At 38.7% G+C, this 57,671-nt stretch carries 59 protein-coding genes and 7 tRNA genes (1 of these 66 running past the window's edge); 56 read left to right on the plus strand and 10 right to left on the minus strand.

The window, feature by feature from the left end; translation table 11 throughout:
- From menB to RYO55_RS03220, 4 genes are all read left to right on the plus strand, one after another.
- Positions 1 to 839, plus strand: an 839-nt coding sequence (menB, locus tag RYO55_RS03205) for a 1,4-dihydroxy-2-naphthoyl-CoA synthase (protein WP_314984154.1), incomplete at its 5' end; no start/stop codon positions are given.
- 238 nt (positions 840 to 1,077) lie between these two features.
- The gene (gene menE, locus RYO55_RS03210) at positions 1,078 to 2,559 is read left to right on the plus strand and encodes an o-succinylbenzoate--CoA ligase (RefSeq protein ID WP_314984155.1); all 1,482 of its coding nucleotides are present in this window, start codon (positions 1,078 to 1,080) and stop codon (positions 2,557 to 2,559) included.
- Positions 2,560 to 2,566: 7 nt separating this feature from the next.
- On the plus strand, positions 2,567 to 3,718 hold the full coding sequence (gene menC, locus RYO55_RS03215) for an o-succinylbenzoate synthase (RefSeq protein ID WP_314984157.1): 1,152 nt from the start codon (positions 2,567 to 2,569) through the stop codon (positions 3,716 to 3,718).
- Positions 3,715 to 4,092 (plus strand): PaaI family thioesterase, encoded by a 378-nt coding sequence (locus tag RYO55_RS03220; protein ID WP_308521931.1) that lies wholly within the window; start codon positions 3,715 to 3,717, stop codon positions 4,090 to 4,092. Before menC ends, RYO55_RS03220 begins: the two co-directional genes overlap by 4 nt.
- A gap of 236 nt (positions 4,093 to 4,328) precedes the next feature.
- Here RYO55_RS03220 and RYO55_RS03225 read toward each other — a convergent pair whose 3' ends face one another.
- Entirely contained in the window at positions 4,329 to 4,964 is a 636-nt protein-coding gene (locus RYO55_RS03225) for a DUF2939 domain-containing protein (RefSeq protein ID WP_314984160.1), read from the minus strand.
- A gap of 320 nt (positions 4,965 to 5,284) precedes the next feature.
- On the opposite strand from RYO55_RS03225, the gene RYO55_RS03230 reads away from it, so the two are divergent.
- The 4 genes from RYO55_RS03230 to RYO55_RS03245 all read left to right on the plus strand — a co-directional run bounded on the left by RYO55_RS03230 (position 5,285) and on the right by RYO55_RS03245 (position 6,378).
- Positions 5,285 to 5,360 (plus strand) — tRNA-Asp (locus RYO55_RS03230).
- Between the two features lie 21 nt (positions 5,361 to 5,381).
- Positions 5,382 to 5,457: transfer RNA gene (locus RYO55_RS03235), tRNA-Phe, on the plus strand.
- Positions 5,458 to 5,469: 12 nt separating this feature from the next.
- Positions 5,470 to 5,555, plus strand: a tRNA-Leu gene (locus tag RYO55_RS03240).
- Positions 5,556 to 5,736: 181 nt separating this feature from the next.
- Positions 5,737 to 6,378, plus strand: a complete 642-nt coding sequence (locus RYO55_RS03245) for a hypothetical protein (RefSeq protein ID WP_314984162.1) — start codon at positions 5,737 to 5,739, stop codon at positions 6,376 to 6,378.
- A 109-nt stretch (positions 6,379 to 6,487) separates the two neighbouring features.
- On the opposite strand, the gene RYO55_RS03250 is transcribed toward RYO55_RS03245, so the two are convergent.
- Entirely contained in the window at positions 6,488 to 7,861 is a 1,374-nt protein-coding gene (locus RYO55_RS03250; RefSeq protein WP_295817261.1) for a phosphoglycerate transporter PgtP, read from the minus strand.
- A 212-nt stretch (positions 7,862 to 8,073) separates the two neighbouring features.
- Between RYO55_RS03250 and RYO55_RS03255 the strand changes: the two genes are divergently transcribed.
- Positions 8,074 to 8,286: a hypothetical protein gene (locus RYO55_RS03255; protein WP_302498894.1), complete on the plus strand. Its 213-nt coding sequence runs from the start codon at positions 8,074 to 8,076 to the stop codon at positions 8,284 to 8,286.
- A 66-nt stretch (positions 8,287 to 8,352) separates the two neighbouring features.
- Positions 8,353 to 9,438, plus strand: a complete 1,086-nt coding sequence (locus RYO55_RS03260; RefSeq protein WP_314984168.1) for a hypothetical protein — start codon at positions 8,353 to 8,355, stop codon at positions 9,436 to 9,438.
- Positions 9,439 to 9,526: 88 nt separating this feature from the next.
- Here the strand turns inward: RYO55_RS03260 and RYO55_RS03265 are convergent, their stop codons facing one another.
- Positions 9,527 to 10,318 (minus strand): carbon-nitrogen family hydrolase, encoded by a 792-nt coding sequence (locus tag RYO55_RS03265; RefSeq protein WP_314984169.1) that lies wholly within the window; start codon positions 10,316 to 10,318, stop codon positions 9,527 to 9,529.
- A 232-nt stretch (positions 10,319 to 10,550) separates the two neighbouring features.
- Between RYO55_RS03265 and RYO55_RS03270 the strand changes: the two genes are divergently transcribed.
- The 12 genes from RYO55_RS03270 (at position 10,551) to RYO55_RS03325 (ending at position 22,630) form a co-directional block, all read left to right on the plus strand.
- On the plus strand, positions 10,551 to 11,354 hold the full coding sequence (locus RYO55_RS03270) for a polysaccharide deacetylase family protein (protein WP_314984171.1): 804 nt from the start codon (positions 10,551 to 10,553) through the stop codon (positions 11,352 to 11,354).
- 11 nt (positions 11,355 to 11,365) lie between these two features.
- Complete coding sequence (locus RYO55_RS03275; protein WP_314984173.1) at positions 11,366 to 12,304, plus strand: phosphodiester glycosidase family protein; 939 nt, start codon at positions 11,366 to 11,368, stop codon at positions 12,302 to 12,304.
- 8 nt (positions 12,305 to 12,312) lie between these two features.
- Positions 12,313 to 13,260, plus strand: a complete 948-nt coding sequence (locus RYO55_RS03280; RefSeq protein WP_302498900.1) for a hypothetical protein — start codon at positions 12,313 to 12,315, stop codon at positions 13,258 to 13,260.
- Between the two features lie 72 nt (positions 13,261 to 13,332).
- Positions 13,333 to 14,508, plus strand: a complete 1,176-nt coding sequence (locus RYO55_RS03285) for a glycosyltransferase family 9 protein (protein ID WP_314984176.1) — start codon at positions 13,333 to 13,335, stop codon at positions 14,506 to 14,508.
- The gene (locus RYO55_RS03290; protein ID WP_008715610.1) at positions 14,495 to 14,821 is read left to right on the plus strand and encodes a hypothetical protein; all 327 of its coding nucleotides are present in this window, start codon (positions 14,495 to 14,497) and stop codon (positions 14,819 to 14,821) included. Before RYO55_RS03285 ends, RYO55_RS03290 begins: the two co-directional genes overlap by 14 nt.
- 543 nt (positions 14,822 to 15,364) lie before the next feature.
- Positions 15,365 to 16,717 carry a pyruvate carboxylase subunit B gene (locus RYO55_RS03295; RefSeq protein ID WP_008715613.1) on the plus strand — a complete coding sequence of 451 codons (1,353 nt, stop codon included), beginning with the start codon at positions 15,365 to 15,367 and terminating at the stop codon, positions 16,715 to 16,717.
- A 443-nt stretch (positions 16,718 to 17,160) separates the two neighbouring features.
- A complete protein-coding gene (locus RYO55_RS03300) occupies positions 17,161 to 18,501 on the plus strand; it encodes a HAMP domain-containing sensor histidine kinase (protein ID WP_314984178.1) in 1,341 nt (446 codons plus the stop codon).
- Positions 18,498 to 19,187, plus strand: coding sequence for a response regulator transcription factor (locus tag RYO55_RS03305; protein ID WP_004693664.1), 690 nt, complete (start codon positions 18,498 to 18,500; stop codon positions 19,185 to 19,187). The genes RYO55_RS03300 and RYO55_RS03305 overlap by 4 nt, the downstream gene beginning before the upstream one ends.
- Positions 19,188 to 19,853: 666 nt before the next feature.
- Entirely contained in the window at positions 19,854 to 20,951 is a 1,098-nt protein-coding gene (locus tag RYO55_RS03310) for a trypsin-like peptidase domain-containing protein (protein WP_308521566.1), read from the plus strand.
- A gap of 358 nt (positions 20,952 to 21,309) precedes the next feature.
- Positions 21,310 to 21,639, plus strand: a complete 330-nt coding sequence (locus tag RYO55_RS03315; protein ID WP_004698323.1) for a PadR family transcriptional regulator — start codon at positions 21,310 to 21,312, stop codon at positions 21,637 to 21,639.
- Positions 21,626 to 22,201 carry a DUF1700 domain-containing protein gene (locus RYO55_RS03320; RefSeq protein WP_008602778.1) on the plus strand — a complete coding sequence of 192 codons (576 nt, stop codon included), beginning with the start codon at positions 21,626 to 21,628 and terminating at the stop codon, positions 22,199 to 22,201. Before RYO55_RS03315 ends, RYO55_RS03320 begins: the two co-directional genes overlap by 14 nt.
- Before the next feature lie 9 nt (positions 22,202 to 22,210).
- The gene (locus tag RYO55_RS03325; RefSeq protein ID WP_314984179.1) at positions 22,211 to 22,630 is read left to right on the plus strand and encodes a transcriptional regulator; all 420 of its coding nucleotides are present in this window, start codon (positions 22,211 to 22,213) and stop codon (positions 22,628 to 22,630) included.
- Positions 22,631 to 22,822: 192 nt separating this feature from the next.
- Here RYO55_RS03325 and pyrE read toward each other — a convergent pair whose 3' ends face one another.
- A complete protein-coding gene (gene pyrE, locus RYO55_RS03330) occupies positions 22,823 to 23,410 on the minus strand; it encodes an orotate phosphoribosyltransferase (protein ID WP_302498542.1) in 588 nt (195 codons plus the stop codon).
- The gene (gene pyrF / locus RYO55_RS03335) at positions 23,407 to 24,126 is read right to left on the minus strand and encodes an orotidine-5'-phosphate decarboxylase (protein WP_314984180.1); all 720 of its coding nucleotides are present in this window, start codon (positions 24,124 to 24,126) and stop codon (positions 23,407 to 23,409) included. The genes pyrE and pyrF overlap by 4 nt, the downstream gene beginning before the upstream one ends.
- Before the next feature lie 188 nt (positions 24,127 to 24,314).
- Between pyrF and RYO55_RS03340 the strand changes: the two genes are divergently transcribed.
- Genes RYO55_RS03340 through RYO55_RS03355 form a run of 4 tightly spaced genes read left to right on the plus strand, consistent with a single transcriptional unit; the run spans position 24,315 to position 27,382 of the window.
- Entirely contained in the window at positions 24,315 to 24,944 is a 630-nt protein-coding gene (locus RYO55_RS03340; protein WP_308521569.1) for a 3'-5' exonuclease, read from the plus strand.
- 14 nt (positions 24,945 to 24,958) lie between these two features.
- Entirely contained in the window at positions 24,959 to 25,621 is a 663-nt protein-coding gene (gene deoC / locus RYO55_RS03345; RefSeq protein WP_314984184.1) for a deoxyribose-phosphate aldolase, read from the plus strand.
- A 53-nt stretch (positions 25,622 to 25,674) separates the two neighbouring features.
- Positions 25,675 to 26,976, plus strand: a complete 1,302-nt coding sequence (locus RYO55_RS03350; RefSeq protein WP_314984186.1) for a pyrimidine-nucleoside phosphorylase — start codon at positions 25,675 to 25,677, stop codon at positions 26,974 to 26,976.
- A gap of 10 nt (positions 26,977 to 26,986) precedes the next feature.
- Complete coding sequence (locus RYO55_RS03355) at positions 26,987 to 27,382, plus strand: cytidine deaminase (protein ID WP_270279167.1); 396 nt, start codon at positions 26,987 to 26,989, stop codon at positions 27,380 to 27,382.
- 39 nt (positions 27,383 to 27,421) lie between these two features.
- On the opposite strand, the gene RYO55_RS03360 is transcribed toward RYO55_RS03355, so the two are convergent.
- Both RYO55_RS03360 and menA read right to left on the minus strand, forming a co-directional pair.
- Entirely contained in the window at positions 27,422 to 28,240 is an 819-nt protein-coding gene (locus tag RYO55_RS03360) for a MetQ/NlpA family ABC transporter substrate-binding protein (RefSeq protein ID WP_314984188.1), read from the minus strand.
- A 142-nt stretch (positions 28,241 to 28,382) separates the two neighbouring features.
- Complete coding sequence (gene menA / locus RYO55_RS03365; RefSeq protein ID WP_302498547.1) at positions 28,383 to 29,285, minus strand: 1,4-dihydroxy-2-naphthoate octaprenyltransferase; 903 nt, start codon at positions 29,283 to 29,285, stop codon at positions 28,383 to 28,385.
- A 242-nt stretch (positions 29,286 to 29,527) separates the two neighbouring features.
- Here menA and RYO55_RS03370 point away from each other — a divergent pair, with 242 nt between their 5' ends.
- From RYO55_RS03370 to RYO55_RS03385, 4 genes are all read left to right on the plus strand, one after another.
- Positions 29,528 to 30,472 carry a hypothetical protein gene (locus RYO55_RS03370; RefSeq protein WP_314984189.1) on the plus strand — a complete coding sequence of 315 codons (945 nt, stop codon included), beginning with the start codon at positions 29,528 to 29,530 and terminating at the stop codon, positions 30,470 to 30,472.
- Between the two features lies 1 nt (position 30,473).
- Positions 30,474 to 31,253: a hypothetical protein gene (locus tag RYO55_RS03375; RefSeq protein WP_302498549.1), complete on the plus strand. Its 780-nt coding sequence runs from the start codon at positions 30,474 to 30,476 to the stop codon at positions 31,251 to 31,253.
- 132 nt (positions 31,254 to 31,385) lie between these two features.
- A complete protein-coding gene (locus RYO55_RS03380; RefSeq protein ID WP_012863972.1) occupies positions 31,386 to 31,757 on the plus strand; it encodes a RidA family protein in 372 nt (123 codons plus the stop codon).
- A gap of 1 nt (position 31,758) precedes the next feature.
- Complete coding sequence (locus RYO55_RS03385; RefSeq protein WP_314984191.1) at positions 31,759 to 33,006, plus strand: L-serine ammonia-lyase, iron-sulfur-dependent, subunit alpha; 1,248 nt, start codon at positions 31,759 to 31,761, stop codon at positions 33,004 to 33,006.
- A gap of 113 nt (positions 33,007 to 33,119) precedes the next feature.
- On the opposite strand, the gene RYO55_RS03390 is transcribed toward RYO55_RS03385, so the two are convergent.
- From RYO55_RS03390 to tadA, 3 genes are all read right to left on the minus strand, one after another.
- Complete coding sequence (locus RYO55_RS03390; RefSeq protein ID WP_314984193.1) at positions 33,120 to 34,307, minus strand: MFS transporter; 1,188 nt, start codon at positions 34,305 to 34,307, stop codon at positions 33,120 to 33,122.
- Between the two features lie 58 nt (positions 34,308 to 34,365).
- A tRNA-Ser gene (locus RYO55_RS03395) sits at positions 34,366 to 34,456 on the minus strand.
- Positions 34,410 to 34,955 (minus strand): tRNA adenosine(34) deaminase TadA, encoded by a 546-nt coding sequence (gene tadA, locus RYO55_RS03400; RefSeq protein ID WP_198001856.1) that lies wholly within the window; start codon positions 34,953 to 34,955, stop codon positions 34,410 to 34,412. Before tadA ends, RYO55_RS03395 begins: the two co-directional genes overlap by 47 nt.
- 83 nt (positions 34,956 to 35,038) lie before the next feature.
- Between tadA and RYO55_RS03405 the strand changes: the two genes are divergently transcribed.
- The 26 genes from RYO55_RS03405 to RYO55_RS03530 all read left to right on the plus strand — a co-directional run.
- A complete protein-coding gene (locus RYO55_RS03405; RefSeq protein WP_105087105.1) occupies positions 35,039 to 35,665 on the plus strand; it encodes a trimeric intracellular cation channel family protein in 627 nt (208 codons plus the stop codon).
- A gap of 148 nt (positions 35,666 to 35,813) precedes the next feature.
- Positions 35,814 to 37,628 (plus strand): DUF4127 family protein, encoded by a 1,815-nt coding sequence (locus tag RYO55_RS03410; RefSeq protein ID WP_314984195.1) that lies wholly within the window; start codon positions 35,814 to 35,816, stop codon positions 37,626 to 37,628.
- Positions 37,629 to 37,638: 10 nt separating this feature from the next.
- Positions 37,639 to 38,760 carry an acyltransferase gene (locus RYO55_RS03415; RefSeq protein ID WP_314984196.1) on the plus strand — a complete coding sequence of 374 codons (1,122 nt, stop codon included), beginning with the start codon at positions 37,639 to 37,641 and terminating at the stop codon, positions 38,758 to 38,760.
- Positions 38,761 to 39,044: 284 nt separating this feature from the next.
- Complete coding sequence (locus tag RYO55_RS03420) at positions 39,045 to 39,902, plus strand: aminotransferase class IV (protein WP_270279157.1); 858 nt, start codon at positions 39,045 to 39,047, stop codon at positions 39,900 to 39,902.
- A gap of 55 nt (positions 39,903 to 39,957) precedes the next feature.
- Positions 39,958 to 41,004, plus strand: coding sequence for a methionine ABC transporter ATP-binding protein (locus RYO55_RS03425; RefSeq protein WP_314984198.1), 1,047 nt, complete (start codon positions 39,958 to 39,960; stop codon positions 41,002 to 41,004).
- Entirely contained in the window at positions 40,985 to 41,638 is a 654-nt protein-coding gene (locus tag RYO55_RS03430) for a methionine ABC transporter permease (protein ID WP_004693611.1), read from the plus strand. The genes RYO55_RS03425 and RYO55_RS03430 overlap by 20 nt, the downstream gene beginning before the upstream one ends.
- 9 nt (positions 41,639 to 41,647) lie before the next feature.
- Positions 41,648 to 41,944 carry a YerC/YecD family TrpR-related protein gene (locus RYO55_RS03435; RefSeq protein ID WP_004693609.1) on the plus strand — a complete coding sequence of 99 codons (297 nt, stop codon included), beginning with the start codon at positions 41,648 to 41,650 and terminating at the stop codon, positions 41,942 to 41,944.
- 65 nt (positions 41,945 to 42,009) lie between these two features.
- Positions 42,010 to 42,804, plus strand: a complete 795-nt coding sequence (locus RYO55_RS03440; RefSeq protein ID WP_314984199.1) for a TSUP family transporter — start codon at positions 42,010 to 42,012, stop codon at positions 42,802 to 42,804.
- Between the two features lie 11 nt (positions 42,805 to 42,815).
- A complete protein-coding gene (locus tag RYO55_RS03445; RefSeq protein ID WP_314984200.1) occupies positions 42,816 to 43,583 on the plus strand; it encodes an SDR family oxidoreductase in 768 nt (255 codons plus the stop codon).
- Positions 43,584 to 43,709: 126 nt separating this feature from the next.
- Positions 43,710 to 44,561 carry a hypothetical protein gene (locus RYO55_RS03450; RefSeq protein ID WP_314984201.1) on the plus strand — a complete coding sequence of 284 codons (852 nt, stop codon included), beginning with the start codon at positions 43,710 to 43,712 and terminating at the stop codon, positions 44,559 to 44,561.
- Between the two features lie 22 nt (positions 44,562 to 44,583).
- Positions 44,584 to 44,928, plus strand: coding sequence for a YkvA family protein (locus RYO55_RS03455; protein ID WP_012863982.1), 345 nt, complete (start codon positions 44,584 to 44,586; stop codon positions 44,926 to 44,928).
- Positions 44,929 to 45,044: 116 nt separating this feature from the next.
- Positions 45,045 to 45,464, plus strand: coding sequence for a thioesterase family protein (locus tag RYO55_RS03460; RefSeq protein WP_308521580.1), 420 nt, complete (start codon positions 45,045 to 45,047; stop codon positions 45,462 to 45,464).
- The gene (gene murI, locus RYO55_RS03465) at positions 45,457 to 46,260 is read left to right on the plus strand and encodes a glutamate racemase (protein WP_314984203.1); all 804 of its coding nucleotides are present in this window, start codon (positions 45,457 to 45,459) and stop codon (positions 46,258 to 46,260) included. Before RYO55_RS03460 ends, murI begins: the two co-directional genes overlap by 8 nt.
- Before the next feature lie 12 nt (positions 46,261 to 46,272).
- Positions 46,273 to 46,812, plus strand: coding sequence for a hypothetical protein (locus RYO55_RS03470; protein WP_314984204.1), 540 nt, complete (start codon positions 46,273 to 46,275; stop codon positions 46,810 to 46,812).
- A 12-nt stretch (positions 46,813 to 46,824) separates the two neighbouring features.
- A complete protein-coding gene (locus RYO55_RS03475; RefSeq protein ID WP_004693597.1) occupies positions 46,825 to 47,475 on the plus strand; it encodes a coenzyme F420-0:L-glutamate ligase in 651 nt (216 codons plus the stop codon).
- 188 nt (positions 47,476 to 47,663) lie between these two features.
- On the plus strand, positions 47,664 to 49,376 hold the full coding sequence (locus tag RYO55_RS03480) for a hydantoinase/oxoprolinase family protein (protein WP_314984206.1): 1,713 nt from the start codon (positions 47,664 to 47,666) through the stop codon (positions 49,374 to 49,376).
- Positions 49,366 to 50,784 carry a histone deacetylase gene (locus RYO55_RS03485; protein WP_314984207.1) on the plus strand — a complete coding sequence of 473 codons (1,419 nt, stop codon included), beginning with the start codon at positions 49,366 to 49,368 and terminating at the stop codon, positions 50,782 to 50,784. The genes RYO55_RS03480 and RYO55_RS03485 overlap by 11 nt, the downstream gene beginning before the upstream one ends.
- Positions 50,785 to 50,947: 163 nt before the next feature.
- Positions 50,948 to 51,703, plus strand: a complete 756-nt coding sequence (gene rph / locus RYO55_RS03490; protein WP_314984209.1) for a ribonuclease PH — start codon at positions 50,948 to 50,950, stop codon at positions 51,701 to 51,703.
- A gap of 1 nt (position 51,704) precedes the next feature.
- Positions 51,705 to 52,280 carry an XTP/dITP diphosphatase gene (locus tag RYO55_RS03495; protein ID WP_270279149.1) on the plus strand — a complete coding sequence of 192 codons (576 nt, stop codon included), beginning with the start codon at positions 51,705 to 51,707 and terminating at the stop codon, positions 52,278 to 52,280.
- Between the two features lie 66 nt (positions 52,281 to 52,346).
- Positions 52,347 to 52,844, plus strand: a complete 498-nt coding sequence (locus RYO55_RS03500) for a metallophosphoesterase (RefSeq protein WP_270279148.1) — start codon at positions 52,347 to 52,349, stop codon at positions 52,842 to 52,844.
- 77 nt (positions 52,845 to 52,921) lie between these two features.
- Positions 52,922 to 53,704 carry an adenosylmethionine decarboxylase gene (gene speD, locus RYO55_RS03505; RefSeq protein ID WP_279007971.1) on the plus strand — a complete coding sequence of 261 codons (783 nt, stop codon included), beginning with the start codon at positions 52,922 to 52,924 and terminating at the stop codon, positions 53,702 to 53,704.
- A gap of 288 nt (positions 53,705 to 53,992) precedes the next feature.
- A complete protein-coding gene (locus RYO55_RS03510; protein WP_119562146.1) occupies positions 53,993 to 55,198 on the plus strand; it encodes an NADP-dependent malic enzyme in 1,206 nt (401 codons plus the stop codon).
- Between the two features lie 369 nt (positions 55,199 to 55,567).
- A tRNA-Pro gene (locus RYO55_RS03515) sits at positions 55,568 to 55,644 on the plus strand.
- A 9-nt stretch (positions 55,645 to 55,653) separates the two neighbouring features.
- Positions 55,654 to 55,727 (plus strand) — tRNA-Gly (locus tag RYO55_RS03520).
- A gap of 105 nt (positions 55,728 to 55,832) precedes the next feature.
- Positions 55,833 to 55,909 (plus strand) — tRNA-Arg (locus tag RYO55_RS03525).
- Positions 55,910 to 56,277: 368 nt separating this feature from the next.
- Positions 56,278 to 57,671: the 5' end (the start) of a YadA-like family protein gene (locus RYO55_RS03530; protein ID WP_314984212.1), read on the plus strand. The gene runs 6,052 nt beyond the window's last position; 1,394 of the gene's 7,446 nt are visible here — the first part of the coding sequence; it begins with the start codon at positions 56,278 to 56,280; the stop codon falls past the right edge of the window.

Raw genomic sequence — 57,671 nt, forward strand, 5'->3', positions numbered from 1 at the left:
GCAAATTTGATTGGAAAGTATTGGATCGTAATTATGAAGATGTAATTTACGAAACATATAATGGCATTGCAAAAATTACTATTAACCGTCCAGAGGTACGCAACGCGTTCCGTCCTAAAACGGTAATGGAGTTAATTGATGCTTTCACAGTAGCTCGTGAAGATAACGAAGTAGGCGTAATCGTATTGACTGGTGCTAACCACGGAAAAGGCGAAGATAAAGAAGCGTTCTGCTCCGGCGGTGACCAAAGTGTACGTGGCCACGGTGGTTATGTAGGTGAAGACAATGTGCCTCGCTTGAATGTTCTCGATTTACAACGTTTGATTCGTGTTATTCCTAAACCTGTTATCGCTATGGTTAATGGTTATGCTATCGGTGGTGGACATGTGTTGCACATCGTATGTGACCTTACCATCGCTTCTGAAAATGCTAAATTTGGTCAAACTGGTCCTCGTGTAGGTTCCTTCGACGCTGGTTATGGTGCAGGTTATTTGGCTCGCATGATCGGTCACAAACGAGCTCGCGAAGTTTGGTTCTTGTGCCGACAATACACTGCAGCTCAAGCTTATGAAATGGGCATGGTTAATACTGTGGTACCATTCGATAAATTGGAAGAAGAAACAGTTCAATGGTGTAGCGAAATCCTTGAATTATCCCCAATGGCATTGCGCATGTTGAAAGGTGCCTTCAATGCCGATACAGATGGTCTTGCAGGTTTACAACAATTCGCAGGGGACGCTACATTGATGTACTACACAATCGATGAAGCTAAAGAAGGTCGCGACGCGTTCAAGGAAAAACGCAAACCTAACTTCAAACAATTCCCTAAATTCCCTTAATAGGGAGTCGATACAGTCCTATATTACGGATTATATTAACTGTTAAAACGACAAGTGCGCCTCTACATGAGGCGCCTTTCTTGTAATATCTTTTTACTTATCATCTTTCAATTATTACATTTTAGAAATTACTTACTTTTTAGTTGTTACTTACTATTTATTATTTATTTATTGCTTATTACTTATTGGTAGTTAGTGATTACTTATTAGTGATTAGATCTAGATACGAGGTGAAACGATGGAGTGGTTATGTCATGGTGCACAGCACTATCCTGATCGCATATGTATAAATGAATATACCTATAATGATATATACCGTGGCGTACTCCATGTGGCTCGCAAACTAGTTTCTTTAGATGCAGTTCGTGTAGCTATCGTATCCGATAACTCTGTGACCATGGCAATGTATGTGTTGGCTGCTATACTAGTTCATAAAGAGGTACTTCTACTCAATGTACATCTTAAGCCAAACGAAATAGCGAACCAATTGGATCAATTAGGTGTTACCGCCGTACTACATAGTAAAGAACGACGTAGCCAATTACCTGATGCAGTTGAAACTCAAGTATCAAATTTAGTTGCTCCTATAGTATCAGATTCTGTTGAAAATCAGTTATCTCATTCCGTTGGTTCGGAGGCTGCTAATTCAATTGTTACAATTGAGTTTGAAACTTTAGAAAGTATTCTATCGGATTTAGCGGTCGAGGATTCCTTTGATTGGACCTTTGCGGACGCAGACATAGCTGCTATCATGAATACGAGCGCTACTACGGGGCAATTTAAGTCTGTATCGCTTCGATGGGGGCAAATTAAAGCTCATGTACAAGCATCCCAAGAGGTACTAGGGAAAACAGAGCAGGATAATTGGCTAATGGTACTGCCTCTGTTCCATGTGAGTGGTTTATCTATCTTGATGAGGTCTCTTTATAATGGAACGGCTGTCACTATTTTGTCTAAATATGATGAAGCTCAAGTTCTCAAACTTATAGAATCTGAGAATATTAATATGATGTCTTTAGTGCCTACCATTCTGACTCAATTAGAGCCACATATTACACATCATAAGTTACGCGTTATCTTGCTCGGTGGAGAGTTCATTCCGATGGCACTAATCGATGCTTGTGAAAAGAAATCGCTGCCTATCTTTAAGACCTACGGCATGACGGAAACCTTTAGTCAAAGCGTTACTTTTTCCGTATTGGATTATCCTGATAAACGAGAATCTGTAGGTAAGCCATTGCCTGGCATGCAGGTTCGCATCGATAATCCTGATGCGGATGGGGTAGGCGAAATTCATTTGACGGGCCCGATGGTTATGTCTGGGTATATCAACAAGGAATCTATCGATGGAGACTTTAATACAGATGATATTGGTTACATCGATGAGGATGGCTTTGTGTATATTTTGAATCGCCGTAAGGACCTCATCATTTCTGGGGGTGAAAATATTTATCCTAAGGAACTAGAGGATTTAGTGTATATATTACCAGCAGTGAAAGAATGTGCGGTTGTTCCTGTACCGGATGATAAATGGGGGCAAGTGCCAGCCCTCTTTGTGGCCTTTCATGATGGTAAAAGTCTGCTACCAGAGGATATTCTAGCTTTTATGTCGAACTCTTTAGCGAAATATAAGGTTCCAAAATATGTAAAAGTATTAACCGCATTGCCTCGAAATGGAACGGGCAAAATATTGCGTAATGAACTGAAATTAGAAAATTGAGGCGCCTATGAATGATATTTTAAACTTTAAAAGTATAACTACATATCGCCTTAAATTGCCGCTGAACTTTAACTTCAAGACCGCCAAGGGGGAGGTAAAAGAGCGGGAAACCATCGTAATCCGTATCGAGGATCAACGAGGTTATGTAGGGTACGGGGAATGCGTAGCTTTCACAGAGCCATTTTATACATTTGAGACCGTAGAAACCTGTTGGAAAACCTTAGTAGATGAGTATATCTTTAATCTGCGGTTGATGCGGCCTAAACCGCTCATGACCTATGTGCGACAATTACAGTTCTGGCTCAATCGAGATAATATGCCTATGGCCATTGCGGCGCTAGAAAATGCACTCATTCATCTTCATTGCGAACGAATAGGTGTAAATTCTGTTTCTTATATTATGGGACAAGCTTTACAAGATACTATTGAAAGTGGTGTCGTTGTCGGTGATGTACCAATAGACAAATTACTCGATATTGTAGAGTGCCATGTTACAAGTGGTTGTAAGCGGATTAAATTAAAGGTAAATCCTGTAGATGGTTATGAACGAGTAGCTTTAGTTCGCAAACATTATCCGGATTTAGTTTTAGCGGCTGATGCAAATCGAAGCTATTCGTATCAAGAAATCGATAAGGTGCGTCAGTATGATGATTTAGGCCTAGCTTGTATTGAAGAGCCCTTTGCGATGGCAAACCTTCAATCTTATAGAGATTGGAAGTGGGAATGTCTTAATGATGACGATTGGAAAATCTATACGCCAATTTGTTTAGATGAGTCCATTTTAGGATATGATGATCTGTCCTATGCTATTGAATATGACTTAATCGATGTGTTGAATGTAAAAGTAGGGCGAATGGGTGGTCTTATTCCAACAAAAGCGGCTATTAATCTATGTAGAGAACGTCACATTCCATATTGGATAGGGAGCATGGTTGAGTCAGGTGTTTCTAAAATGCTTCACGTCCAACTAGCTGCATTGGGAGATTCCTATATGGCAGGTGATTTATCTGACTCAAATAGATATTTTGAACGAGATCTTATCTATCCAGATTTAACATTTAAAGATGGTGTTATGCCTGTTCCCGATGGAGATGGACTAGGTGTAACAGTCTTTGATGATAGACTAGAAGCGTATTGTGTGGAGAAACGAACACTATGAATTTAATTGAATCCTTACAAATTGATGCTCCTCGTATGACGAGTGATACCACATGTATTGCAAAAATGAATTTAACTGAGTTTCACAAACAACCACAAGGCTATTTAAACGGTGGTGCTACATTAGCTTTTGCAGAAATTATTGCAGGTATGATGAGCAATGAACTGGTAGGTTCTCATAAATTTGGTGTAGGTCAATCTGTAACTGCTAACCACCTACGCCCTGTAAAGTGTGAAGGATCCTTAACAGCGGTAGGAACTTTACTAGTAAAAGGTAAGACATCCCATGTGTGGCGCTTTGATATGATAGATGATGCACAACGCCTTATCTCACAAGTGACTGTAACCTTGGCTATTGTAGATTTTGATAGATAAAATCTCATTTTTAATGGATTTAGTTATATTTGCTAATTAAGTTATGTATGATTTTGTCCTACATGAGATCTTACGATTGTTAAGACTATAGGATAATAAAAGGACAGTATATACTTTTCGGTAGATACTGTCCTTTGTTGGTTTTACAATGTAAATAGCTCATCTAGAAAAACAACATAGCTCTTTTTACGTTTTCTAAGATTTGCAATTTAAAATGTTAGAAAAGACAAAGATATTTATTTTCTAGTGATAGTATATAGGTCCTCGATATCAGGAATATCGTAAATTACCCATGTTCCATCTCCTAAATGACGCATCAAAACTCTTATATCTTTTGTCATATTCTTTTTATTATTTTGTATTGTTACAGTTACAGTAGCTGTATCACCATTATCTTCTGACTTTAGTTTTTTAACCTCTACATCATGTTCCTTAAATAGGCGACCTTCTACAAGACGATCTACCATAGACTTATTATCATCATTTGCTGTAGTGGTATTATTGGTAGGTGGTTCAGATTTAAAGCTGTCAGGATCTTCGATATATGTCCGTATTACGTCTTCGATGAGAGCTGGTCCAAATGTTTTGGTAGCTGCTATTGTAGCTTTACCAAGTGGGGTAGATGTATCGACATATTTATTGCCTTCTCGTTCTACAATGTTTTTTACAATGGATTTTATATCTACGTGGCGTAATGCTTCGTCTGCATCTTTATCTTGTACTGCTTGGTGAATGATTTTTAATGTGTAGGCTGGTGTATGTGGTACATACCATAAGAAGTACCATGCTGCGGCCATCGCTCCTACAATAGCTATGATAAGAGCGATAATAAAACCTTTTGAATTGAACTTATTCACAGCGAATCCTTTCATGTTTCTATAGAGTCATTTTCATACTGAATATATACATATTGTAGCATATTGAGTAAAGAATAGGATGATTTCTAGTAAAGGTTATACCTAGTGAAGCTTATAGGGGAAATTGTACTATTGCGAAAACTGATGAATTATGACGAGAAAGGGTGGATTCCTGTAATATATTATAGAGATACATTTATAAATGCTATAAAATAACGATTATCAAATATAATCAATTATTTTAATAGATTTGTAATAATATTTCTTAAAAAAATAGTTGCATTGCTCTTAAATCCATGATATTATGTACAAGTAGTCAACGCGAGTTGATACGCGGCCCCGTGGTGTAGCGGTTAACATGTCGCCCTGTCACGGCGAAGATCGTCAGTTCAAATCTGATCGGGGTCGCCATTTTTTTTTACAAAAAATCATGCCTCGGTAGCTCAGTTGGTAGAGCAACGGACTGAAAATCCGTGTGTCGACAGTTCGATTCTGTCCTGAGGCACCATTTGTATTCCATGCGGTTGTGGTGGAATGGCAGACACGCCATCTTGAGGGGGTGGTGAGCTAACGCTCGTGCGGGTTCAAGTCCCGCCAACCGCACCAAATATAAGGACCTACAGTTTACTGTAGGTCTTTTTTCATTATTTTGATATTAAAATACATTTAATGAGTTTATCTTCTTTTTTAAATCTGAGAAGTGTTGGCAGGTTTTCACAATCCGTGTACAATCATAGTAATTAATAATATACATTTATGTGTGTAGTTTTCAGTATGAGAGAAGATTATGGTTTTTAATTATGGCGAGACGTTGCGTATTCGAAGGGATTTATATACAATCTTAGGCAAGATACGCTATATTGATACTCATGGAAAAATTGGGTATGAGTATAAGTTAGTTAAACATAGGAATAATGCAGAGTTTTGGCTCAGTTGGGATAAGAAGCGAGATGCGTACCAGTTTTCTAAGTTGTGTGGGAAAGCACTACCAGCCGATATGAAACTCGTAGATAGTGGTTATGAGATGGTAACAGGCACTTGGGGTGAGGTAGACGTAGGTACTACTGATACTGCTAAATATAAAGAGTATGAAAATACTGATGGTACTGCTACGTTTTCTGTTCAAGAGTGGGCTTTTGAAACGGAATATTCAAAAGGCTTTTACATTAATAAAGAATACGTATCTGTCGAAAAGGATTCAGAGGTAACCGAGTCTATTCTAGATAAAATGGATACGATTAAGAAGATGAAGTTCATAGGACCAATCGGTTGGATTTTGGGGAACTTGCTACTTTATGTGCCAATCTTTGATATAAAAATATTGCATGATGTACATGATATCCTTACATGGCCTTATATAGTAGCCGGGAATATAGTCCTTGGTATCATTGTGGCTTGTGCTTTCATTATTTCGAGAACTATGCGTTGATGAAAACACATCGGTTATATAGGACTCCCTTTCGTGGGGTAAATAAAAGGTCGTAACATGTATTAATACATATTACGACCTTTTTACTATAGGATTTATTTGTTAGGTGTTAGCTATTAGCTTCAGTTGGTTGAAGTTGTTCAAACTCAATTTCTTTAGCATCTAATTCTTTGGCGCCAAGATGAGCCAATACACAGAATGTAATACAAAGAACACATGCTACTAATAAAAGATAGAAACCTGCATTCCAACCAAATTTATCTGCTAAAACACCAAATAGTGTTGTACCTAAGTTTGCACCAACAATGTAACTCATGAATCCACGAAGACCAACAGCAGAACCTACTGCAAATGGTGGTACAATATCCATAGTTTGTACTGAAGCTAAGAATTGAGGAATGTAGATTAAACAACCTACAATAGCAGCGAAGAAAGTAACCCATAAGAGAGACTCGCTTTGCCAATAACCAAATATACAGAAGAAGATAACACTTATAGCAATGATTGCAGGTGGCATGCGATAACCTTTAAAGAATTTATCGGAAATATAACCAGCAAAAATAGTAGAAGGAATAGCCGCCCATTCAAAGAATAAAAAGGCAACAGCCATTTCTGCTTTGGAGAAACCCTTTACTTGTAATAAATAAATTGGAAGCCAAGTAAGCATACCAAAGCGAATCATGTAAACGAAGGTGTCAACTAATGATACATACCAAGCGTTTTTATTTTTCAATACGTATTTTACAAAGATTTCTCTTGTGCTCATATGCGGTGCTTCAGAACTTCTGTGCGCTTTATGAGCCGTGTCAGCAATGATTTCACTTGTTGGCGGTAAGCCTTCACGTTCAGGGCTTTCTTTGATTAAGAAAGAAATGGCAATTGCTATGATAACTGCAATAAGGGCTGGTACACCATAACTCCCTAATTGCCAGTGATCTGTAGTAGTGAAATATAATGCGGCGGCTACGATTGGTGCTACGATACCACCACCGAGATTGTGGGAAATATTCCAGATAGCTCCATAACGGCCACGTTCCTGTTTTGGGTACCATTTAGCTAGGGTGATAAAGGATGGTCCTACACCAAATCCTTGGAAAAAGCCATTTAGTACTACTAAAACTAAGAAGAAGGCGAGACTATCGGCAAAGCTCATAAAGATATTGATAATTGCACAGCAAATGAGACCGAAAGCCATAAACTTGGCAGGACTTGCTTTGTCCGCAAGACTACTCATAAAGCCTTTACTTAAACCATAAGCGATAAGCATACCACTAGATAACAAACCAATTTCTGTTTTGCTCATATGGAGAATATCTGATAAAAAGTGTGTTGATAAGGCAAAGTTATTACGAACAATATAGTACGCAGCATAACCTATAAAAATACCAATTAATGATTGGAATCTATATTTATAATATAGATTCTTAATCATGCTTTGTGGAACTAATGATTTTGCCTCTTTGGGTTGTAGAAATGAAAACATAGTTATTACCTTTCTTTCTTAATAACTAAATCCTATTGCATTGTTAATACTACCATTTCTATAGAATTCATGTAAATGCTTTATGAGATAAAAATATTAATTTACAATTTTAAATTGTTTATTATTAGCTGAAGATGTGTATAGAAAATATTTGAATTATAGACAAGTACTTCTTAATATATTAGATTAAATATATTGGGAGGTTATTATCTATGAAATATTTACGCCGTGAATTTAATCAAGTGAAAAAAGAGTATTTAAAGCAATTTGGTGAAGATTCTTTAAATCGTGTCATCCTTCATGATCCAGATACAAAGGATAAACAAGAAGTGCAAGATACTATTGATATTCTAAAAGAAGCAATTGCAAAAAATAAACCTCTAGAACAGGTTCCAGAGGATATGTGGAAGCTTATTGAGTTTTAACGTATATGACTTATTATATGAGAGGTATAGCAAGTTTTTTAATATAATTATTTGATGGAGACTCGAATGAATTTAAAAGGAATTGTACTAGTTGCGATAGTATTGTTTGCTAATATAGGAATAATAAATGCTGAGCAGATATCCATTCCATCTATATCAACGCCATTAGGCGCAAAGACTACTCAACTTGATAGAGTACAACCTCACGAAGTTATGCCTTATTTGGAAAGTAAAGTTACGGGTGAAACAGAATTATCTTATGCTGTTATGTCCGTTGCTAGAAAAACATTTAATGAACAAATGTTGCTAGATCGAGAGGTAGAATCACGTATGCATGCTCATATTGAGGAACATAATAGAACAATAAGAAGTGCGCCGCAACGAGACCTTATTAAAAATCCTTATACACGAGAAGAAATTGAAAAACAAATTGTAAAGGCTATTAATTTTAGAGAAAGCAGTAAGTACTCGGTTAATGACAAGGACTATTACAATCATATAGATATAGATAAAGTAAATGATTTGTCTGGTTTTCCAAAGAAAATACCTTCTTTTGCTAAGCAGGTTGATATTCATTTAAAGCCGCCTAAGGCGATTGAAGATGGTCGGTATATTCAAGTTTCTTTTACAGGCAAACCATCAGAACTAAAACCCTATATTCAAGATGCAGAAAATCATGCTAAGGTTATTATCACTAAGGGGGAGGCTGAACGTGTTTCTATTAAACCGTACGAAGATGTTAAGACGAATTATAGAAAATACGTGTCTACTATATTGCCAGAAGAATGGATTGAAGTAACTAATATATTCAATAATATGTATCAATACAAAATGGCGCTAAGCGATGAGAATATTAAGCGAAAGGTTGATCGTGAGCTCCTTAACCAAATGAACAATCAAATGGTTTTGGATTTAGAGCAAGATACTAGTAAATTAAGTTCTGATAAAATATTGTCCAACGATGAAAATAAGGCTTTACAGAAAAAATATTTAGGGTACTATTCGTATAAAGAAGTAAAGCGACCATTTAATGCAGAGTACACATTCTACATCTTTAAATTTGATTATTCATATAATATGTTTACTGTTGCAGGCATGGCCGTTAATCCAGAGCAAACTAGGGTAATTTATTTCCTTACTACAGTACAATAAATTAAAAAAAGGCGCATTGTCATATAAACAGGATATCTAACATTGAAATAATTTTAGATGGGTGTTCAGTACAATGTGCCTTTTGTTTTTATAGATTATAAAGCTCTGGTTTACGATCTTTAAAGATATTGATTTTATTGCGGATATCTTCTACTACGGTGAGGTCGATGTCTACAGATGAGATGCCTTCCACGGTGTCCATTTCAAGGAGGTTTGTACCCCATGGATCGTATACGGCGGAGTGACCAGTACTTTGGACTCGACCCACAGTACCACAGCCGTTGACTGCACATAAGAAAAGTTGGTTTTCAATGGCGCGCACTTCGTTTAATACTTGCCAGTGGCGTAAACGCATGGTAGGCCACTGAGCAGGTACAAATAATAACTCTGTATTTGATAATGCAGCCATTCTTACGAGCTCAGGGAAGCGAATATCGTAACAGATAACCGTACTACAAGGAATACCATCCAATTCGAAATGAGTGGTATGTGTACCGCTAGCAAAGTATTGGTTCTCTTTAGCAGGGCTAAATCCGTGCATTTTGGAATATTCTCCTACGAGTGTGCCTTCACGGTTGTAAGCATAGGATGTATTAAATATTAAATCCTCTTTTGCTACGGCTACAGAACCGCCTACAATGTTTACATTGTGTTCCTTAGCGAATGTACTTAATAAATCTTTTGTTCTTTCTCCATTTCTATCAGAAATGTTGATTAAATCCTTAGATGGATGAAATCCTGTGTTCCATGTTTCGGGTAAAACAATAATATCTGGACATTCAGCTAAAGCTTGCGTGAGCAACTCTTGAACACGATTATAGTTGTATTCCACGTCGTTTACATGAACGTCCATTTGTATAAGGCTTAAGCGTTTTTTCATAAGAAATCCTTTATATTCTTTATATAATAATCGTATAGTTTAAATAATAAACATTATAATTAAAATATTAAATCATTCTTTTCTAGATTACAACATAAAGTATAAGTAAGTGGTACATCTCTTTGCGTATAAATCATTATTTAGATGATACCTATATGGAGGAATTTTTACTATTCTTCATGGAAATGTTATAATATTCTGTATATAATTGTGTTCTAATAGAGGAGGACCTATGAAACGGATTCCGTTGGTAACACTGTTAGTTTTGGTATTGGCAATGGTTGTGGCAGGTTGTGGCGTGCTTTCACAAAAAACAGAACCTACTAGTTCAGTACCGCCTGTAAAAGAAGTTAAGATGGTACATCCATCGGGCATTCCTGTCCTTATGTATCATAAAGTCGGCGACGACAAAGATAATGATGCGGTTATTCGGGAGGATTTATTCCGAGAACAAATGAAGTTCCTCAAGGATAACGGCTATAATCCATTGACGATGGATCAATTGTATGAATATGTTGTAAATGGCGCTGCAGTGCCTGAAAAACCTGTCGTTTTAACCTTTGATGACGGTTATGCAGATACATATTCTATTGTATATCCAATTATGAAAGAATATGGATTCCCTGCAACTGTTTTTATCAATCCTGGCGATATTGGGACTCGTTTAACTTGGGATCAAGTGCGTGAAATGCACAAAAATGGCATTACTATTGCTAATCATGGTTTCCAACATATAGAAATGGGCCAATTGTCAGAAGCAAAACAAATTGAAAATATCACAAAGGCCCAAGAGGCACTTGCTAAAGAAGTAGGCATTAAGGATAATCCTTGGTTCTGCTATCCATATGGAGATAAAAATGAATTCACTGACTCAGCATCTAAGAAAGCTGGTATCAAGATGGGCATGGCTATGAAATCTGGCTGGGCTCATACAGGTGATAATCCATATAATATTTTGCGTGTTTGGGTAGGCAATGCGGTGGATATCAAGCATTTTGAAGAACGCATTAGTACCGAACATTTCACTGATTTATAAGGAGAAATACATTGTTCAAAAAGAATTGGGTAAAGTTCATCATTATGGTGTTCTTATTTACCGTTATCACATCACCCTTCGTGGTGCTCTTTGGACCATTTAATAATGTAAAGCGCGCCGTTATTGGTGCTATCTTACAATCTCGCCATCCTCATTACATTACGTGGTTGTTTAATGACGAAGAATTACAAGCTATTTTGGGGACTGTAGGGGTTGTTAAAAGCCAAGATTTATTCAAATTTAATGCTCGTGAAGATAAGACTTTAAATCTTGAAAAAATCCAGTCTGCTCGTTATGTAGGCTATATTTTAGAAATTCCTGATCCTCGTCGTATCCAAGTAGGCACAGCAGCTAATATTCAAGAAAAAGGCGATACTACAAGTAATATTGCGAAAATGAATAATGCTGTAGCAGCGATTAATGGCGGTGGATTCCACGACCCTAATGGTACTGGTACAGGCCGTTTGCCATATGGTTTCATCTTGCATGACGGTGAGTACGTTATCGGTAAGGATGTAGGCCCTGATGAAGACGTAGACTTTGTTGGTTTCTCTAAATCTGGTAACCTTATTGCTGGTAACTATGATAAAACTCAGCTTAGTGATATGAAAGCCATGGAAGGTATTACCTTTGGTCCGCCTCTTATCGTTGATGGTAAGAAGATGATTACCGAAGGTGATGGTGGCTGGGGTGTAGGTCCTCGTACTGCTATCGGTCAAAAGAAAGATGGTACAGTGCTATTCCTCGTAATCGATGGTCGTCAACCAGGGTACTCCATTGGTGCTACCTTGCGTGACGTACAAGATATTCTTTTTGAAAAAGGTTGCTACATTGCAGCAAATTTAGATGGTGGTTCTAGTTCTACTTTGTACCTCAACGGTAAAGTAGTAAATAAACCAGCCGATTTGTTAGGGGAACGCATGATCCCAACGGCGTTTATCGTGAAATAGGAGGACAGATGAAACCTTTTACGCGTGTACTGAGCGCCTTTGCGGTAGGTATTCTTCTGCAAGGTGGGGTATACCTATACCTTGATCAATATATGTTTGCACCGACTACAGAGTTTAATGTAGCAGGCGCATCAAAAGACGATACTAAAAACTTTCCTGATGTGAAAGAAGGTACTAAATATGTGTCCTATGACCGTCAATTCATGGCCGTTGTTACAGAAAATTCTTTGAAAATTTACAAGGCTAATGAAAGCAAACCCACGAATATTGATTTGAAGGGTCGCTCGATTAGTTACTTTAACTGGATGCCAGACCGTAACTATGCTATCATGGGTTTATATGACTCCAGAGATGTTGTCATGGCTCGTCTTAATGCGGATGATCCAGAACATGAAGTTGATACGAAACTTGAAGACTTGCCTCGGGGCAGTAAAATCGTAGATGCTGCGTACTCTGAAGCGACGAATGTGGTGTATATGAAGGTAAAAGTTCAAGAACATACATATCGTATTTATCGTACCGATGCTAACTACGATACACGTCGTGTTTACATGCAAGCTACTGATATCGGTCATATCGGTGTATTCTACGATGAAGATAACTTCTTCTACGATAATGTGAGAACTGGGGATGTATTCATGTTCAACGGCATTGAAGGGGGATGGCGTGTTATCAACCCTGAAGGGCGTTTCCGCTTTATCGGTGTTGATATGGACAAAACTATCTACATTGCTCGTGTTGATGAGGACAATAATGCATTGACTGTTTACACTGGTAAATTAGGTGTAGGCTTCAATCCGGTTTACAAATACAATCACCCTACTACATTTAATGAGTTGACATTATCAGATGTGAAAAATATCATTAAGAATGGTAGTGAAGAAACTACTAAGGTAACAGAAGATACTACATCTTCTAAATCATCCAATAGTAGTGGTAGTAAAAAGAAATCTTAAGAAAAAGCCTTTATAATGTTCTTTCATTATAAAGGCTTTATTCCTATAATAGTATGTACCCTAAGGATATCTATGAATATATTATTTGTACGCCTTAGTTACATAGGTGATATTTTGCATGCTACACCTGCTGCGCGGTGGATTAAGAAACAGTATCCTAATGCTAAGTTGCATTGGATTATAACGCCTAGTATGGTAGAGCTTTTACAGGACAATCCCTATGTAGATGAGATAATTCCCTGGGAACGGGATGAATACGAGGCTCATTCTAAAAAACTACATATCCCTACAATGTGGCGCATGTGGTGGGATCTTAAGGCCAAATTAGAACCTTATAAATTTGATGTAGCCATTGATGTGCAAGGACGTCTTATAACAGGGTTAGTACTATTAGCTTCAGGAGCCCCCATTAGACTTGGCCTTGGTGGCACGAAAGAGTTGAATTGGTTGTTTACTAACTATAAAACGAAGCCTAGTACAGATCATGTGATTAAGCGCTATTTAGAGGTAGCTCAGTTGTTAACAAAGGCTGTTACTGAACATGCAAATTTAGATACATCGCTTAACATAGCTAAATGCGGTGTTGAAAGCAGTTCTCCACTAAATGAATCTAGTGCTAATACGCTGTACCACATGGATTTTCAGGCGCCATCAAATTCACATAGTTGGGCAGAAGAGCAATGGAAATTGATTGATAATGATGTTTCTTTGTATCAAGGCGTGGTAGAAGCTCCTTTTCGCGTTGGTCTAGTATTAGGCACCTCTTGGGAAACGAAAGAGTGGCCTCAGGAAAAATGGTATTCTCTCATTAAATCTCTTCAATATAGAGCAAATTTTGTTTGTTTAGGTGGCCCTAAAGAGGCTACTCAATATAAACCCTTGATGGACTCGCTAACAGATGAGGGCATTGATAAAATCGTACTGAATATGTTAGGGAAAACGACGCTTCAAGAGTTAGGGGCTTTAATTGAAAGTTGCGATGTAATAGTTACTGCTGATACTGGAGCTCTGCATATTGCGTTAGCTTTAAATAAGCCTGTAGTAGCACTCTTTGGCCCTACGGACCCTAAATTATGGGGACCTCTGACGGGAACCTTTAAGGTGCTCGTAAATGATGAATTAGATTGCTTGGGCTGCCGAAAACGACGTTGTCCTAAGTTTGATCAATATTGTATGTCTGGTATTGAACCAGTACGCGTAAAAAAAGCAATTTTTGAATTGATAGGAGATACACATGGCAAAGTTTAAAATCCAAAAAGGTTTATCCGATGCGGATATGATGAAAAATTTTAAGGATACAGAAAATTTTGAAGATACTATGCTCAATATGGAGCGAGATGCTAAGAAGCCAGTAGTTCACCAAAGTCCAAAGCAAAAAGAAGATGCATTTTACCGTGAGTTCTTAACTGAAAAAGTAGAGACTATAATTGGTAAAATGCTCCTTGATATCAAGATGGAGTATTTTAAAGAAGGAGAAGGGGCCTTTTCTATTCAAGTAAAACGGGAAGGTAAAAATATTGTCCTTGAAACTGCGCCTAAAAAGGTTAAGCCTGAGAAGTAAGGCGTATAATGGGAACTCTTAAATTTTAAAGATTACGTCAGAGCCTGTCCGTAAATGGACAGGCTCTTTTGTATGTTTATGCATTTAAAAATATCGACTAAGTTATTAATAAAATTGATAAGCTCATAAGCATACCGATGTTTATCGAATTACTACATTTATAAATACCGATATATTTTGAAAAGTATTTGATAATAACTAAAAATTATTACGATATAATTTTTAGTTTCTCATTAAAATGAGCAATTACAAAAAAATTAATTTGATTAAACATACATGCTAAACTCTAGTTCCTCTGCAGTTTTTTGTGATATTCATCACGAAAAAATCATCTTTGTATACATGAAATTATGAGTAAATAGCATAATGTGGTTGTTGACAAAGAATTTTATAAGTAGTCTAATATAAGTATGTATTACGATTTTAGCGCGTTTGGCTAGTGTGAGCAGACATCGAAAAAATCGTAAAAAAATAGGTATGAGATAGTTGTTTGATGAGTGTATAAAGTTACATACACAGACTATTTCGATTTGGAGGATTAACATGGCTAAAAAATTAAGAATTTGCGAAACCGTTCTTCGTGACGGTCATCAATCTATTTTGGCAACACGTATGCGCTACGAACAAATGGAACCAGTGCTCGGCCTTTTAGATGATATTGGTTATGAAGCTCTTGAATGTTGGGGCGGCGCTACTTATGACAGCTGTCTTCGTTTCTTGAATGAAGATCCATGGGAACGCCTTCGCAAATTGAAAGCTAATTTGAAAAATACCCCATTGCAAATGTTGCTTCGCGGTCAAAATTTGTTGGGCTATAAACACTACTCCGACGACGTAGTAGAAGCATTCTGTAATGCGGCTGTAAAAAATGGTATCGACCGTATCCGTATTTTCGACGCATTGAATGACCCACGCAATATGGAAGCTGCTATTAAGTATTCCAAAAAAGCTGGTGCACACGTTCAATCCGCTATGGTATACACAATTTCTCCAGTTCACACAACTGAAAGCTTCTTGAAAGTAGCTGAAACTTTGGTAGAAATGGGTACTGATTCCCTTTGTATCAAAGATATGTCCGGTTTGTTAGGACCTGCTGATGCATATGATTTGGTTTCTACTTTCAAAAAACGTTTCGGCGAATTGCCAATCGACTTGCACAGCCATTTCACTTGCGGCCTTGCAAGTACTACATACTGGGAAGCTGCTAAAGCTGGCGTAGATATCATCGATACTGCTATCTCTCCATTCGCTCATGCAACTAGCCAACCAGCTACTGAAACTATGATCGAAATGTTCAAAGGTACTGAATGGGATCTTGGTCTTGACCTTGATAAATACATTCCATTAGTTGACCACTTCCGTAAAGTAAAACAACAAATCGCTGAAGAATTCAACTTGAAACCAGCTAGCGATGTAATCCCAGCTGTTCGTCGTTACCAAATTCCTGGTGGTATGTTGTCCAATACTCAAAACCAATTGAACGAAATGGGTATGGGCGATCGCTTCTTCGATGTTATGGATGAAATGCCACGTGTTCGTGAAGACTTGGGTTACCCTCCATTGGTAACTCCAACATCCCAAATCGTTGGTACAATGGCTATGATGAACGTTATGATGGGCGACCGTTACAAAATGGTTCCTAACGAAGTTAAAGACCTTGTACGCGGTAAATATGGTGCGTTACCTGGTACTATCTCCGATGATATTCGTCGTACTATTATTGGTGATGAAGAACCTATCACTTGCCGTCCTGCAGATCTTATCGAACCTGAATTGGAAGGTTACCGTCAAGATTTAGCTTCCAAAGGCTACAATGGTATTACTGACGAAGACGTATTGACTTACGCTATGTTCCCAGAAGTTGCTATTAACTTCTTCGATGCAAATCGTCGTTAATTCAAACTTTAAAAGAGGATTCTTAGGAATCCTCTTTTTTTTTGACCATATTTAAGCTATCCTCATAGAGGAATAGTATAATCCAGTATATATTTTGTTTTATTAAATGAAGAGATTCAATAGTTGTTTTATATTTTAGTTTTTTATAAATAGTATAGACAAGTTCCTATTAAAAGAGGAAACTAAGAAACTGATGAAATATCAGATATTACCATTTTTCATATCGCCATAAGATACATGGAGGCGTGTGAAAATATAATTATTACGAAAAGCATAAGATATTAAAAGGGTCGAGGTACCTTTGAATAATCAGTCAATTATAAACTACGTATGAAAGAATCGTGAAAAACATGTTGGATATTTGCGTGTTTTACTTGCGTTAAGCATTAAAAATAGCGTAAACTATAGAGAGTATCTACTATTTATGATATTGAGGTAATCCTGTGAATTTACAAATACGAATTTGGATATCCAATGTTGTGCTGTTTGTTGTACCTATTTTAATAGCAATTATCTTATTTTTGCTATATTTTACAGGTTTGCGCATATTGGCCAATGCCGGTTATTATTTGCGTATTGAGCAGGAACAACAGTTTAAAAGTGTCAGTCGAATAACTGAAACCATTACCTTTTATGGGTTAGAAAATAATCTAATTAATAGCTTGGTTAAGCCTAGCTATAGCCTACTTGATCCAAAGGAAGTATATGTTGAAGTACTCGATCAAGGAAACATGGTGTATAACTACGGTAATCCACAAATCTATAGTGCTTCTGCCATTGTTGGTCTTATTGATGTTAATCCTGAATTACAGGGCATCGTATATCAATCCAATAATACTTTCGTTTATGAAATGAGAAAGTACGATGGACGTCATTCCTATGTATACCATATTGCGATTAGGCGTGCTACTCATGGTAGTGATAGCTTAATGGAATCCGTATCTTTTTATATTATCGTAGTTTCCATATTGCTCTTTATTGTTACATTTTTTGCTATTAACCGATTTGTTACACGGTTTATCATGATTCACGTTAAGAACATGACAAAGTCATTAGAAATGGCAAATCGTCAGATTGAAATGGAACAAGAACAACAGAAAGAGCTACTCGCTGGTATATCCCATGATATACGAACTCCGTTGACGGCTATTAAAGCTTATGCTGAAGGTGTTCGTGATGGTATTGCACCAACGGAAGAGCAACAAAAAAGATATATGGGGATTATTTTGAAGCGGGCCAATGATTTGGATTCTATGTTAGAGGAACTATTCCTCATAACAACATTGAACTATAAAAAAGAATCTCGTCCGTCTGAGCGGATTGAATTAGGTCAGTTTGTGCATGACTTTGTAGAAGATCATTTAGCTCCGTATCAATCGAAGGGGCTTGAGATTAAGGCTCGTATAGCTACGGAAACACCTTTTATCAATGCTAACCCACAATTGTTACAACGAGTTTTGCAGAATGTGTTGAACAATAGTGCTAAGTATAAAATGGCCGATATTGGTCATTGCGTCATAGATGTAACGAGTGATGATGATTTTGTATATTGTGTCATCAGTGATGATGGTCCAGGTGTACCGCCAGAATCTCTAGAGCGTCTGATGCGCCCATTCTATCGTGTAGATTCGTCTCGTACGAATCCTCAGGAAGGTAGTGGCCTAGGATTGTCGATTATCCGTCGAATTATGGAAATCTTTGAAGGCCGAGTTATGATTGAAAATGTAAGGCCACATGGTCTACGTATTATATTAGAGTTTCCTAAGCAAGGAGAAGAATCATGAGTGAACATATCTTAATTATTGAAGACGATTTGGATATTGCCAATATTGAGCGTGATTATTTAATGGTGGCGGGCTATGATGTAACTATTATGACTAATGGTACAGATGGCATTGAAGCAGCATTGAATACTCCTGTAGACCTTATTATCCTTGATGTTATGTTGCCAGAAATGGATGGTTTTGAAGTTTGTCGCCAAATTCGTGACAAAGTTCGTGTACCAATCGTTATGGTAACTGCGCGCCTTGACGATATCGATAAAATCCGTGGTTTAGGCGTAGGCGCTGATGATTATATTGAAAAGCCATTCTCTCCATCTGTATTGATTGCGAAGATTAAAGCTATGTTGGCGCAATATAAACGTTTAACAGAGCGCGATGCAATGGAAACTAACGCTATTCAATCCGGTGAAATTCGTCTCGATCCTAAGATGATGAAAGTATGGGTGAATGAAAAAGAGGTTCATCTCAAAAAGAAAGAATTCCAGTTGTTAGAATTCTTGATGCGTAACCGTGATATTGTATTTAGCAAAGAAGAATTATATTCTCGTGTATGGGGTCTTGACTCCTATGGTGATTATGCAACTGTAGCGGTTCATATTAATCGTTTACGTGAAGAAATTGAGGATAATCCATCTGATAGTAAGCATATTATTACAGTATGGGGCGTAGGGTATAAATTCGTTTAGTATCGAAAATATACATTCACATTATACTCACGTTATTCGTGGCTGTTGATTAGATATGACTTCATAGAGATTTTATTATAGAGATATAATCAAAGGTTTAAGAATTGTTTATATAGTTACTTTGATAGTTTAGATATTCCATGTATACTTATTTAAGTAAGGCTGACTATGACTCTAGATAAGTAATATTTTAACTTCTCTCTCTTAATAAGTTCTCTCTAAAGCTTATCTAGATCACATATACTCTCTCTCAACAGTCCTTACACTCTCAAACTATATGCATAAAGGGCATTTGCTAGCGACGGCTAGTGAATGCCCTTTATGTTTTTTAGACTTTAGATAGTTGAATACATTCTATATAGCTTCTTTTAGAATTCTAGGTATTTATCTAGTGGAGGATATACGGTTATAATAAATATATTTTTATAAGAAAAGTTATAAATTGATATCTTGCATTGTAAAAGCAGGCGTAATATAATAGGTTCATCAAAATCAATTTTATAAAATTAATTTTGAGATGATTTGAATTAGTGTGAGACGTGGCGTATTTATAAAGCATCATAATTATATGATTTATGATTTGGTTCTAATCTTAACTTTTATAATCATCATTAAGAAGTTATGGGTGATGTAGAAGAATATTAAGAAGAATATAAGGAGATCTACATGACATTTTCAAAATATAAGAAAACAGTAATTGCGTGTATTCTTGCTTTGGGTATTGGAGTAGGCGGAGGATACTATTTCTTTGGCAGCCCTGTTAATACGCAACCAACAAACGTGAGAGAACAAACTAAACAGACTAAGCCTATTACTGAAACACGTAATACCTATGTAGTACAAGCGGCTAAAGAATCTGGGCCTGCTGTAGTAGGGATTACAACACAAGTATTTCAAAAGGATATTTTTAACCGTACTATCTATGCTGGAGAAGGTGTTGGGTCTGGTGTGCTTATCGATAATGATGGACATATTGTAACAAATAAACATGTTGTGGCGGGGGCTAAAAATGGGGAGGTTACAGTATCATTGTCTGATGGCAGTACGGTGACGGGGACCGTTATAGGTTCAGATTCACAGACGGATTTAGCAGTTGTAAAAATTAAACCTCCAAAAGATATTAAACCTATAAAAATTGGTGACTCTGACTCCTTACAAGTAGGGGAGCCAGCTATTGCTATTGGCAATCCTTTAGGTCTTGAGTTTAAAGGTTCAGTTACCTCTGGTGTTATTAGTGCCTTAGCACGTACAATTGATGATCAAGGTCAACGATTCCCATTGATTCAAACTGATGCAGCCATTAATCCAGGTAACTCAGGCGGTGCTCTTATTAATGCAGATGGAGAGTTAATTGGTATTAATAGCGCCAAAATCTCTAAAGAGGGAATTGAAGGTATGGGCTTTGCCATTCCAATTAATTCTGCGATGACAATTGTTGATTCTATTATTAAAAATGGTAAGGTCATTCGTCCTTATATTGGGGTATGGGCTGTAGACCGTCAAACTGCAGCTCGTAATAATGTAACCTATGAAGGTGATGGACTCCTTATTGTGCAACTTGATTCAAATGGTCCTGCTGCACAGGCTGGCCTCGTAGAAGGGGATACGATTGCGCAAATTGATGGTAAGGATATTACTACATTACTCGAATTAAAAGAGCAAATCGATGCTAAGAGCCCTGGAGATATAATTTTGATATCCTATACTCATAACGGCAAAATGAAGAGCGCACAGCTTAAATTAGGGGAAGCGTCTTCAAATTAGAATCTAGTAAATAAGACTTAATTAAGTATTTCAATAATGCACTACTTTCTTTTGTAGTGTTAGAAAATCCTCATCTTTTAGATGAGGGTTTTTTGTTATAATAGAGTACTTTAATAGATTTTGTATAAAAAATACGATAAATAAGAAATTTTTTGAAAAATTTTTTTTCTATAAATGCAGAAATTAACTGTATTTTTAGTATAGAAAGAAGAAAAAAATATATTAATTTTCAATATTATTTTGTAAGGTACCTTGCGTTCCGAGGTACCTTATGTTATTATGTATTTGTCAGTACATGATAGTGACCGTAAGAGAGCTTTCACATTGGCAGGCAAGCACAGCCTAAAAGGGAGGAACTATGCAAGTTCAATTAAAAAAAGGTGTTATGGACATGCTGGTGCTAGCATTATTAACACAAAATGATCGCTACGGATACGAAATCGTAAGCACCATTTCGGAATATATTGAAATATCTGAAGGAACGATATATCCATTGTTTAATAGACTGAAAAAAGAAAAGTATGTTGAAACGTATTTAAAGGAGTCTTCTACAGGCCCATCAAGGAAATACTATCATATCACGAACGAAGGCCGTGCAGCATATAACAAGATGCGTCAAGAATGGGATGAATTTTCTGGTGTTATCAATATGCTGTTGAAAGGAGTTGACTATAATGAACAAAAATAGCTTTTTAGATGCATTGCGTAATATATTTAAAAAAGCGCGTGTTGCAGATGTGGAGAGTATTATAGAGGTTTATGAAGAGCATTTTGCGGTAGGTTATGAAAAAGGGCTTACCGATAGTGAGATCATTAAATCCTTAGGGACTCCAGAGGAAATATATGCATCCTACGTAGATGCAGGTATCATTACAGATACAATGAATCAAGATGGCAGTGAAAGTAAATCCGTTAATATGCAGGAAATTTATGCACGATTTGATGATTATAAAGAGCGTCTTTTACCTCAATTACCGGGGATGGCTAAAAAAGCATCTAAGACCTTGCTCTCTATTGGAAGTGCCTTATCCTATATTGTAGGTGCTCTTATATTCATTATTACACCGGCTATCTTGTTCTTACTAGGTAGCTCATGGCAACCATTTGAGAATGTTACTGCATTTCCAGTATTGTCCATTGTAACTCTAGTGGCACTTGGTGGTGTAGGTTTATTTGGTGGACTTACATGCGTCTTTGTTGGTACAGAGCTTCGCGGTGTGCGTGAACGTTACTTCCGCAATGTGGACTAAGGAGGATTTATGAGACGAATTATAATAACAGCGATTTTAACCGTAATTTGTGCTGTTGGGGCAGTTACATCCTTTGCAGTTAATGATTTACCTAATTTTGGTGAATGGATGAAAACGAATGAACAACAGTTTAGAAAACCACATAGACATGATGGTTCTAATATGCATATGGACCAACATATGATGGATGGAAATAATCAAATGATGCCCCAAAATGGTATGGGTCCAAACAATGGTGAACATATGCATCAAAATGGTCAACCTGTAGCTCCTAATGGTCAGATGATTCCACAAGGACAAAATGGTCAGGTCGCACCTCAAGGTGGTCAAGTGCCTCCACAAGGTCAACCTCTTCCAGGTGGTCAACCTAATGGAACTGTACCACAACAACCAGCTGGTCAAGGTGCACCACAAACTTCACAAAACTAACCATATTTTATGAGTTTACTTCTCTTATGAGATATTAGAGAACGTGGTCGTGAAAGTGCATTCATGGCCACCATAGAGCCACACACTCTATGTGATACATTCGTATCAGAATCTCTCTCTTACACACAATAACTACACACAAACAAAAAGAGCTCCTCAGTGAAGGAGCTCTTTTTGTATCTGTTTATAATTTCATTTGATGTGTTTAGAACCACGTTCTGTCATAGCTACGCCATCTTTGCAAAGAGGGCATTCTTCAGGTTTATATGTAGGCACCTCAAGGTTGAGTAATGCTTGTACTTTTTCGTGAGGAACGCCGAATTCTGCTTTGCCACCAGAACGGTTAACAAGAAGGCCTACACCTACGATTTCACCACCGGATTGGTTTACAACATTTACTACTTCTTGTACAGAACCACCAGTAGTTACGATGTCTTCAACGATAAGTACCCTTGTGCCTGGCTCGATTTTAAAGCCACGACGCAATGTCATAACGCCTTTTTCACGTTCTGTGAAGATGGCGCGAGTGCCAAGAGCCTTACCAACTTCGTGAGCTAGTAAAATGCCACCAGTCATGGGACCAATAACAAGTTCTACATTTTGATCGCGGAAGCGTTCAGCTAAATCTTTACAAAGTGCTTCAGTATATTTAGGATGTTGCAATACGTTGAATTTTTCAACATACATTGGGCTGTGGAGACCAGATGTCAAAAGGAAGTGACCTTCTAAAATAGCTTGAGTGTCGATCAGTAATTGTTTTACTTCTTGTTCTGTCATCATTTGGATACTTTCTCCATTTCTTCAATAATTAAACGAACCGCTTCACGAGGTTTTTCGGCTTGTGTAATAGGGCGACCAATAACGAGGCGAGATGCTCCATCTTGTAATGCACTAGCTGGTGTAGCAACCCGTTTTTGGTCGTCTGTTGTTGCAAAGGAAGGACGAATACCAGGGGTGACGATGAGAAAGTCATCGCCACATGCTTCGCGAATCATTTTAGCTTCTAATGCGGAACATACAACACCATCCATACCACAGTCTTTAGCGAGTTTTGCAAGGCGAATGACTTGGTCGGAAATTGGTAGCTGACCACCGATAGCAGTCCAAGATTCATCGTCGAAACTGGTTAAAGCAGTGATGGCTAATAATTTTGGTCGCTCAACGCTTAGTTTCTCCCCACTCTCACGAGCTGCATCAACAGCAGCTTTCATCATGACAGGTCCACCTTGACCATGTAGAGTAATTAAACTAGCACCGAGACGTGTTAAAGAAGAAACGCCATGGGCTACGGTATTTGGAATGTCGTGCAATTTTAAATCAAGAAATACCTGTTTGTTTTGCTCCTGTAAAAAACGAATTGTTTTTGCTCCTTCGGCATAGAATAGCTCCATACCGACCTTGTAAAAGCTAACCGAATCACCGAGGGATAATACGATTTCTTTCACTGCATCCATTGTGGATACGTCAAGGGCAACGATTAATCTGTCATCTGCCATGTTGCAACCTCCATACTACATACATATCTAAATAATTTTCACATACTGAGGGCCTATCTGTCAATTAAAATTGGTGTAAATGAGGTGATTATTGGTCACCTTTGAACAGTAGATTATAGTCTATTTCATGCTATAATAAGTAGAGTAAATGAATATAATTCTTATATATAGATTTTGAAAGGAGTCCTATGTTAGATTTTGTTGCATTAGACTTTGAAACAGCTAATAAATTTAAAAACAGTGCGTGCTCCTTGGCGGTTATTACCGTAAAGGATGGACAAATTGCAAAGAAAGCCTATAGTCTCATTAAACCCCCGTTTATGAGTTTTGATGATGAATGTATTGAAATTCATGGTATCCAACCGAAGGATGTTCTTCATGAAAAGACCTTTGATCAGTTGTGGAATGCCATTTATGAAAATCATTTAAAAGGAAATATTATGGTGGCTCATAATGCGAAATTCGATATGAACGTATTGCGTGCTACCTTAGATTATTATAAAATCCCTTGGCCAGAAATAGATTATGCATGCACTGTTAAGCTTTCACGCGCTGTATGGCCTGATTTAGTTAATCATAAGTTGAATACAATGGCTGCATACATTGGAGTTGAGTTTAAGCATCACTATGCACTGGATGATGCGGAGACTTGTGCAAAGGTTGTATTAGAAGCTGCTAAGTTAAAAGGCGTTAATAGCTTACCAGATTTATTAAAGATTACAGGTGTACCGTTAGAACCATTCATTGATGATAAAAATCGCTCTGCTCAAGATGCATTACATAAAGAGCCAGAACCAGAGCAAATGTCGTTCTTTTAGTAAGGAGAGGTACTATGTTGGGTAAAGAATTATTAGCTTATGTAGATCATACATTATTGCGTCCTACAGCTACATGGGATGATATAAAAGAAGTCTGTGAGGCTGGTTTAAGGTATAAAACTGCATCTGTTTGTATTCCTCCAGACTTTGTAGCATCTGCCCATGAAGCATATCCAGAACTTAACATATGTACCGTTATTGGCTTTCCTTTAGGGTATGAAACAACAGAGGTAAAGGTAGCCGAAACGAAACAGGCTATTGAAGAGGGCGCTTCTGAAATTGATATGGTTATTAATCTTGGAGATGTAAAGCAAGGTGATTTTGAAGCGGTAACGAACGAAATTGCAGCACTTAAGGAGGCTTGTGGCGATAAGATTTTAAAGGTTATTATCGAAACTTGTTATCTTACAGATTCTGAAAAGGTAGCGCTTTGCAAATGTATTACAAATGGTGGTGCAGACTATATTAAAACATCTACTGGATTTGGTAGCGGCGGTGCAAGCCTTGAAGATATTAGACTCTTTAAAAAGTATATTGGTTCTAATGTACAGATTAAGGCCGCAGGTGGTATTCGCTCTATTACGGATATGAAAGCCTATATTGCAGAAGGTTGTAGTCGAATTGGAGCCAGTGCAGCTGTAGAGTTGCTAAAGAATCACTTGAACGAAGAAGTATAATAGAAAACCACCTAGGCTATGCTTAGGTGGTTTCTTAGAATGGCGGTGTAACTATGCGTATGTATGATATTATTCTGAAGAAAAGAGCGAACTTGCCGTTATCAGATAAGGAAATCCGCTTTGTCATAGATGGCTATGTAAAGGGGGAAATCCCTGATTATCAAGTGAGTGCGCTCTTGATGACCATAGTTTTTAATGGTATGAACGCTCGCGAACTAGGAACCTTGACCTTGGCTATGGCTCAATCAGGTAATATGGTAGATTTGTCCAATATTGATGGGATTACCGTAGATAAACATAGTACAGGTGGTGTAGGGGATAAGACAACACTTATTATTGCGCCTCTCGTAGCCGCTTGTGGCGGCAAGGTGGCTAAGATGTCTGGACGTGGACTTGGTCATACAGGTGGCACTATTGATAAGATGGAATCTATTCCAAATTTAAAGGTATCTTTAGAGCAAGATGCTTTTATCGATCAAGTTAATAAAATCGGTCTTGCTGTTATAGGTCAGTCGGAAGGGCTTGCACCTGCTGATAAAAAGCTATATGCTTTGCGCGATGTGACGGGAACTGTTGATAGCATCCCTCTTATTGCATCCTCTGTTATGAGCAAAAAACTGGCTTCTGGTGCGCAAGCAATTTTGTTAGATGTAAAGGTTGGTAGTGGCGCCTTTATGAAAAACATAGAGGATGCTCGTGAATTGGCTAAAGCAATGGTCGATATTGGAAAGGAAAATGGCCGTTCAGTTAAGGCTATTTTGACGGATATGGACCGACCGCTAGGACATGCTATTGGAAATGCTTTGGAGATTCGAGAGGTTATTAATACGTTGAAAGGTAATGGACCAGAAGACTTAAGTCATGAATGCGTTATCATGGCAGCTCATATGCTCGTATTGAGTCATATTTGTGATTACGAAGCTGCTCTTAATCGCGTGCAACAAGCACTAGATTCTGGAACCGCTCTTGAACGATTACGCTTAATGATTGAAGCCCAAGGTGGAGACAGCAGAGTTATCGATGATGACCGAGTATTGGAAATCGGTAAGTTTACCTATGATGTAACGTCGCCTCAAGACGGTTATATTACCCATATGAATACAGAACAATGCGGCATTGCATCCGTTATGCTAGGGGCAGGTCGCACGGTTAAAGATGGTCCTATTGATTATAGTGCAGGTATTGTAATGCACAAAAAAACTGGGGACGCCGTTAGCATGGGTGAAAGGATAGCCACACTATATGCCTCTGATGAAAGCTTACTCAATAATGCGGCTCAGACCTATTTAGAGGCTATTACTATTGGCAATACTGCACCTAAAGTAGTAGATACTATACTTGATATTGTAGAGTAAGGAGCAAAATATGAAAGAAAAAGAGATTCAAAGGCTCATCAATCGGGCTATTGTAGCTCGTGAGACATCGTATAGTCCGTATTCACACTTTGGCGTGGGCGCAGCCCTTCTTTGCGAGGATGGGAGCATCTATGAGGGGTGTAATATAGAGAATGCTTCTTATGGATTAACTAATTGTGCGGAGCGAACTGCTATATTTAAGGCCGTATCAGAAGGGCAAACAAAATTTAAAGCCCTTGCTGTAGTTGCTGATACGGAAGGACCCTGTGCTCCATGTGGTGCTTGCCGTCAGGTGATTTCTGAATTTGGAATACCTCGTATTATAATGGCAAATTTAAGAGGGGACTATACAGTTGTTGATTTAGAAGGACTATTACCTTTTAGATTTAGGGCCGATAATATGTAAAAAAGAGACCACCTATGTGTGGTCTCTTTTTAGTATACCTTAAAATGCAGGAACAATAGCACCTTGGTATTTTTCTTGGATGAATTTGATAATTTCAGGGCTATGAAGTGCAGCCATCAATTTTTTGATGCGAGGATCATTTTCATTACCTTTAAGTACAGTTACGACATTAACGTAAGGGGAATCGTTAGTTTCAATCGCCAATGCATCTTTGCCAGGGTTAAGACCTGCGTTTAATGCAAAGTTAGTGTTGATAGCTGCTAAGGCTATATCGTCAAGGGAACGAGGCACTTGTGCTGCTTCTAATTCTACGAATTGATATTCGTTAGGGTTCGCAGTAATATCTTGTACGGTAGATAAGATGTTTGTAGAGTCTTTTAATGTAATTAGACCTTGCTTTTGTAACAACAATAATGCACGACCACCGTTTGTAGGGTCATTAGGAATAGCGATTTTAGCGCCTTTTGGAAGATCTTTCAAATCTTTGATTTTACGGGAGTATAAACCCATTGGCTCAAGGTGAACACCACCAGCAGATACTAAGTCAAGTTTGTGAGCTTTTGCGAATTCCTCCATGTAAGGTACGTGTTGGAAGAAGTTGGCATCAATTTCTTTGTCCCCTAAAGCCAAGTTAGGTGTGTTGTAATCAGTGAATTCTGTGATTTTTAATTCGATACCATCTTTTGCTAAAATCGGTTTAACTTGTTCCAAAATTTCTGCGTGAGGTACTGCTGTTGCCCCAATTTTTAATACTTGTTTACCATCGCTAGCAGCTTGTTTGTTGTCGTTACCGCAGCCTGCGATTAATAAAGCGCCGCCAAGGATTACAGTAGCTGCTAATGCTAAAAATTTTCTCATTACACACACTCCTTATACAATAATTACATATAAAATATTAAATCTATAGTACTAAATAATTTCCTATCTATCAAGAAGGAATTATTATAGGTTCTCCATAACTAAAAACTATGGAGAACCTATAATATAAGTATATTCATTTTTAAAACAATTTGCCCATAATAAGTCCAATCGCCCACATTAGTTGGTAAATCATGGCTGCCCCAGCGGTAGTGCCCATAGCCTTATCTAATTGGAACTCATCTGTATTGGTAGATAATGTATGAATTGTTTTGAAAGCTAGTGGTGCCGCAAGGAATGCTAATAAGGCGAACCATGTCATATGGCCTATTATAATCCAAGCAATGATCCAAATAAAATTGAAAATATATGAGATACTCATTAAGCTGAGCGCTCTTTCACGACCAAGCACGATTGGCAATGTGTAACGTCCATGGCTTTCATCATTTCTAATATCTCGGATATTATTCGTCAACATGATGGAACCAACTAACAATGTAGATGGAATTGCAGGAATTAACAGAGCTAAGGATAATTCTCGTGTCCAGGCATAGCCTGTAATGAGTACGATGGCAAAACCCATAGCGATACCAGAGGAAATTTCTCCAAAGGGTGTTCGAGAAATTGGTTTTGGACCGCCAGAGTAAAGGAAACTAATTAGAATACATAAGAAGCCTATAGGGATGTAATACCAAGTTATAGTAGCAGATAAATAAAGACCAATGATAATGGGTACAAACATGAGTACTTTAATCATCGTTATAATGAGTTCTGGTGTTATAGCGCCACGCGTGATAGAACCAGCATTACCTATCTTTTGACCAGCATCGAGTCCAGATTTAAAGTCTTTATATTCATTCCATAAATTTGCTACAATTTGGGCGGTTACAACTGCTAAGAATATAAGTATCGTATGGAATATAGCTAGCCCTGTGCCCTGAACGGCACCAAATGCATAATAACTAAAGGCGGCACCTAAAATAGTAGGCCCTAATGCGGCAGCTAATGTGCGAGGCCTGGTGAGGGGAATTAATTCTTGTATCATATTAAAAGCACACCGAGTGTGCACTCCTTTCCATTTCTCATACATATATCATCTTTACATGTCTATTTATGTATTGTATAGCAGAAAGATAAGCTTGTAAATTATACTATACAGTTATATATGTCGATATAGTATAATAATTTATATATGCAGTATAGATTATCTTTTAAACTCTTAATATATACTGCACAGATTATCTAACAATCTATACATAGTGTATTGTTAAAAAGGTGAGGTGTCTTATGAGAACTCTCAATAAAAAGATGATGACATTGGCTTGTGCTACCTGTTTAACTGTGGGTATGGGGGCAGTGGCATGTGCTGATACGGTTGATTTAGGTTATGGTATGTACGGCAGTACCTCCCCAACTGTGAAAGCTGTAGAAGTTATGCACATTTCTACTGATGCAAGATTGCGTAATCAAGAACAAGATAAATTTCTCAAAGTAGCAAATAAATCTGCTGTTGATACTATTAATAATGTTGTGAAAGCACAGACTGGTGTAGCTGTTGAACCAGTGAAGGGGGATTTTCTTGAGGGTTACTCCTTCTATCAATTGCAAGGTACTGATAAACAAGGTCATCATACAGGTAGTTTAATTGTTATTAACTATTCTAAAAATGCTATTGATCAAGTTATAGGTATGAATAAAACTATTTTAGAGAAGGGATCAGATGCGGAAAAGGCTGCATTAAAGCACTCCATCTCTAAACATGTGGAATCTTACTCTAAAGAAACGGCTCAACAACAATTACAAGGCTTAAAAAGCAACACGGTTGAAGGTACTAAGTTATCAAAAGATTTGAAGATGATAAATGATAAAATACCTGCTCAAATTATGGGCGCTGTTGATAAAATGCTTGCTACAGATAAGAAAACATCTACAAAGGATAAACAAGAGTTCATTTCCTATGTTGAGTTTATGACGAAACAATTGCGTGTCGATGCAACTCATGTAGCGTATAAACCTGTTCAAACGCGCTATGGTACGGCTGTGACTGGTGATTTGCGAGGTGGTCTTAGCTATGATGGCTTTAGAAACACTTACTCCTTAATTGGATATGCTGTTCCTACAGATAAGGGTGTATCTTTACAGCTTTTAATGTCTGACGACTCTAGTCATGATTATTGGACTAATGAATTGAATCATATGTATCAAACACAATCTCTCAAGGGAGGTAAATAATATGAAATCTTTGAAAGTATTGGCTTGCACTGCATGCTTATTAGGAACTGTATCAAGTATTAGTTTTGCCAAGGATGTACAAACTATTGGGGGCTCTATGGTAGTACCTAATAATGTAAATATTGTTTCTGCGTCTAAAACAAATACTCGTGATTTTGTAGAGAAACAAATGCAACAGAATCCCTCAAAATCTACGATGACCAATATGATGGCTAAAGAATTTTTCCAAAATTTTGGTACTAATTTTGATGTATACCAATTACAAGGGGCAGATAAAACTGGTCAAAAAGATGCATTCGTAGTAGCTGTAGATGTTAAACAAATAGCGCAACAAGTGGCTAAAGAAAAGGCTAATGACCCTATGTTTATAGCTGCTATGACCGCTTTTGATAAAGGTCAAATTGATCCTGTAACAGAGCAACTTTTATTAGGAACAATAAATAAACAGATTCCTACTAGCACAACAGTAGTTCCTTTGAATGGACCTATTAATGTGTCTAGTCGTGATCCCCAAAAAGCAACGATTATGCCTAAGACACTTAGAACTCTAACCGTAGAAAATGCAGAACAAGTACATCCGGTGGCTGGCACAAAATATCAAACGTATGCTGCAAGCTCTCGCTTGTTATATGCAGATGGAAATGTACAAACTCCACTCTATGCAAATGCTGCATTTGTGTTGAAGCCAGGAAAACCGGTGTTGTATGTAGGTATAACAACTGATGTACAACGTGATTATTTCAAACCAATATTTGATAATGCATTTAAATCAATTAAATAATAGGTTATATACGTATTTTTATGTAATATGTGATATATTGAGGTAAGTCATATATATCGAGGCAATAAAATGAGTTTTGCGCCTTAAACATAGTCATATTAATTTATATTTATTTATAAAAGGAGAATTATCATGAAAACAATTTTCACAGAAAAAGCACCAGCAGCAGTAGGTCCTTACTCTCAAGCTAAAGTAGTAGGCGGTTTGTTATTCGCTTCTGGTCAAATTCCACTCAATCCTGCAACTGGTTCTATTGTTGATGGTGGCATCGTAGAGCAAACTGAACAAGTATGTAAAAACATTGATGCTGTATTGGCTGAAGCAGGTTCAGACTTCTCCGAAGTTATTAAAACAACTTGTTTCTTGGCTGATATCGCTGACTTCAAAGCATTCAACGAAGTGTATGCTAAATATTTCACTTCTAAACCAGCTCGTTCTTGCGTAGCCGTAAAAGACCTTCCATTAGGTGCTTTGGTGGAAGTGGAAATTATTGCGGAAGTATAAGATGAATTATATTTCTTTGTTACAGTCAGAGATGCGTCCTGCCTTCGGTTGTACTGAGCCAATTGCATTGGCTTATGCGGCTGCGAAGGCAGTCTCTGTTTTAGATGAATTTCCTAACCGTATTCACGCAAGATGCAGCGCGAATATTATTAAAAATGTAAAATCTGTAGTCATTCCAAATTCTGGGGGACGAAAAGGACTAACGGCGGCTGCTACACTGGGTGCTATTGTAGGTCATCCAGAGCGTGAACTAGAGGTATTAGAATCTGCTACAGACGAAGATCGCAAATGGCTTGGCACATTGCTTGATGCTAACTTCTGTACCGTTTCACTCGCTGAAGGTGTAGATAATCTATATATAGAAATCACTGCAGAAACAGATGAACATACAGCGGTTGTTCGCATTGAAAATGACCATACGAATGTAACATATGTATCAGTAGATGGCGAGATTGTCTCTGAAACAGTCAATGAAATCAAGAAAGCGGCTAAAACAGAATATGCCATGACTTTCGATAGCATTTATAAATTTGCCTTAACCGGTGATATTTCTGGTATCCTTCCCCAAATAAAACAACAAGTTGAGTATAATACTGCTATTTCTAAGGAAGGTCTGTCCAATGATTACGGTGCTAACATTGGTCAATTATTATTATTGGACGATGAAAATCCATCTCTTGAAACAAAATGCAAGGCTCGTGCCGCGGCCGGCTCTGATGCGCGTATGAGCGGATGTCCATTGCCTGTAGTTATTTGCTCTGGCTCTGGTAACCAAGGCTTAACGGTATCTGTACCAATCATTACGACTGCCGAGGAACTTGGTAAAAGCGATGATGAATTGTATCGAGCGCTCGTCTTTGCTAACTTGTTAACGCTTTACGTTAAATCTGGTATTGGTAAATTGTCTGCATACTGTGGCGTTGTATCTGCTGGTGTGGTAAGTGTAGCAGGCATAGCTTTCTTGAAAGGTGATAGCAAAGATATAATCGAGAACACTCTTGTAAATGGGCTTGCAAGTTTATCGGGTATCGTATGCGATGGTGCAAAACCATCCTGTGCAGGTAAAATTGCGATTTCTCTTGATGGTGCTTTTATGGGATATAAGCAAGCTCGCCTTAATAAAAATTACCAAAAAGGCGATGGCCTTGTAGCATACTCCGTTGATGAAACCATCCGCAGTATTGGTGCTGTGGCACAAGGTATGAAAGAAACGGACGTAGTTATATTGAATGAAATGCTAAAACACTAAACTGTATGTGATGTGTTTAGTTGAATATAAAAAGAACCTTTCGTTGGTTTCTGTACTTTCAAAAATTGTGTCCAATTTTTGGGGTGCAATTCACGCGAAGGGTTCTTTTTTGTTTATTGTAATTTTTTAGGATCTTTAAGTATCAATGAAGCCCCAAGACCCACTACTAGGAATGGTACAAGTGTCATCATAGCGGCAGGTAAAGTATAGGTATCCGCAAGGTTACCTACTACAGGTGCGATGATACCACCAATAGTTTGGCTCACGCCGAGGGTAATACCAGAGGCAAAGCCGATGCTTTTAGCTAGATATGTTTGACCTAGTACAATGACTGGGCTATAACTGATGGCTTTTGCAGCGCCAATCATGAGTAGTAGCAGATAGGCTACAGGCATCATGATGACAGGGGAGAAGGCTGGCACTTCCGTTAATAGGAACATAGCTGGCAACCAAATTAATAGGGATAGTCTAATGATTTTGATAGGACCATATTTATCGCCTAATAGACCGCCGATATATGTCATGAAGATGCCTATACTAAAGAATATGGTTAATGCAAAGCTACCTTGTTCTGGGCTAGTGCCGAGTTCACGAGTCCAGAAGATAGGAATAAATGCATTGATAACGCGGAAGTTTACCGATTGGCTTAGGATGATAACGAACAAGATACCAAAGTATTTCCAGTAATTTTTGAGTGGTTTGTCTACAAGTGTAGGGTTTTCTGTAGCTACCGCTTGGTCGATAGTGCGTGCATGAGCTACTATGCGAGGCATGAGGATGAATAAAATCGTTGATATGATAAGACCTACCACGGTGAAAGCCGCCAATCCATGCGGACCTACTGTATAGGCAATAGAGCCAGCAAAGAGTGGGCCGATGGCAAAACCAGAGCTACCGCCGATAGCAAAGGTGCCCATGGCTTTTCCTTTTTTGCCGCCACCGAGGCGGTTCATGATCTTTGCCCCTTCAGGGTGGAAGATAGAAGACCCCACACCGGCTAAGGTGGCACAAACAAGTAAGCTTTCATAGGAAGTGACAAAACCCATAACACCTGTGCTACAAGCAGAGAGTAAAACACCTAAGGCGATGAGTCGAGGCTGATTGATCTTGTCAGAAAGATACCCTAATAATGGTTGTAATAATGAAGATAACGCTGTATTGGCTAAGATAAGAAAGCCCGCTTGTTCTAAGCTGAGTCCATAGGTATAGATGAACAGTGGCAAGAGGGCAGGCAATACACTTTGGCAAGAGTCATTAATCATATGACTCACTGTAATGAGATAAGGGTAATATTTTTTCATAGTAGTGGTCCCTTCGCAAAAAAGCGCTAACCACGGTTAGCGCTTTATATATTTTATATGGCAGAGGAGGAGGGATTTGAACCCCCGCGCCGGTTGCCCGACCTACCGCATTTCGAGTGCGGACCCTTCAGCCTCTTGGGTACTCCTCCGTGTTTTACGGCGCTCCTTAAAAAAGTCTTTCATGATTTGGCTACATTCATCACCAAGGACCCCAGATGCTAATTCAGGCTCATGATTTAAACCAGGGTGAGAGAGTACATTGAAAAGAGATTCTACAGCGCCTCCTTTGTAATCACTTGCACCATATACAACACGGTCAATACGACTGTTGATAATGGCTCCAGCGCACATCGGACACGGCTCTATCGTAACATACAGGGTACAACCAGTCAACCGCCAGCGCTTGAGCACACCGCATGCTTCTCGGATGACGAGCACCTCTGCATGAGCCGTTGCATCGTGATCTAATTCGCGGCGATTATGGTGGCGTGAAATGATTGTATTGTTTTGAACTAAAATGGCGCCGATAGGAATTTCTCCTAAGTCATAGGCCTTGTGAGCTTCCTCTAGGGCAAACGCCATGAAATACTCGTCCCGAGTACGCTCATCCATATTTTTAATCTCTATAGGTGTAATGTCTTTTGTCATTCTCATACCTCTTAATGTATAATATCTTACATAAAGTCTATCATAGTGTACGCAGTTATGCGAATAGATTGTGTGAGGGTATTATGGATATTATTTGGTATATATTTGATATGATTGGCACTATTGCTTTTGCTATCTCCGGAGCACTTGTTGGGGTGGCGCGGAGAATGGATATATTTGGTATGGCTGTATTGGCACTGGCCACGGCAATCGGTGGTGGTATTGTACGGGATGTTCTCTTGGGGTATTTTCCACCGAACTCATTACGCAATATAGTATATGTAACAGTGGTTATTTCCGTAACAATTATCGTATTTATTATGTATAACAGCCGTTATCGCAAGCATGCTATGGGCCCTCGTAGTCGAGCAAGCTATTTATTGGCCGATGCAGTGGGGTTGGCATCTTTTACAGTAACTGGGGCATCTGCAGGATTTAAACTATATCCAGAGTTGCCAATTTTCATTGTTTTATTAGGAACTATTACTGCTGTTGGTGGCGGCATTATCCGAGATATGCTGGCTCAACGGATTCCGTCTGTTTTGAAAGAAGACGTGTACGCTCTGCCTAGTGTTATTGGGGGTATCGTTTATTACTTAATGGTTATTTCTAACTGGGTTGGAGAGGCTGTATATGGTGCTTTTACTGTTGTACTAGTTATTCGTCTACTAGCTATTAAATATAATTGGAGCTTACCCAAAGTGCGCTAAAGCTAAAGGCGCTGCATTTGAGAAATAACAAGTAAATGATATAATTATACTGTTAAATATTTCATAAAAAGGTCAGAAAAAAAGAGTATTATATAAGAGTTAATTTTCGAGTCGAGAGTACTCGTGTACACAGAAGGAGATTTGCTTTATGACAAATAAATGGTTGAAAGTAGCATTAATGGTTACAGCCATTGCTACAGGTACATCCATCAATATTGATGCAGAAACCGTATTATATGTACCTCAAGATGATCGCCCTGTAAGCTTGCAATATACAGTTGATACAGCTCGTGAGGCGGGTATGACTGTGTTGACACCACCTCAACATTTGATTTCTGGTAAGACGTATCAAGGTCAAGCAGACCAAATTATGGCTTGGGTAGAACAAAATGCAGGTCGTGCTGATGTTATGGTATTAAGTACAGATACTCTTATTTATGGAGGCCTTGTAGATTCTCGTAAACATAATATTCCTCTTAGCACATTGCAAAATCGCTTGAAACGTATTGAAGGTTTAAAAGCGCGTAATAAAAATGTACGCATCTATGGTTTTGGTACGGTAATGCGTTCTCCGCGTGCGAGTGGTGGCGGTACTGAACCGGCTTATTATGCGGAGTATGGTCCAACTATCTTCCAAATCGCTGCATTACAAGATAAATTGGATTCTGGCTCCTTAACACAAGAAGAAACTCAAAAAATGATGAGCCTACAAGCCTCCGTTCCTGTGGAATACTTGCAAGACTGGTTTGACCGCCGTCAAAAAAATATGAAAATCAACAAAGAGTTGATTGATGAAACTCGCAGTGGTGTATTCGACTACTTTGCATTAGGTCATGATGATACATCTCAATTATCTCAATCCGCACTAGAAGGTCGTTACCTCAACAAATATTCCAAGGATATTTCTGTTGAAAAATATGGTAGCTTCCCTGGTGCTGACCAACTCGGTCTCTTGTTGATGGCGCGTTCCCGTACCGATATGAGCACAGAAAAACCAACATTCTCCGTAATCTATCCACTCGGTGGTGGCGGTAAAACATTGCCAGGTTACGAAGACCAAACTATCGATAAAACGATTGCACAACACGTTGAGGCTGTAGGTGGCACGATGGTGACACAAGGCAAACCAACTGTATTATTGGCTGTTAATACACCTCTTACTACGAGCACAGGTGAATCTGAAAACTTTGAAAACTTCCCAATGATTTCCAACTCTACAAATGCTTTCGTAGATCGTATTCAACAAGCTGTTGATTCTGGTGTGAATGTAAGCGTTGCAGATATTGCTTTCAATAATGGTGCAGACAATACGTTAGTATCCGCTATGTATAAACGAGATCTGTTGTACAAAATCGGTGCGTATAATGGTTGGAATACAGCAAGTAACACAGTAGGTTACGCTATTGCTCAAGGAGTATTGCTTAAATCTATGAGCCCAGAAGGTCATCGTGATATGTTGACGCAACAATATTTGGATAATTGGGCATATCAAGCAAATATCCGTAAAGATATTTATCGTATGCAAGATTCTATTAGAACAGATAATGTTCGTTACTCTGGTGAATTAAATGAACGTCTTGAAAGTTACTTAGGTGAACGCATTCAAGATTTCGCTGAAAAATACCTTAAAATCAATCCTCGTACAGTAAAAGCTACATTCCCATGGGGGCGTCTATTTGAAACGGATATCACTGTTTATGATAAACCAGTGGTACCTCTTGAAAAAGAATTGCGCTTGAAACGAGAAGCTGAAGCAAAAGCTAAGGCTGAAGCAGAAGCTAAGGCTAAGGCAGAAGCGGCAGCTAAAGCAAATGGTCAGGCTGTACCAGCACAACCTGCTCAACCTGAAAAAGCTGCAGAGCCTCAAAAAGCTGCACCTGAATCTCCTGTAGTTAAACAACCAGCTACAGAGTCTCAAGGCCCACGTGTCGTACCGACACCTGCCGCTGCACCTGGTCAATAATGAATAGGGAATGGCTATGAAAAAAGCATTTTTACCGGAAATTACTTATATGCGAGGTCTCTGTATGCTCGGTGTTATCGGCATTCACGTAGGATCTTACGCATTGCAAAATCCTTTTGTAAATTTAGAACTCATCAGCGTGTTAGAAATTCTCTCTCGCTTTGGAGTGCCTGCGTTTTTTTTCCTCTCTGCATTTGGTTTGTTTTATCATACCTCGGTAGAGGGACCATTCTCATATAAGGAATTTATGCACCGCCGCATTCAGGTGGTGCTATTTCCATATATTACGTGGTCCATCTTTTACTTGCTCTATACGGGATTGACGGCGCACAACCTCGGCAATTTACGTCCGGGTCCATTGGCGATAAATCTACTCTTTGGTACCTCTATGTATCATTTGTATTTTATGGTTATTTTGCTATGGTTCTACGTGATGATGCCGTTATGGCGGGCAATGGTGAAAGTCATCCTCAAGCGACCTGTGTTCTGGATGGTGTTATTATTTGTTGTCCAAGTCGCTATTGATTATGTATCATCGTATATGCTTGGCCGTTGGGTAACGGAAAATCTAAGTAATCAGCCGATTCTTAAATATCTTTTCGATATGCGACTCAACTATTGGGTAATTCATTATGTGTGGATTTTCCTTTTAGGTGCTGTATGTGCTGAACGATATGAAACGGTCTGTGAATACATGTGGCGCTATCGTTATCTTTTAGGTGCTAGTGCGGTAGGATCTGTATTATTGATGCTTGGATCCTATTACTATGTCATGGACGTATGGCATTACACGGTGCTAGAAGCAATTTATACGGTACATCAAATGAGTCCGATGGGTGTTCTTTATACTGGTTTGGGAACGATGTTTAGTTTATTCCTATTCCAAACACTACCTATGAATGTGACTATGGAATCCATTTGGTCTGAGATAGGGGATAAGTCCTATGGCATTTATTTAACACATCCGTTCTGGCTGTTAATCATATCTGCTGTGATGGTTAAATACAATTTCTTGTACACGGTGGTCAATGTTCTCGTTATGTATGCCATGGCGTTGGCATTATCCTATTTGACTACGGTAGGTTTCAATTACTTACCTAAGTCTATTCGTAAATTTGTACTGGGGCACTAGTATAATCAGAAAGCTTTTGTTGTATAGAGAGTCCTAATTGGTATTAGTACTTTCGTATCGGCCATAGTACTAACTAGCTCTGTGGTGCTGATTTAGTATTAAAATAATATATGCAATACATCCGCTAGGATATAGTTTTTAACTATGGTATCCTAGCGGATTTTTGTATATCTAATTAATATCTTTCACAAAGTAAAGTGTGAAAATTTGAAAGTAATTGTGTTATAATAAGTCCATGATGATTACCACTTGATAGAGTAACGAAAAGAAAAAGAGGTGCTCCTATGCAAGAATTAACATATTTTAACGGTGAATTCGTTGAACCAGGTGCCAAAGTTATCAGTATTGATGACCGTGGCTATTTGTTTGGTGACTCTGTATATGAAGTTGTTCGCGTCGTAAAAGGCCGTTGCTTCGCTTTGTCTTACCACCAAGATCGTTTGTATCGCTCTATGCGTGAAATGGATATCCCTGTAAAAATGACCCCTGATGATTTGACAGAATTGCACGAAATTTTGATCGAGCAAAGTGAAATTAAAGAGGGCTATATTTATTTACAAATCTCTCGTGGTGTAGCACCACGTCACCATGCTTATGATCGCTCCAAATTAGAACCACAAATGCTTATGTCTATCCGTACCTTGGATTTAGATGAAGTCAATAAATTGGGTGAAGGTGTAAAAGCGATAGCTTTACCTGATGAACGTTGGAATCATGTAGATATTAAGACTACAAATTTGATCCCGAATATCTTGGCACAAACAAAAGCAGAAAAGAAATTTGCTTATACAGCAATCTTGTTCCGTGATGGCATTTGTACAGAAGGCGCCACATCTAATGTGTTTGCTGTTAAGGATGGTATCTTGTACACGCATCCAGCAGATAATCATATCTTAAAAGGTATTACGCGCCAAATGATCTTAACGCGTGTAGCACCATCTTTAGGTATTACCATTATTGAGAAAGAATTCGATCGTAATTTTGTAGATGATGCGGATGAATTATTCTTTACCGATACAATTGGTGGTGTCATCCCAATTACTAAGCTAGACAGAAATTTAGTATCTGGTGGTAAACCAGGTGCCATTACACTTCGTCTACGTGAAGCACTAGAAAAATTGATGGAAGAAGGGCTACCTTGATAGATAAGTTGCTTTCATCAAATGATACACATTTACCTTAAGAAAGGAAATTATTTTGATACAATTAGAACACATTAGTAAAGTCTATGAAGGTGCTACTCGTGTGGAAGCGTTGAAAGATATTAGCCTAAATGTGAAAGAAGGCGAAATCTTTGGCATTATTGGCCAATCCGGTGCCGGTAAATCCACCTTGATTCGTTGCATCAATATGCTCGAAGCACCTACATCTGGCTCTGTTATCGTAAATGGTACAGACTTAACCACACTTAGCAAATCCGCTTTGCGTAAAGCACGCAAAAATATTGGTATGATTTTCCAACATTTTAACCTCTTGTCCTCTCGCACAGTGTATGACAATGTAGCATTTCCGTTGGAATTACAAGGTATGAGCAAGGCTGAAATCAAGGAGCGCATCGAGCCGATCCTTGATATCGTAGGTCTTACAGAGCGTATGAATAACTATCCATCTCAATTATCTGGTGGTCAAAAGCAACGTGTTGGTATAGCTCGTGCGTTGGCGTCTAATCCAAAGGTTCTCCTTTGTGACGAAGCTACATCTGCCCTTGATCCTCAGACAACAGATTCTATTTTGAAATTGTTGAAAAATATTAACGAGAAGATGGGGCTCACTATTGTGCTCATTACACATGAGATGCACGTTATCCGTGAAATCTGTGATCGCGTGGCAGTTATTGAAGGCGGTGTAATACTCGAAGAAGGTAGTACTATTGAAGTATTCACACACCCTCGCGAAAATACGACAAAAGAGTTTATTAGCTCAGTAGTGAGTGATAACTTACCTCCAGAAGCATTGGAACATCTAGAGTTGCATGATCAATGGATTGCAGGAACCGCGCCATTAGTTCGCCTCAAATTTACAGGACAAGCAACAGATGAGCCTGTAGTAGCAGGTCTCGTAAGACGCTTTAATTTAGATGTAAGCATCCTTTTTGGCGGAATTGATTACATCCAAAATACGAGCGTTGGTCGCCTCATCGTTATCTTGAATGGTGACCCAGAAAATGCACAAGAAGGTTTGGACTACATCAAAACGTTACCAATTGAAAGCGAGGTGATCGGTTATGTCAGAGCAAATCATTAATCTACTCATAACTGGCACCCTTGATACATTGCAAATGACGATAATTTCTACGGTAATGGCAATGTTATTAGGTATTCCTCTTGGTGTTGTTTTGGTTGTTACTTCTAAAGGGCATATATTGGAAAACGTAGCACTAAATAAAGTGTTAGGTGCAATTGTGAATGCCACTCGTTCCGTACCTTTCATCATCTTGATGGTTGCCATCATTCCATTTACTCGCATGGTGGTAGGTACATCCATCGGTACAACTGCAGCATGTGTGCCGTTGACAATTGCGGCGATTCCATTCTTGGCGCGCCTTGTAGAAACGTCCATTAAGGATATTAATTTTGGTGTTATCGAGGCGGCTCAATCTATGGGGGCAAGCCCATTACAAATCATTTGGAAAGTATTATTACCAGAAGCATTGCCAACAATTATTGACAATGTGACGGTGCTTATTGTTAACCTCATCGGTTACTCTGCGATGGCAGGTGCTATTGGCGGTGGTGGCCTCGGGGATATTGCAATCCGATATGGTTACCAACGTTTCCAAGCTGATATTATGATCGCTACAATCATCATCTTGATTGTATTGGTACAAGTTGTACAAATGATTGGTGATGCTTGGTCTAAAGCGATGAATAAGAAGTAGGAGGATCCTATGAGCATCAATGAAAAATTGAGAAGTCAACAAAATGACGAATTGTTCACCGCCATTTTAACACTTGAAAATACGGAGGAATGCTATGCATTTTTTGAAGATATCTGTACGATTAACGAATTAAAAGCATTATCTCAACGCTTACAAGTAGCAAAAATGCTTCGTGCAGGGGACAGCTATGAGAAAATCGTAGAAGAAACAGGTGCGAGTACGGCTACGATTAGTCGTGTAAAGCGCTGTTTAGTATATGGCGCGGATGGTTATACATTGGCTCTCGATCGTCTAGGCGCAAAATAAAATAAACTAGCATGACAACGGTGGCCTTTGGCGACCGTTGATGTGCTATCTGTAGGAGGTTTATTATGGAGTGGCTCATTTCGGTAACAGAGTTACCATTTGATATCCTTATCCTCATTTTACTTGCCGTAGCTGGCGCGTTTGCTGGCTTTGTTGACTCCATTGTGGGCGGCGGTGGACTCATTTCTGTACCTGCTATGTTACTAACAAATCTTCCGCCTAGTATGGCTCTGGGCAGTAATAAATTATCTAGTATATTTGGTGCTGGTAGTGCATCTATTACATTTTTGAGAAATCACATGGTTGATTTTTCCCTAGTGCGCAAATTATTGCCTTTTACCTTTGTGGGTTCTATGCTTGGTACATTGGCGGTTGTTTCTTTACCTCCACTGTATGTAAAGCCTATTATCATCATATTACTTTTTTGTGTAACACTTTTTGTGGTGTTCAAAAAAGACTGGGGTGAAATCAATCGTACATCTCAGGTAGCAGGGAAAGCGCTATATATTTGCATGGCTTTTGCTCTTGGCATCGGTATATATGATGGCTTTATAGGCCCTGGTACAGGTACATTTTTGATTATGGGCTTTATCTTTACTGGTTTTGATTTCCTGCATGCTTCTGCTAATGCAAAAGTATTGAATTTTACTAGTAATTTGGCGTCTTTATTGGTATTTTTATATTTAGGGCACGTCAATATTATGTATGGTCTGGCTGCAGGAGTGGGTCAAATTATTGGCGCTTATGTAGGATCGCACCTCGCCATTGCAAAAGGCTCATCTTTGGTGCGAGTTGTATTCTTGTCGGTAACGACAGTTATGTTGTTGAAATTAGTCTATGACTATGTTTCAACTTTATAGGAGGGCAAGGTATGCCTCATAAAAGTGATGTACAGGTGGCATTGATCAGTGGTGGTACATCGGGTATTGGATTTGCTACGGCAAAGCTTTTACTCAAAGAAGGTTGGTGTGTAGTCATCAATGGTCGAAATGAAAAAGTTGGTCAAAAGGCTAAAACTAAGCTACGTCGTTATTCATCTAAGGTACAATATATTCAAGGTGATGTATCTAAAATTGAGGATTGTCAGCGAATTGTAAAAGAAACAGTAGATTTGTTTGGTGGGGTGTCTGCTCTTGTAACAGCTGCAGGCTACTATGAAGAAGAGTTGCTAGCTGATGTTACAGAGGCAGCTTTTGATGAAATGTTTGGGACTAATGTAAAAGGTACTGTATTCTTATGTCAAGCGGTGCTTCCCTATTTACGATCATCAAAGGGCAGTATTGTAACAATTGCTAGTGATGCAGGTTTACAAGGTAATGTAGCGTGTTCTGTATATGGTGCATCAAAGGGGGCTGTAGTGAGCTTTACAAAATCTCTATCCCTTGAAATGGCACCTCACAGTGTTCGTGTAAACTGTGTGTGTCCTGGTGATGTAGATACATCATTAGTGGACAAACAGATTGCTAATGCCAATCAAGATGCGGCAGCTGCAAAGGCTGAAATGGGCCAACATTACCCACTAGGTCGCATTGCTAAGCCCCATGAAATTGGCGAAGTAATTGTATTTTTGTTGAGTAATAAGGCTTCTTTTGTGACAGGTGCAGCATGGACAATCGATGGTGGACTTACAAGTTGGTAATATAGAAAATATTAGAAGCTGTTAAATATAGATAATTAGAAAAATTCATTTCACTTCTATCAATAGAATGGTATAATAATACTAATAATAAGACCTATAGTTGGTTCACAACAAAGGAGAATACTTATGGCAGAATATAATGGCGTAACACTTGAGCCACTTATGGATGGATCTCAAGATCGTGACTATCAAGTTGAACAATTTATTTTCTGGGGGGCGGGTCGTGCGGCAGCATTGGCATTATCCTCTAAATTCAGCAGTGTCGCTTTGTGCGCCAATGCTACGTACATGGTAACTCGCATTGCTCATCTTTATGACGTAGAATTGCAAGCTGGTGCTGTAGTTGGTTTAGTAGGTGGTCTTAGCACAGCTGTAGGTACAGCTGCAGTATCCCTTCTAATTCCAATTAAAGCTGTTCGCGTTCCTGTAGCTATCGGTTTAACTTATGCTATTGGTAAAATTGCAAATATTTGGATTCAAGATGGTATGCCTTCTGATATCGAACGTTACAAACCGATGGTTGCTGAATTCCTTGAAAATGGTAAAGCTATTGCTACTGAAATCGTTCGTGATGCAAGTGCTAGTATTCCTTTCACTCAAGGTCAACGTGACGTATGGGCTGGGATTGCTAACGAAACAGGTCTTGCTAAAGAATCTTTAAAGCAAGTTTACGAAGAAAAAGTAACACCTGCCATCAATAAATGGAATAATGAAACAAAATACCAAATTCATGATAACGCAGCAGAAGTTGTAGCAAAGGTTTCTGATGCAGCGAAAGAAAAACTTGATTCTGCTAAAGAAGGTATTGAAGTAGCTAAAGAATTCGCAAAAGGTGGTGTAGAAGTGGCAAAAGCTTCTGCACAGGTAGCAGTAGAAACTGCAAAAACTAAAGCTTCTGATGCTGTAGAGACAGCAAAAGATGTTGCTGCAAACACTGTTAACACAGCGAAAGATAAAATTGGCGGTTTGCGTAAATAAACGCTGAAGGATTATTATTACTATGAATCCATTTAAGATTATTAAATATGGTAAGTATTTTAGCGAATCAAGATTTTTAGGGTTTCTTGGTCGATATGGTAAGAAACTTGCCTTTGTACAACAAGCAGTAACCTTGTTCCTTTGTTTTCGTGACAAGGACACTCCCAAATATGTAAAAGCGGTCATTGCAGGTGCCTTAGGATATTTGGTATTACCTATTGATATTGTACCGGATACGATTGCCGTATTAGGTTGGGTAGATGATGTGGCAGTACTCGGATTAGCCTTTAAGATTGCGAATCGTTATATCAAAACGAGTCATCAAGAAGAGGCAAAAAAATTCTTTCCATTTGGTAGCAGTCGCTAACTTTTACCATTTTAGGCAGTTTGATCCACAGTGATTGAACTGCCTTTATTTATTTGACACACTAAAGTAATAGATATAGAATAAAAATTGTATACTATTTAAAAAGGACAAAATTTATGCATATTGCTTCAGTAAAAGTACGATTTTATGAAACTGATATGATGGGGATTGCTCACCATAGTAATCATTTTAGATGGTTTGAAATGGCGCGCATTGAATTCCTTCGTAAGATCGGTGTCACTTTGTGGGATATGATGAATGAGGATATTGTATTCCCCATCATGAATGTATCTTGCAATTATAAAGAACCTGCGAATTTCGATGATGAACTTCACATCGAAACGTATTTGGTTAAGATGACGCGGGCTCAAATGGTGTTTCGCTATCGCATGCGCCGTGCTAGTGATGGTGCAATACTTGCCACGGGGGAAACTAAGAATGCCTTTATGTCAAAATTAACAGGAAAAATTGTGCGATTAGACGATACTTTTTACCTGCCTATGTTAGCAGCTGTTGAGGAGATGCCGCATGAGTAATGTACAACAATTGCCTATCGGTGTATTTGACTCTGGTGTAGGCGGACTATCTGTGTTAAAGGTATTACAAGAACAATTTCCTAACGAAGATTTTATCTATATCGGTGATAATGCGAATAATCCTGTAGGTAATCGCAGTGATGATGAAATCACTTATTTAGCGTGCCGTATTGCGGAGACGCTAGAAAAGCAGCCTGTTAAGTTGATGGTGATTGCTTGTAACACCTTCACCGTTGTGGCTCTTGATGCGGTACGTGAACTTGTATCTGTGCCAGTTATTGGTGTATCACAAGGTGTAAAAACAGCTATTAATAAAAGTAAAAGCAAGACTATCGGTATTATGGCGACCGTGGCCACTGTAAATAGTCATATTCATAAGCATGTGGCTTTAGAAGTTGATCACGAGGTTTTTGTTTGGGAACAACCTTGTCCAGAGTTGGCGGGGCTTATTGAACAAGGTCATTTAGATGATTACTTTGTTCGTGAAGTATGCAAGGATTATTTAGAACCTTTATTATCTCGAGAAATTGAGGTTGTTGTTTTGGGCTGTACTCATTTCCCATTTGTACAACCTTTACTAGAGGAACTAACATCGTGTCGCATTCAGTTCATTGATCCTGCTTTTGAAACAAGTGAATTGGTTCGTCACAGACTAGAGAGTAAAAATCTTTTCAATCCTCAAGATACTGTAGGCACCGTGACATTGTATTTTACAAAGGATGTCGAACTTGGTGATACGTTGAGTGAATCCTTCCTTGATACAAGCCGTCGTACCATTGAACATATTACATTATAAAGGAGATACCCTATGTGGTTTTATAACATCCTCAGTGCAGTAATAGCTATTATTGTGGTTGTTGCAGCTCTGTACTTATTATTCCGTTTGTTTGTGTTGAAACAAGGTAATGAAAATATTGTCTTATTAGCGAAACGGGCAACGAACTTCCAAGTATCTGATCGTAATTTTGAGTCCATTACCTTGTTTTGCGACATACCATTTGTCAATAAAGGTCGTCAATTGGGTACTATTATGGACTTATTCCCACGTTCATTATTGCCAGAAGAACATTTTGATGCAGTTAAAGTAAATGCTTGGGCTATGGATATTAATCGTCCACGTCAAGATGGATATTTTGAAGCTATAATTATCAAACCACGCAAAGGTGGCACAATTCGTGTATATGTTACATTAACAGGTAAAACTGGCAATATTCGTGAAGATATTAAGGGCTTCCCTTATATGGATATCGACATTTACTATCAAATCGTAGGTCGGACAGACTTTCATATCGATAAACAGCGTATTCGTTTGACTGCTGAAGAAGTTCAAGCAGCAATGGTTCAATAAGGAGGCATAACAATGGCAGAATTAGAGTTAGTATGTGTGCCAACACGTATTCTTACAGATAATGATGACATCGTTGATGCTATCGTTGAATTTGGCGGACATAATATTGGACCTGAAGATATCGTATGCGTTGCTGAATCTGTAGTAGCAATTACGCAAGGTCGTTTTACACGTCCTGAAGAGCTAAATGTGTGCTGGCAAGCTCGTTTAATTAATCGTTTTATCCATCCAGATGGCTCCATGGCATCTATTTATGGGATGCAATCGGCTATGAATTTGGATGGTAAATGGAAGGTATTAGGTGCTTTTATTTTAGGCGCTATTGCTAAAATTTTCCGTAAACCTGGTGTATTCTATGCAATTGCTCGTGCTGCATCCTTAACAGATGATGTAACAGGGACTATGCCTCCATTTGATAAGCACATTGTATTTGGTCCAAAAGATCCAGATAAAGTGGCTGAGAAAATTGTATCTCGCACAGGTTGTTATGGTGCCGTTGTAGCTGACGTTAATGATTTAAAACGTTCTGCTATTCTAGGCACAAGTCGCGGCATTGATGCTAAAAAAATTGCACAATTGTTGATCGATAATCCATTTGGTAATGATAGCCAAATGACTCCGATTGTTATCATCAAAAATTACGCATCTGTATCTGGTAAATAACAGAAGGCTGTACTCATCACATAGAGATGGGTACAGCTTTTTTATATAATGAGCCTGAATATGGACTATACGCAGGTTTGAATAGGGATTGCATATTAGATCAGAGAATATATGCTAGCTTAAATGGAGTTTTCTTTACTTCGTTTTGAGTTTGTATGGATTCTTTATTAATGCTAAAAGGAGGTTATATGTTACTAGGGTTAGACGTAGGTGGAACTTTTACCGATGCTGTTATCATTGATGGTCATCGTGTAGTGGCAACTGCCAAAAGGCGGACTACAAAGGATAATCTAATGAATGGTATAGGTGAGGCCTTAGATGCGGTTTTGGAGGGCTATGATACATCAAATATTGAACAAGTAACCTTATCTACTACTGTGGTGACGAATACCATCGTAGAAGAGAAGGAGCAAGTAGTAGATCTCTATGTGATTACAGGTCCAGGCCGTAATGTAGATGATATATTCCCCGTGGAACCTATATATCTTCAAGGTTATACAGATCATAGAGGTATCGTTGTAGAGCGAACGCCTTCTAATGAGGTGCGTGATATATCCCGTATGGTTCAATCTCGAAGTGGTACTGATTTGGCGGCTATATCTGCGAAATTTGGAGTTCGTAATCCACAAGAAGAACTATCTATAGGAGAGGAGTTAAAAGATACATATGCTACGATTTCTAATGGCAGTTTGTTAAGCGGTTCTTTAAATTTCCCTCGACGTACTATTAGCGCTTATTTTAATAGTGCCGTAACACCCGTATTTACGGTGTTCAAGAAAAATGTCGAAGAGGCCCTTAATATACGTCATATTACGGCACCGCTTCATATTTTGAAGGCTGATGGTGGTTCTTTACCTATGGAACATATGGTAAGTAGACCTGTGGAGACTGCATTTACGGGGCCTGCTGCTACAGTTCTTGGACTATCGGCTCTCGGTGTTATTGGTAAAAAGCATACTGTTGCTCTAGATATTGGAGGTACCACAACAGATATCTCTCTTTGGAAATATGGTAAACCGTTGATGACAAAAAGTGGAGTGTCCATACGTGAATATCCAAGTGCGGTGAGATCCTTTGCCGTTACTTCCGTCGGTATTGGTGGGGAATCTGTAGTTCGCCTTAAAAATGGTAATCTTACCGTAGGTCCTGAACGAGTGGGACCATCGGTGGCTCTAGGTGGTGTGGAACCTACATTAGGGGACGCACTCATCGTGCTCGGTCATGCAAACTATGGTGACTTTAATCTGGCATCACGAGCTTTACAAGATTTAGCGGATGCTATACAGGCTACATTACGATCTAATAATGTAAATACCTCAAATAATCAATTAACTCTTATTAAGACTGCCTCTGATGTAGCACGACTAATCGTAGAAAAAGCGTTGCAAACGATTCAATATGGTATTAACGAGGTCGTAAAAGTAGAAAATAAACGACCTATTTATGTGGTAGCAGATATTGTAAATCCTGATGTTTTTGTGCCTGAACATATTGTTGTAGTGGGGGGCACAGCGCCAAGTTTAGGTCCGAGTATCGGGGAGTATCTAGAGTTACCTGTTACGATTCCTGAGAATGCTGCTGTAGCAAATGCTATAGGCGCTGCACTAGCTTTATCTACCATCGAACTCACTGTTCATGTAGACACAAAACGTCGGTTGCTAGTCATTCCTGAATTAGGTATTAAACAACAAAACTGTACTTTGAAACGAGCGGAACAAGTTGTGGAACGAGCAAAAGAAGCTCTTAGTGAAGAGGCTTTACGTTTAGGTTTAGATACGGCGCAAGAGATAGAGGTCATTAGCATTGAGGATTTCCCTGTAGTAGAGGGCTGGCAATCTATGGAGCGTTTAATTACTGTGAAAGTACAACTGGCGGCGGGGGTGAAACACTATGTGGAATAAAGGACTATCCTATCGAGAGCGTCATGGTATTCTAAATATGAATACTAAACAGGATGAGGCTACGAGCTCTACTATTGATAAAGCTAAATATCATCACAGTTTAGGCCTTGTCTTTTTCCCTGCTTTTGATTGGAAAATTTCTGAAACACATCCTGAACGACAAGAGCGTTTACTTTATACGCGTGATCAAATCGTAGAGGAAGGTCTGTTAGATATACCGAATATTAGAGAATATAATCCCATAGTAGCTGATTGGGATACAATAGAGCAGGTTCATGTTGGTGCTCCAGATTTAGAGTCTTGGGTGACTGAAGCTCATCGGGTATCTGCTGGAGGTGCTATTGCGGCAGCTGATGCAGTCATGCGCGGTGAAGTAGACCGTGCTTTTTCGTTAGTAAGACCACCAGGTCACCACGCAATGGCTATGGTTCATGGTATTCGTGGCTTCTGTACGATTAATATTGAAGCCGTTATGATTCAACACATGCGCCAAACCTATGGACTCAAACGCGTTGCCGTAGTAGATACTGATGTACATCACGGTGATGGCACTCAAGATGTGTTTTACCACGATCCAGATACCTTATATATTAGCTTTCACCAAGATGGACGAACCCTCTATCCAGGAACAGGTTTTATGGATGAATTTGGAGGTCCTCAGGCTATCGGTGGTAATATAGATATTCCGCTGCCTCCGGGCACAGGTGACGAAGGCTTGATGAAGGTCATGCGTGAGCTGGTATTGCCTATTCTTGAAGAGTTTAATCCAGATATCGTCATTAACTCGGCAGGACAAGATAATCACTTTAGTGATCCGTTGGCTAATATGCAGGTAACTGCGAAGGGCTATGCGGAATTAGTCGATTTGTTACAAGCAGATATAGCTGTACTTGAAGGAGGCTATTCCGTACAAGAAGCGTTGCCATATGTAAATACGGGTATCATTTTATCCATGGCAGGCCTCGATTACAGCAAAGTCGTAGAACCTGCCTTTGATTCTGTTAAATACAAACAGAGTCAAAATGTAACTAGTTACATAGATGATTTAATCGTTAAGTGGAAGATACAATGGGCTAACCGTCATAAGATGGCCGAAGACGAGCGCGTAGGTGCAGGGGATGTTTGGTCTAATCATTATAACGTGTACTACGATGAAACAGGCGTACAAGAGGAGCGCCTTGAAAAGGTGCGCATGTATAAAAACAAGGTAGGCTGGCATAGCGTGCTCTCGCGAGGACAATACGGACCGTATGGGCCGCAAAGTGTATATGCTATGTTTATACCTTGGCAAGCAGATGAAGGGACGCGTAAAGATGCTATTGTAGAAGCAAAACGAGCCAAAGTAGAAGGGGGAGCAAGCCGTTACGTTGTGGTAGATCCACTTGGTGACGGACAATATGAACTATAATGTTAATCTCCGTAAATGATAACGCCAGTTATCATCTTAGAATCGCAAAGTACAATATGATTTGTAATACTGAAAAATAGAAAAAATATGATATAATATAAGAAATAACGCCCCTTTGTGTAAGGGGCGTTCTAATATTTAGTTTTAGAATGGTGAGGTTCCTATGCGCAGCGATAATAGAACAGCGGGTCAATTGCGACCTATTAAAATAACACGGAATTTTACAGAGTATGCAGAAGGATCTGTACTTATTGAGTGTGGTAAGACCAAAGTTATCTGTACGGCTACTGTTGAGGATTCTGTGCCACGCTGGTTAAAAGGTTCTGGGCAAGGATGGGTAACTGCGGAATACTCATTATTGCCACGTTCTACGCAAACTCGCGTGAGCCGTGAGGCTGCAAAGGGAAAACAAACAGGACGGACTGTAGAAATTCAACGTCTTATCGGTCGTGCATTGCGTGCTGTCGTAGACCTTGAAGCTTTAGGCGAACGCTCTATTACTATCGACTGCGACGTTATCCAAGCGGATGGCGGTACGCGTACAGCATCTATTACGGGTGCTTTTGTAGCCCTCGTTGATGCGGTAGACTTCACCTTTGGCGGAGCAGGAAAATTTCCAATTACTGATTTTTGTGCAGCCATCTCTGTAGGTATTGGTCCAGAAGGTCCTATTACGGACCTTTGCTATGAAGAGGACAGTGCAGCCATCGTAGATATGAATGTAGTCCGTACCGGTTCTGGCAATATGGTTGAAGTGCAAGGTACAGGTGAACACGGTACATTTAACCGTGATGAACTCAATGCTTTACTTGATTTAGCAGAGACTGCTACAGATGAGCTCATGGCTAAACAACGTGAAGTGCTTGGTGCGACAGCAGATAAAGTAGGTAAAGCGTATCCTACAGTTCCGGAGGTGTAAGATGGAACAAATTGTACTTGCTACAGGCAATAAAGGAAAAATTCGTGAGTTCTCCGAGGCTTTCTCCCATTTATCTATCGATTGTGTACCTGTAAAAGCTGTGATTTCCATTGAGGAGCCTGAGGAAACTGGTACAACCTTTATGGAAAATGCTTTGTTGAAGGCTCGCTACTATGCAAAGGCTACGAATCGCCCATGTCTTGCTGATGACTCTGGCATTACGGTTGATGTCCTCAATGGTGCACCAGGTGTATATTCTGCGCGTTATGCAGGTCGCCATGGTGATGACAATGCAAACAACGAGAAGTTAATTCGTGAACTACAAGGGAAAAGTAACCGTACAGGTCATTATGTATGTGCTTTAGCACTTGTATACCCTGGTGGTCGAGAAGTGACGGCTGAAGGCTATTGCGATGGACTCGTTCAAGATGAGCCAAAAGGGGAAAATGGCTTTGGCTATGATCCGTACTTCTATGTGCCTAAGTTTAAAAAGACGATGGCAGAGCTTAGTATAGAAGAGAAGGAAACGATTAGTCATCGTGGCCGTGCACTACGTGAATTGATTAACAAGCTTTGATATTTTTGAACTATATGTTATAGTTCATATAAATATATAATATAGTGGCATTAGAGATTAAATACAATGAAACGAATTGGCATTTTAAGTGATACTCATGGGTATCTAGAGGATATCGACCTCGTATTGGAGGCTACTGCCGATCAAGATATCGATATGTGGCTTCATGCTGGTGATTTTGGCGATGATGCACGCTATATGCAGGAACATACGGATATTCCTGTTTATGCGGTGCGTGGCAATAACGATCGTGTGCAACCGCTTGAACCACGAGAGCAATTGATTCCTCTTGAAGATACCTATATTTACATGACTCATGGTCATGAGGTATCATATTATAATCGAATACAAAAACTGATTGAGTTAGGAACTGACATGGGTGCGCGACTCATCGTGTCCGGTCATAGCCATCATCATGGGGAGGTTCGTGCCCGTGATGCGGTATTTGTAAATCCTGGCAGTATTTCTTTGGCTCGTGATCGCTCCGGTGGCACCTTTGCCATCGTTACCTACGATAATGGACAGTTTAATGTAGAGTTTGTGTACAAACAAGATATTGTTTAGTTATATGGTGAAAGCTTCGTTTGCGAAACTTTCAAAAGGAATAGTAAGTCTATGCATGGAAAGGGTTATGACATATCATGGATACACCAGTTAAAGCAAAGCCTAAAATAAAATTATATGGTTTTAATAATCTCACCAAGACATTGAGTTTTAATATTTATGATATTTGTTATACTCGTACGGAAGAAGAGAAAAAACAATACATTCAGTACATTGATGAAGTATATAATGCAGATCGTTTAACAGCTATTTTGACGGAAGTCAGCCGTATTATCGGTGCTAACATCCTTAACGTAGCGAAACAAGATTACGATCCACAAGGCGCATCTGTTACGATTTTGATTTCTGAAGAGGAAATTGAAAAAGAAGATGTAGTTATGCATCTAGATAAATCGCATCTTACTGTACATACTTATCCTGAAAGCCATCCGCACAAAGGGATTAGTACATTCCGTGCCGACATTGAAGTTTCTACATGTGGACAAATCTCACCGCTAAATGCACTTAATTACTTAATTCAAAGTTTTGACTCTGATATTCTTACCTTGGATTATCATGTACGTGGCTTTACTCGTGATGTATCTGGTAAGAAAATTTATATCGATCATCGCATCAATTCTATTCAAAACTACATTAGTGCGAAAACTCGCAATATGTACAACATGATTGATGTAAATGTATATCAAGAAAATATTTTCCATACAAAGATGATGTTAAAAGAATTTGATTTAGATAATTATCTCTTTGGCATCACTGAGTCTGAGTTGAGCGATCGTGAAATCAAGCAAATTAAACATCAATTAAAACAAGAAATGATGGAAATCTTCTATGGACGCAATTTGCCATCTGTAAAAGCTTAAAGACCGCTTTTATAACATTGGGGTGACAGCTTTTACCGTATAATACGAAGATAGATTTGAAGTAGATAAGCCTTATATGGTTTATCTACTTTTTTATAATTTACTTTATTACTATTAGAGCTTAATCTTTATTACTACTGGAGCTTAATGATAGTAGTTTTTAAAAATTTCGAAAAACTATATCGAAAAAACTTGAATTATGATTTAGCATTTTGTATAATACAATTAGTTAAAGGTATAAATTACCGACTCTAAAGAGTCCGAGTGTATCCACAAAGGAGAATTGTTATGGACGTACGTGAATTAGCTGTACAAAAAAAACGTGAATTAAAAGGTTTCCTTACTGTAGGAACTAAATATGAATTAAAAGACGCTCATGATTTATCTGTAGCTTACACACCAGGTGTAGCAGAACCATGTTTGCGTATTAAAGATAATGAAGCAGAATCCTTCGAATTAACTTGCCGTTCCAACATGGTTGCCGTTGTATCTGACGGTACTCGTGTACTTGGTCTTGGTGATATTGGCGCTGCTGCGGCATTGCCTGTAATGGAAGGTAAATCCTTATTGTTCAAAAAATTCGGTGATGTAGACTGCATTCCATTGGTTGTAGATACAAAAGATGCTGATACATTGATCAATACAGTAAAATTATTGCAAAAAAACTTTGCTGGTATTAATTTAGAAGATATTTCCTCTCCTAAATGCTATGAAGTTGAAAATCGTTTGAAAGCAGAGTTAGAAATCCCTGTATTCCATGATGACCAACACGGTACTGCAATTGCATGTTTAGCTGGTGTAAAAGGCGCTCTTCGTTTAGTTAAAAAAGATTTAGCTACTGCTAAAATCGTTGTAAACGGTGCTGGTGCTGCTGGTGCAAACATTGCTCGCTTGTTGTACCTTGCAGGTGCTCGTGATATCACATTGTTGGTATCCTCTGGCGTATTGCATAAAGACTACAAACGTCTTGATTCTTTACAAGCTGAATTAATCGATTTACTTAAACTTGAAGAAAAACATGGCGATTTGGCTGAAAATGCTAAAGGTGCTGATATTCTTCTTGGTGTATCTGCAGCAGGTGCTTTCACAAAAGAAATTTTGGAAAACTTGGCTGACGATGCAATCGTATTTGCAATGGCTAACCCTAATCCAGAAGCAACATATGCTGATATGAAAGCTGCTGGTATCCGTGTTGCTGGTACAGGTCGTTCTGACGCTCCTAACCAAATCAACAACGTAGCAGTATTCCCAGGCGTATTCCGCGGTGCTATCGATGTTCGTGCGTCTCAAATCACTGACGAAATGAAATTAGCTGCTGCTGACGCTTTGGCTCACTTGATTCCTGATAGCGAATTGAACGAAGAAAATGTTATGCCATCCGTATTCGATCCTCGCGTAGCTCCAGCTGTTGCTAAAGCAGTTGCTGAAGTTGCTGTAAAACAAGGTATCGCAAAAAATCCTCAAGCAGTAGAAGATGGTAGCTACGAAGGTTAATCTATTTGCTTTACTAGCATTTTAAAATCTTATATAACTATAGAACAATACAACATGCACCTCGAAAGGGGTGCATGTTTTTATATATTTGCTTAAGTTATACTTAACCTTAACTTATAACTATTTGGTTGATTGATCTATGTATTAAAATGGTATAGAGGGCATACTTGGTAAAGAGGTAAGGATAGATATATATTATTGTATAAGTTTAAAAAAGTTAATGAAGTTCTAAAAAAGTACTTGTCACTACTTTCTATCAATGATATAATTATTTTCGTTGCAGAGCGATACTCGAGAGAGTAAGAACTCAGCAAGAGTAGTGGTTGACATCAACTACCGGGTTTGCTATAATAGCAAAGTAATTAATGACGGGGCATAGCGCAGTTTGGTAGCGCACCTGGCTTGGGACCAGGGGGTCGCAGGTTCGAATCCTGCTGCTCCGACCATTTTTATTTGCGGGTGTAGCTCAATGGTAGAGCCCCAGCCTTCCAAGCTGGTCGCGAGGGTTCGATTCCCTTCACCCGCTCCATTTTTTTTTGCCTTTTTTAGGGTATACAAAGATATGGTGTAGTTGACGATACATAGTACATAATTTATACTATAATAGATAATTCCATATATAGGTAATCCACATGGTTCAGTAGCTCAGTTGGATAGAGCAACGGCCTTCTAAGCCGTGGGTCGGGGGTTCGAATCCCTCCTGGATCACCAAAGAAAAAAGCGGATAGTTCGTAATGAGCTATCCGCTTTTTGTTGCGTTTTTTGCATAGTTACTCGTAAATAAGTTGTAAAAAAGATAAATTACCTTTAAAAATGAATAAGATTTCATAAATTAGTACATAGATGAGTAAAAAAATGTACTTTTAAAGTAGTAAAAATATAAAAATATCTAAAATGATGTTGTAAATACTGCGTTCTCGTATGATGAGAATGCATGAATAGGAAATGAAATTTGCTTGATTGTTATATTGAAAATTTCATATAATATAGATATTACGGTTAATTATAAGCTTTCATAGGTGAGTATGAAGTTTTATAAATGGATGTTTAGGTTTTAGTTGTTACAATAGGAGTATTTAATGAATAAGATTTTCAAGGTAATTTGGAGTAAAAGCAAAGAGTGTTATGTCGTTGTATCTGAGATTGCTAATAACTACAGTGCTAAGAAAGCTGTATTGACAAGCGTTTTTGCTGTGTTAGCGTTAACGGGTAGTGCAGCGCATGTTATGGGGGCGACTTTGCCGTCGGAATTAACAGACAAAGGCTCTATTAAAATCGGTCAATATGCAACTACTAGTAATCAATCCAGCATTGTTATTGGGACAAGTAGCCAATTTAGGGTATCTTCAGTTGATGGATATAGAGCAATCGGTATTGGTTCTGGTGTTATTGCTAGTGGTAATAATAGTGTTTCTATCGGTGGACATTCTCGAGCGACAGAAGATCAGGCGATTGCTATCGGTGGTGCCTCCGATGATAGTGGTGCTAAGGCGACAGGTTCTCAATCTATTGCTATTGGTGGTAATACTGTAGCTAGTGGGGATTCCTCTATTGTAGTCGGTGGTGATGACGTAGAGGTCGCATTCTCTAGAACTGTAACCTATACAGATATTAATACTGGACAAGCGAAAACAGGGACATTGAGACAGGCATCTATAGATTTGGCAAATATCCAACTGCCTCAATATATAACTGCTACAGCTAGTCATGCAGGGACTGCCATTGGGATGAAAACTAAAGCTGGTGACTTGGGCCTTTCTCTCGGCATGGGGGCGGATTCCGCTACTCGCCTAGATGGTAAGGCTGGTAATGTAGTTAATGCTATCGCTATCGGTGCCGGTGCAAAAGCTAATCGGGATAACTCTATTGCTATTGGCGGTGGTGCTAATACTGATGCAGCGGGTGTGGCACAAACAAGTTATACTATGAGTAATGGAGAGATAGTTAACTGGGCCGGTGGTGAAAATGTGTTGCCTGGTGACGTTGTATCATTCGGTGCTCCTGGTTATGAACGTCAGCTTAAAAATATAGCGCCTGGTATTGTTAGTGCAACTTCTACAGATGCGGTGAATGGCTCTCAGTTATATGCTATAGCTGAGAAGACTTTATCTAAATATATTTCTATTAAATCTGATTTGGCTGGGAATAAATCTAATAAAGGTGCAGAAGCGACTGATTCTATGGCTATAGGTCCGGATGCTTCTACAACAACTGCTGCTACTAAAGGGACTGCTTTAGGTACCGGTGCAACTGTTACTGTAGCGAATGGTGTAGCTGTAGGTTCACAGTCTAAAGCAAGCACAGCTAGCGGTGTAGCAGGCTATAATGTAAATGACTCTAGAACCGATAAATATGGCTCTTTATCCGGTAAAGCATTGACATCTACTTTAGGTGCCTTTGCTGTAGGTAACGAGACTAATACACGTCAAATCACAGGTGTGGCTGCTGGTACAGCTGATACAGATGCTGTAAA

The sequence above is a fragment of the uncultured Veillonella sp. genome (assembly GCF_963551295.1).
Taxonomy (GTDB): domain Bacteria; phylum Bacillota; class Negativicutes; order Veillonellales; family Veillonellaceae; genus Veillonella.

Coding starts and splice junctions, on each gene's coding strand:
- RYO55_RS03220 (WP_308521931.1), top strand. CDS start 3,715: ATGAATTTAATTGAATCCTTACAAATTGATGCTCCTCGTATGACGAGT.
- RYO55_RS03475 (WP_004693597.1), top strand. CDS start 46,825: ATGGCAGAATTAGAGTTAGTATGTGTGCCAACACGTATTCTTACAGAT.
- menA (WP_302498547.1), bottom strand. CDS start 29,285: ATGATACAAGAATTAATTCCCCTCACCAGGCCTCGCACATTAGCTGCC.
- RYO55_RS03445 (WP_314984200.1), top strand. CDS start 42,816: ATGCCTCATAAAAGTGATGTACAGGTGGCATTGATCAGTGGTGGTACA.
- RYO55_RS03480 (WP_314984206.1), top strand. CDS start 47,664: ATGTTACTAGGGTTAGACGTAGGTGGAACTTTTACCGATGCTGTTATC.
- RYO55_RS03280 (WP_302498900.1), top strand. CDS start 12,313: ATGAAACCTTTTACGCGTGTACTGAGCGCCTTTGCGGTAGGTATTCTT.
- speD (WP_279007971.1), top strand. CDS start 52,922: ATGGATACACCAGTTAAAGCAAAGCCTAAAATAAAATTATATGGTTTT.
- pyrE (WP_302498542.1), bottom strand. CDS start 23,410: ATGATGACAGAACAAGAAGTAAAACAATTACTGATCGACACTCAAGCT.
- pyrF (WP_314984180.1), bottom strand. CDS start 24,126: ATGGCAGATGACAGATTAATCGTTGCCCTTGACGTATCCACAATGGAT.
- RYO55_RS03415 (WP_314984196.1), top strand. CDS start 37,639: ATGGCTATGAAAAAAGCATTTTTACCGGAAATTACTTATATGCGAGGT.
- RYO55_RS03305 (WP_004693664.1), top strand. CDS start 18,498: ATGAGTGAACATATCTTAATTATTGAAGACGATTTGGATATTGCCAAT.
- RYO55_RS03310 (WP_308521566.1), top strand. CDS start 19,854: ATGACATTTTCAAAATATAAGAAAACAGTAATTGCGTGTATTCTTGCT.
- RYO55_RS03470 (WP_314984204.1), top strand. CDS start 46,273: ATGTGGTTTTATAACATCCTCAGTGCAGTAATAGCTATTATTGTGGTT.
- murI (WP_314984203.1), top strand. CDS start 45,457: ATGAGTAATGTACAACAATTGCCTATCGGTGTATTTGACTCTGGTGTA.
- RYO55_RS03460 (WP_308521580.1), top strand. CDS start 45,045: ATGCATATTGCTTCAGTAAAAGTACGATTTTATGAAACTGATATGATG.
- RYO55_RS03375 (WP_302498549.1), top strand. CDS start 30,474: ATGAAATCTTTGAAAGTATTGGCTTGCACTGCATGCTTATTAGGAACT.
- RYO55_RS03430 (WP_004693611.1), top strand. CDS start 40,985: ATGTCAGAGCAAATCATTAATCTACTCATAACTGGCACCCTTGATACA.
- RYO55_RS03495 (WP_270279149.1), top strand. CDS start 51,705: ATGGAACAAATTGTACTTGCTACAGGCAATAAAGGAAAAATTCGTGAG.
- RYO55_RS03290 (WP_008715610.1), top strand. CDS start 14,495: ATGGCAAAGTTTAAAATCCAAAAAGGTTTATCCGATGCGGATATGATG.
- deoC (WP_314984184.1), top strand. CDS start 24,959: ATGTTGGGTAAAGAATTATTAGCTTATGTAGATCATACATTATTGCGT.
- RYO55_RS03370 (WP_314984189.1), top strand. CDS start 29,528: ATGAGAACTCTCAATAAAAAGATGATGACATTGGCTTGTGCTACCTGT.
- RYO55_RS03410 (WP_314984195.1), top strand. CDS start 35,814: ATGACAAATAAATGGTTGAAAGTAGCATTAATGGTTACAGCCATTGCT.
- rph (WP_314984209.1), top strand. CDS start 50,948: ATGCGCAGCGATAATAGAACAGCGGGTCAATTGCGACCTATTAAAATA.
- menC (WP_314984157.1), top strand. CDS start 2,567: ATGAATGATATTTTAAACTTTAAAAGTATAACTACATATCGCCTTAAA.
- RYO55_RS03360 (WP_314984188.1), bottom strand. CDS start 28,240: ATGAGAAAATTTTTAGCATTAGCAGCTACTGTAATCCTTGGCGGCGCT.
- RYO55_RS03455 (WP_012863982.1), top strand. CDS start 44,584: ATGAATCCATTTAAGATTATTAAATATGGTAAGTATTTTAGCGAATCA.
- RYO55_RS03245 (WP_314984162.1), top strand. CDS start 5,737: ATGGTTTTTAATTATGGCGAGACGTTGCGTATTCGAAGGGATTTATAT.
- RYO55_RS03510 (WP_119562146.1), top strand. CDS start 53,993: ATGGACGTACGTGAATTAGCTGTACAAAAAAAACGTGAATTAAAAGGT.
- RYO55_RS03420 (WP_270279157.1), top strand. CDS start 39,045: ATGCAAGAATTAACATATTTTAACGGTGAATTCGTTGAACCAGGTGCC.
- RYO55_RS03355 (WP_270279167.1), top strand. CDS start 26,987: ATGAAAGAAAAAGAGATTCAAAGGCTCATCAATCGGGCTATTGTAGCT.
- RYO55_RS03260 (WP_314984168.1), top strand. CDS start 8,353: ATGAATTTAAAAGGAATTGTACTAGTTGCGATAGTATTGTTTGCTAAT.
- RYO55_RS03340 (WP_308521569.1), top strand. CDS start 24,315: ATGTTAGATTTTGTTGCATTAGACTTTGAAACAGCTAATAAATTTAAA.
- RYO55_RS03385 (WP_314984191.1), top strand. CDS start 31,759: ATGAATTATATTTCTTTGTTACAGTCAGAGATGCGTCCTGCCTTCGGT.
- RYO55_RS03435 (WP_004693609.1), top strand. CDS start 41,648: ATGAGCATCAATGAAAAATTGAGAAGTCAACAAAATGACGAATTGTTC.
- RYO55_RS03450 (WP_314984201.1), top strand. CDS start 43,710: ATGGCAGAATATAATGGCGTAACACTTGAGCCACTTATGGATGGATCT.
- tadA (WP_198001856.1), bottom strand. CDS start 34,955: ATGACAAAAGACATTACACCTATAGAGATTAAAAATATGGATGAGCGT.
- RYO55_RS03265 (WP_314984169.1), bottom strand. CDS start 10,318: ATGAAAAAACGCTTAAGCCTTATACAAATGGACGTTCATGTAAACGAC.
- RYO55_RS03315 (WP_004698323.1), top strand. CDS start 21,310: ATGCAAGTTCAATTAAAAAAAGGTGTTATGGACATGCTGGTGCTAGCA.
- RYO55_RS03405 (WP_105087105.1), top strand. CDS start 35,039: ATGGATATTATTTGGTATATATTTGATATGATTGGCACTATTGCTTTT.
- RYO55_RS03380 (WP_012863972.1), top strand. CDS start 31,386: ATGAAAACAATTTTCACAGAAAAAGCACCAGCAGCAGTAGGTCCTTAC.
- RYO55_RS03285 (WP_314984176.1), top strand. CDS start 13,333: ATGAATATATTATTTGTACGCCTTAGTTACATAGGTGATATTTTGCAT.
- RYO55_RS03295 (WP_008715613.1), top strand. CDS start 15,365: ATGGCTAAAAAATTAAGAATTTGCGAAACCGTTCTTCGTGACGGTCAT.
- menE (WP_314984155.1), top strand. CDS start 1,078: ATGGAGTGGTTATGTCATGGTGCACAGCACTATCCTGATCGCATATGT.
- RYO55_RS03500 (WP_270279148.1), top strand. CDS start 52,347: ATGAAACGAATTGGCATTTTAAGTGATACTCATGGGTATCTAGAGGAT.
- RYO55_RS03255 (WP_302498894.1), top strand. CDS start 8,074: ATGAAATATTTACGCCGTGAATTTAATCAAGTGAAAAAAGAGTATTTA.
- RYO55_RS03390 (WP_314984193.1), bottom strand. CDS start 34,307: ATGAAAAAATATTACCCTTATCTCATTACAGTGAGTCATATGATTAAT.
- RYO55_RS03325 (WP_314984179.1), top strand. CDS start 22,211: ATGAGACGAATTATAATAACAGCGATTTTAACCGTAATTTGTGCTGTT.
- RYO55_RS03250 (WP_295817261.1), bottom strand. CDS start 7,861: ATGTTTTCATTTCTACAACCCAAAGAGGCAAAATCATTAGTTCCACAA.
- RYO55_RS03320 (WP_008602778.1), top strand. CDS start 21,626: ATGAACAAAAATAGCTTTTTAGATGCATTGCGTAATATATTTAAAAAA.
- RYO55_RS03440 (WP_314984199.1), top strand. CDS start 42,010: ATGGAGTGGCTCATTTCGGTAACAGAGTTACCATTTGATATCCTTATC.
- RYO55_RS03485 (WP_314984207.1), top strand. CDS start 49,366: ATGTGGAATAAAGGACTATCCTATCGAGAGCGTCATGGTATTCTAAAT.
- RYO55_RS03350 (WP_314984186.1), top strand. CDS start 25,675: ATGCGTATGTATGATATTATTCTGAAGAAAAGAGCGAACTTGCCGTTA.
- RYO55_RS03270 (WP_314984171.1), top strand. CDS start 10,551: ATGAAACGGATTCCGTTGGTAACACTGTTAGTTTTGGTATTGGCAATG.
- RYO55_RS03225 (WP_314984160.1), bottom strand. CDS start 4,964: ATGAAAGGATTCGCTGTGAATAAGTTCAATTCAAAAGGTTTTATTATC.